At 49.9% G+C, this 56884-nt stretch carries 62 protein-coding genes and 2 pseudogenes (1 of these 64 cut by a window edge); 9 read left to right on the forward strand and 55 right to left on the reverse strand.

Annotation, left to right across the window (positions count from 1 at the left end):
* Positions 1-973, forward strand: a pseudogene (locus tag VGM55_RS05615) (ISNCY family transposase); the annotation flags it as partial.
* On the opposite strand, the pseudogene VGM55_RS05620 reads toward VGM55_RS05615, so the two are convergent.
* Positions 971-1169 (reverse strand): annotated as a pseudogene (locus tag VGM55_RS05620) (IS3 family transposase); the annotation flags it as partial. The pseudogenes VGM55_RS05615 and VGM55_RS05620 sit on opposite strands and share 3 nt — an antisense overlap.
* Positions 1170-1256: 87 nt before the next feature.
* The gene (locus VGM55_RS05625) at positions 1257-1814 is read right to left on the reverse strand and encodes a hypothetical protein (RefSeq protein WP_331634855.1); all 558 of its coding nucleotides are present in this window, start codon (positions 1812-1814) and stop codon (positions 1257-1259) included.
* Positions 1815-3356: 1542 nt separating this feature from the next.
* On the opposite strand from VGM55_RS05625, the gene VGM55_RS05630 reads away from it, so the two are divergent.
* Both VGM55_RS05630 and VGM55_RS05635 read left to right on the forward strand, forming a co-directional pair.
* A complete protein-coding gene (locus VGM55_RS05630; RefSeq protein ID WP_331634856.1) occupies positions 3357-3965 on the forward strand; it encodes a hypothetical protein in 609 nt (202 codons plus the stop codon).
* A gap of 291 nt (positions 3966-4256) precedes the next feature.
* Positions 4257-4766, forward strand: a complete 510-nt coding sequence (locus VGM55_RS05635) for a hypothetical protein (RefSeq protein WP_331634858.1) — start codon at positions 4257-4259, stop codon at positions 4764-4766.
* A 187-nt stretch (positions 4767-4953) separates the two neighbouring features.
* Here the strand turns inward: VGM55_RS05635 and VGM55_RS05640 are convergent, their stop codons facing one another.
* The 38 genes from VGM55_RS05640 to VGM55_RS05830 form a co-directional block, all read right to left on the reverse strand.
* Positions 4954-5151, reverse strand: a complete 198-nt coding sequence (locus VGM55_RS05640; RefSeq protein WP_331634859.1) for a hypothetical protein — start codon at positions 5149-5151, stop codon at positions 4954-4956.
* Positions 5152-6463: 1312 nt separating this feature from the next.
* The gene (gene repA / locus VGM55_RS05645) at positions 6464-7327 is read right to left on the reverse strand and encodes an incFII family plasmid replication initiator RepA (RefSeq protein ID WP_331634860.1); all 864 of its coding nucleotides are present in this window, start codon (positions 7325-7327) and stop codon (positions 6464-6466) included.
* A complete protein-coding gene (tap, locus tag VGM55_RS27480) occupies positions 7320-7394 on the reverse strand; it encodes a RepA leader peptide Tap (protein ID WP_414648209.1) in 75 nt (24 codons plus the stop codon). The genes repA (VGM55_RS05645) and tap overlap by 8 nt, the downstream gene beginning before the upstream one ends.
* A gap of 231 nt (positions 7395-7625) precedes the next feature.
* On the reverse strand, positions 7626-7886 hold the full coding sequence (gene repA / locus VGM55_RS05650) for a replication regulatory protein RepA (protein ID WP_331634861.1): 261 nt from the start codon (positions 7884-7886) through the stop codon (positions 7626-7628).
* A 141-nt stretch (positions 7887-8027) separates the two neighbouring features.
* Positions 8028-8543, reverse strand: a complete 516-nt coding sequence (locus VGM55_RS05655) for a phospholipase D family protein (protein ID WP_331634862.1) — start codon at positions 8541-8543, stop codon at positions 8028-8030.
* Positions 8544-8623: 80 nt separating this feature from the next.
* Positions 8624-9145 (reverse strand): hypothetical protein, encoded by a 522-nt coding sequence (locus tag VGM55_RS05660; RefSeq protein ID WP_331634863.1) that lies wholly within the window; start codon positions 9143-9145, stop codon positions 8624-8626.
* A 5-nt stretch (positions 9146-9150) separates the two neighbouring features.
* A complete protein-coding gene (gene mobF, locus VGM55_RS05665) occupies positions 9151-14268 on the reverse strand; it encodes a MobF family relaxase (RefSeq protein WP_414648203.1) in 5118 nt (1705 codons plus the stop codon).
* Between the two features lie 3 nt (positions 14269-14271).
* Positions 14272-16380 carry a type IV conjugative transfer system coupling protein TraD gene (gene traD / locus VGM55_RS05680; RefSeq protein ID WP_331634867.1) on the reverse strand — a complete coding sequence of 703 codons (2109 nt, stop codon included), beginning with the start codon at positions 16378-16380 and terminating at the stop codon, positions 14272-14274.
* A gap of 64 nt (positions 16381-16444) precedes the next feature.
* On the reverse strand, positions 16445-16726 hold the full coding sequence (locus tag VGM55_RS05685) for a hypothetical protein (RefSeq protein WP_331634868.1): 282 nt from the start codon (positions 16724-16726) through the stop codon (positions 16445-16447).
* A gap of 74 nt (positions 16727-16800) precedes the next feature.
* Positions 16801-17253, reverse strand: a complete 453-nt coding sequence (locus VGM55_RS05690) for a hypothetical protein (protein ID WP_331634869.1) — start codon at positions 17251-17253, stop codon at positions 16801-16803.
* Between the two features lie 87 nt (positions 17254-17340).
* Entirely contained in the window at positions 17341-18072 is a 732-nt protein-coding gene (traT, locus tag VGM55_RS05695) for a conjugal transfer complement resistance protein TraT (protein ID WP_331634870.1), read from the reverse strand.
* Between the two features lie 195 nt (positions 18073-18267).
* Positions 18268-18678 carry a hypothetical protein gene (locus VGM55_RS05700; RefSeq protein ID WP_331634871.1) on the reverse strand — a complete coding sequence of 137 codons (411 nt, stop codon included), beginning with the start codon at positions 18676-18678 and terminating at the stop codon, positions 18268-18270.
* A gap of 14 nt (positions 18679-18692) precedes the next feature.
* Entirely contained in the window at positions 18693-19241 is a 549-nt protein-coding gene (locus VGM55_RS05705) for a hypothetical protein (RefSeq protein WP_331634872.1), read from the reverse strand.
* Entirely contained in the window at positions 19231-22143 is a 2913-nt protein-coding gene (gene traG, locus VGM55_RS05710) for a conjugal transfer mating-pair stabilization protein TraG (RefSeq protein ID WP_331634873.1), read from the reverse strand. Before traG ends, VGM55_RS05705 begins: the two co-directional genes overlap by 11 nt.
* Positions 22143-23504 (reverse strand): conjugal transfer protein TraH, encoded by a 1362-nt coding sequence (locus VGM55_RS05715; RefSeq protein ID WP_331634874.1) that lies wholly within the window; start codon positions 23502-23504, stop codon positions 22143-22145. The genes traG and VGM55_RS05715 overlap by 1 nt, the downstream gene beginning before the upstream one ends.
* Positions 23494-23817, reverse strand: a complete 324-nt coding sequence (locus VGM55_RS05720; RefSeq protein ID WP_331634876.1) for a hypothetical protein — start codon at positions 23815-23817, stop codon at positions 23494-23496. Before VGM55_RS05720 ends, VGM55_RS05715 begins: the two co-directional genes overlap by 11 nt.
* Complete coding sequence (gene traF / locus VGM55_RS05725) at positions 23817-24323, reverse strand: conjugal transfer protein TraF (protein ID WP_331634879.1); 507 nt, start codon at positions 24321-24323, stop codon at positions 23817-23819. Before traF (VGM55_RS05725) ends, VGM55_RS05720 begins: the two co-directional genes overlap by 1 nt.
* On the reverse strand, positions 24320-24625 hold the full coding sequence (locus tag VGM55_RS05730) for a hypothetical protein (RefSeq protein ID WP_331634880.1): 306 nt from the start codon (positions 24623-24625) through the stop codon (positions 24320-24322). The genes traF (VGM55_RS05725) and VGM55_RS05730 overlap by 4 nt, the downstream gene beginning before the upstream one ends.
* A gap of 51 nt (positions 24626-24676) precedes the next feature.
* Positions 24677-25456: a type-F conjugative transfer system pilin assembly protein TraF gene (gene traF / locus VGM55_RS05735; RefSeq protein ID WP_331634881.1), complete on the reverse strand. Its 780-nt coding sequence runs from the start codon at positions 25454-25456 to the stop codon at positions 24677-24679.
* Positions 25453-27387, reverse strand: a complete 1935-nt coding sequence (traN, locus tag VGM55_RS05740; RefSeq protein ID WP_331634882.1) for a type-F conjugative transfer system mating-pair stabilization protein TraN — start codon at positions 27385-27387, stop codon at positions 25453-25455. Before traN ends, traF (VGM55_RS05735) begins: the two co-directional genes overlap by 4 nt.
* Before the next feature lie 75 nt (positions 27388-27462).
* Positions 27463-27903 carry a type-F conjugative transfer system pilin assembly protein TrbC gene (trbC, locus tag VGM55_RS05745; RefSeq protein ID WP_331634883.1) on the reverse strand — a complete coding sequence of 147 codons (441 nt, stop codon included), beginning with the start codon at positions 27901-27903 and terminating at the stop codon, positions 27463-27465.
* On the reverse strand, positions 27876-28871 hold the full coding sequence (gene traU / locus VGM55_RS05750) for a conjugal transfer pilus assembly protein TraU (protein ID WP_331634884.1): 996 nt from the start codon (positions 28869-28871) through the stop codon (positions 27876-27878). Before traU ends, trbC begins: the two co-directional genes overlap by 28 nt.
* Positions 28868-29665, reverse strand: coding sequence for a DsbA family protein (locus tag VGM55_RS05755; RefSeq protein WP_331634885.1), 798 nt, complete (start codon positions 29663-29665; stop codon positions 28868-28870). The genes traU and VGM55_RS05755 overlap by 4 nt, the downstream gene beginning before the upstream one ends.
* Positions 29665-30288: a type-F conjugative transfer system protein TraW gene (gene traW, locus VGM55_RS05760; protein WP_331634886.1), complete on the reverse strand. Its 624-nt coding sequence runs from the start codon at positions 30286-30288 to the stop codon at positions 29665-29667. Before traW ends, VGM55_RS05755 begins: the two co-directional genes overlap by 1 nt.
* A gap of 282 nt (positions 30289-30570) precedes the next feature.
* Positions 30571-30975: a hypothetical protein gene (locus tag VGM55_RS05765; RefSeq protein WP_331634887.1), complete on the reverse strand. Its 405-nt coding sequence runs from the start codon at positions 30973-30975 to the stop codon at positions 30571-30573.
* 16 nt (positions 30976-30991) lie between these two features.
* Entirely contained in the window at positions 30992-31381 is a 390-nt protein-coding gene (locus VGM55_RS05770; protein ID WP_331634888.1) for a hypothetical protein, read from the reverse strand.
* The gene (locus VGM55_RS05775) at positions 31378-31728 is read right to left on the reverse strand and encodes a TrbI F-type domain-containing protein (protein ID WP_331634889.1); all 351 of its coding nucleotides are present in this window, start codon (positions 31726-31728) and stop codon (positions 31378-31380) included. The genes VGM55_RS05770 and VGM55_RS05775 overlap by 4 nt, the downstream gene beginning before the upstream one ends.
* On the reverse strand, positions 31725-34337 hold the full coding sequence (gene traC, locus VGM55_RS05780) for a type IV secretion system protein TraC (protein ID WP_331634890.1): 2613 nt from the start codon (positions 34335-34337) through the stop codon (positions 31725-31727). Before traC ends, VGM55_RS05775 begins: the two co-directional genes overlap by 4 nt.
* 10 nt (positions 34338-34347) lie before the next feature.
* A complete protein-coding gene (traV, locus tag VGM55_RS05785; RefSeq protein ID WP_331634891.1) occupies positions 34348-34896 on the reverse strand; it encodes a type IV conjugative transfer system lipoprotein TraV in 549 nt (182 codons plus the stop codon).
* A gap of 69 nt (positions 34897-34965) precedes the next feature.
* The gene (locus VGM55_RS05790; RefSeq protein WP_331634892.1) at positions 34966-35367 is read right to left on the reverse strand and encodes a hypothetical protein; all 402 of its coding nucleotides are present in this window, start codon (positions 35365-35367) and stop codon (positions 34966-34968) included.
* A 12-nt stretch (positions 35368-35379) separates the two neighbouring features.
* On the reverse strand, positions 35380-35640 hold the full coding sequence (locus tag VGM55_RS05795) for a hypothetical protein (RefSeq protein WP_331634893.1): 261 nt from the start codon (positions 35638-35640) through the stop codon (positions 35380-35382).
* A gap of 11 nt (positions 35641-35651) precedes the next feature.
* Complete coding sequence (locus tag VGM55_RS05800) at positions 35652-36065, reverse strand: hypothetical protein (protein ID WP_331634894.1); 414 nt, start codon at positions 36063-36065, stop codon at positions 35652-35654.
* A gap of 6 nt (positions 36066-36071) precedes the next feature.
* Positions 36072-37430 (reverse strand): TrbI/VirB10 family protein, encoded by a 1359-nt coding sequence (locus tag VGM55_RS05805; RefSeq protein ID WP_331634895.1) that lies wholly within the window; start codon positions 37428-37430, stop codon positions 36072-36074.
* Positions 37427-38143, reverse strand: a complete 717-nt coding sequence (locus VGM55_RS05810; RefSeq protein ID WP_331634896.1) for a TraK domain-containing protein — start codon at positions 38141-38143, stop codon at positions 37427-37429. Before VGM55_RS05810 ends, VGM55_RS05805 begins: the two co-directional genes overlap by 4 nt.
* Positions 38133-38708, reverse strand: coding sequence for a TraE/TraK family type IV conjugative transfer system protein (locus VGM55_RS05815; protein ID WP_331634897.1), 576 nt, complete (start codon positions 38706-38708; stop codon positions 38133-38135). Before VGM55_RS05815 ends, VGM55_RS05810 begins: the two co-directional genes overlap by 11 nt.
* A gap of 11 nt (positions 38709-38719) precedes the next feature.
* Positions 38720-39016 (reverse strand): type IV conjugative transfer system protein TraL, encoded by a 297-nt coding sequence (traL, locus tag VGM55_RS05820; RefSeq protein WP_129937155.1) that lies wholly within the window; start codon positions 39014-39016, stop codon positions 38720-38722.
* 15 nt (positions 39017-39031) lie between these two features.
* Positions 39032-39385, reverse strand: a complete 354-nt coding sequence (locus tag VGM55_RS05825; protein WP_331634898.1) for a type IV conjugative transfer system pilin TraA — start codon at positions 39383-39385, stop codon at positions 39032-39034.
* Between the two features lie 157 nt (positions 39386-39542).
* Positions 39543-39932: a TraY domain-containing protein gene (locus VGM55_RS05830; protein ID WP_331634899.1), complete on the reverse strand. Its 390-nt coding sequence runs from the start codon at positions 39930-39932 to the stop codon at positions 39543-39545.
* 330 nt (positions 39933-40262) lie between these two features.
* Between VGM55_RS05830 and VGM55_RS05835 the strand changes: the two genes are divergently transcribed.
* The 4 genes from VGM55_RS05835 to VGM55_RS05850 are packed head-to-tail and all read left to right on the forward strand — an operon-like array spanning position 40263 to position 44296.
* Positions 40263-41105 carry a helix-turn-helix domain-containing protein gene (locus tag VGM55_RS05835; protein ID WP_331634900.1) on the forward strand — a complete coding sequence of 281 codons (843 nt, stop codon included), beginning with the start codon at positions 40263-40265 and terminating at the stop codon, positions 41103-41105.
* Positions 41106-41107: 2 nt separating this feature from the next.
* Complete coding sequence (locus tag VGM55_RS05840; protein ID WP_331634901.1) at positions 41108-42103, forward strand: hypothetical protein; 996 nt, start codon at positions 41108-41110, stop codon at positions 42101-42103.
* The gene (locus VGM55_RS05845) at positions 42090-42584 is read left to right on the forward strand and encodes an oxidoreductase (protein ID WP_331634902.1); all 495 of its coding nucleotides are present in this window, start codon (positions 42090-42092) and stop codon (positions 42582-42584) included. Before VGM55_RS05840 ends, VGM55_RS05845 begins: the two co-directional genes overlap by 14 nt.
* Positions 42581-44296 carry a hybrid sensor histidine kinase/response regulator gene (locus VGM55_RS05850; RefSeq protein ID WP_331634903.1) on the forward strand — a complete coding sequence of 572 codons (1716 nt, stop codon included), beginning with the start codon at positions 42581-42583 and terminating at the stop codon, positions 44294-44296. Before VGM55_RS05845 ends, VGM55_RS05850 begins: the two co-directional genes overlap by 4 nt.
* A 32-nt stretch (positions 44297-44328) precedes the next feature.
* Here VGM55_RS05850 and VGM55_RS05855 read toward each other — a convergent pair whose 3' ends face one another.
* Complete coding sequence (locus tag VGM55_RS05855) at positions 44329-44730, reverse strand: hypothetical protein (RefSeq protein WP_331634904.1); 402 nt, start codon at positions 44728-44730, stop codon at positions 44329-44331.
* A 399-nt stretch (positions 44731-45129) separates the two neighbouring features.
* On the opposite strand from VGM55_RS05855, the gene VGM55_RS05860 reads away from it, so the two are divergent.
* Entirely contained in the window at positions 45130-45627 is a 498-nt protein-coding gene (locus tag VGM55_RS05860; RefSeq protein WP_331634905.1) for a lytic transglycosylase domain-containing protein, read from the forward strand.
* 378 nt (positions 45628-46005) lie between these two features.
* On the opposite strand, the gene VGM55_RS05865 is transcribed toward VGM55_RS05860, so the two are convergent.
* The 6 genes from VGM55_RS05865 to VGM55_RS05885 all read right to left on the reverse strand — a co-directional run bounded on the left by VGM55_RS05865 (position 46006) and on the right by VGM55_RS05885 (position 49411).
* Positions 46006-46860, reverse strand: coding sequence for an LPD29 domain-containing protein (locus tag VGM55_RS05865; RefSeq protein WP_331634906.1), 855 nt, complete (start codon positions 46858-46860; stop codon positions 46006-46008).
* A 68-nt stretch (positions 46861-46928) separates the two neighbouring features.
* Positions 46929-47144, reverse strand: a complete 216-nt coding sequence (locus VGM55_RS27485) for a DUF905 family protein (RefSeq protein ID WP_414648210.1) — start codon at positions 47142-47144, stop codon at positions 46929-46931.
* Positions 47145-47972: 828 nt separating this feature from the next.
* Complete coding sequence (locus VGM55_RS05870; RefSeq protein ID WP_331634907.1) at positions 47973-48209, reverse strand: hypothetical protein; 237 nt, start codon at positions 48207-48209, stop codon at positions 47973-47975.
* 118 nt (positions 48210-48327) lie between these two features.
* Complete coding sequence (locus tag VGM55_RS05875) at positions 48328-48615, reverse strand: type II toxin-antitoxin system RelE/ParE family toxin (RefSeq protein ID WP_331634908.1); 288 nt, start codon at positions 48613-48615, stop codon at positions 48328-48330.
* A complete protein-coding gene (locus VGM55_RS05880; RefSeq protein WP_331634909.1) occupies positions 48612-48863 on the reverse strand; it encodes an antitoxin in 252 nt (83 codons plus the stop codon). Before VGM55_RS05880 ends, VGM55_RS05875 begins: the two co-directional genes overlap by 4 nt.
* Positions 48864-48970: 107 nt before the next feature.
* A complete protein-coding gene (locus tag VGM55_RS05885; RefSeq protein ID WP_331634910.1) occupies positions 48971-49411 on the reverse strand; it encodes a dehydrogenase in 441 nt (146 codons plus the stop codon).
* A gap of 564 nt (positions 49412-49975) precedes the next feature.
* Here VGM55_RS05885 and VGM55_RS05890 point away from each other — a divergent pair.
* On the forward strand, positions 49976-50209 hold the full coding sequence (locus tag VGM55_RS05890) for a DNA polymerase III subunit theta (RefSeq protein WP_331634911.1): 234 nt from the start codon (positions 49976-49978) through the stop codon (positions 50207-50209).
* A 61-nt stretch (positions 50210-50270) separates the two neighbouring features.
* On the opposite strand, the gene VGM55_RS05895 is transcribed toward VGM55_RS05890, so the two are convergent.
* The 8 genes from VGM55_RS05895 to VGM55_RS05930 form a co-directional block, all read right to left on the reverse strand.
* Positions 50271-50489, reverse strand: coding sequence for a hypothetical protein (locus VGM55_RS05895; RefSeq protein WP_331634912.1), 219 nt, complete (start codon positions 50487-50489; stop codon positions 50271-50273).
* A gap of 118 nt (positions 50490-50607) precedes the next feature.
* A complete protein-coding gene (gene psiB / locus VGM55_RS05900) occupies positions 50608-51576 on the reverse strand; it encodes a conjugation system SOS inhibitor PsiB (protein ID WP_331634913.1) in 969 nt (322 codons plus the stop codon).
* A gap of 40 nt (positions 51577-51616) precedes the next feature.
* On the reverse strand, positions 51617-53683 hold the full coding sequence (locus VGM55_RS05905; RefSeq protein WP_331634914.1) for a ParB/RepB/Spo0J family partition protein: 2067 nt from the start codon (positions 53681-53683) through the stop codon (positions 51617-51619).
* A gap of 86 nt (positions 53684-53769) precedes the next feature.
* Entirely contained in the window at positions 53770-54063 is a 294-nt protein-coding gene (locus VGM55_RS05910; RefSeq protein ID WP_331634915.1) for a ribulokinase, read from the reverse strand.
* Between the two features lie 1202 nt (positions 54064-55265).
* Positions 55266-55499, reverse strand: coding sequence for a hypothetical protein (locus VGM55_RS05915; RefSeq protein ID WP_331634916.1), 234 nt, complete (start codon positions 55497-55499; stop codon positions 55266-55268).
* Positions 55500-55556: 57 nt separating this feature from the next.
* Positions 55557-55982, reverse strand: a complete 426-nt coding sequence (locus VGM55_RS05920; RefSeq protein ID WP_331634917.1) for an antirestriction protein — start codon at positions 55980-55982, stop codon at positions 55557-55559.
* A 270-nt stretch (positions 55983-56252) separates the two neighbouring features.
* Positions 56253-56474: a hypothetical protein gene (locus tag VGM55_RS05925; RefSeq protein ID WP_331634918.1), complete on the reverse strand. Its 222-nt coding sequence runs from the start codon at positions 56472-56474 to the stop codon at positions 56253-56255.
* Positions 56475-56492: 18 nt separating this feature from the next.
* Positions 56493-56884 carry the 3' portion of a DNA methyltransferase gene (locus VGM55_RS05930; RefSeq protein ID WP_331634919.1) on the reverse strand. 253 nt of this gene lie beyond the right edge of the window, so the window shows 392 of its 645 coding nt (coding positions 254-645); its start codon lies beyond the right edge, outside the window — the gene reads right to left on this strand; it ends in the stop codon at positions 56493-56495.

The following is a 56884-nucleotide window of genomic DNA, read 5'->3' on the forward strand; positions in this document are numbered from 1 at the left end:
CAAACTCCTTACACAATCAGCTGCAGCCAAACTGCTGAACCTCAGCGTTCGTCAGCTCCAGCGAGTTCTTGTCAGATATTTGTCCGACGGTGCTGCTGGCATCGCTTCGCGTAAACGCGGTAAACCCGCAAACAACCGCGCCCCAGATGATCTCAGGCTGCAAGTTCTGATGCTGCTACGTGAAAAATACAGCGACTTCGGACCCACACTAGCCACAGAAAAGCTCAGCCAACGCCACCAAATATCGATCTCTGTAGAAACCGTTCGTCACTGGATGATTGCTGATGGCCTCTGGGTTCCTCATGCTCGACGCAAGCCTCGAGTCTATCAACCACGCTATCGCCGCGACTGTCTTGGCGAGCTCATTCAAATCGACGGCTCTCACCATGACTGGTTTGAAGGTCGTGCATCAAAATGCTGCCTGTTGGTTTACATTGATGACGCTACCGGTCGGCTGATGCATCTGCGATTCTGTGAAACAGAATCGGCGTTCGATTACATGCTGGCGACGCGGGAATATATTGATAAACATGGTAAACCTGTGGCGTTCTACAGTGACAAGCATGCTGTTTTTCGCGTCAGCCAGGCTGAAACTCGCCGCACCGGCACCACGCAGTTTGGCCGCGTTCTTCATGACCTGAACATCGAGCTCATCTGTGCCAACAGCTCGCAGGCCAAAGGCCGCGTCGAACGTGCCAACCTGACGCTTCAGGACCGACTCATCAAAGAGATGCGACTCGAGAACATCAACAGCATCGAGGAAGCCAACGACTGGCTTGACGGCTTCATCCTGGACTTCAACCGCCGCTTTGCCAAAGCTCCCAAATATCCAAAAAATCTCCATCGGCCCGTCAACGAGCAGTCGGCGGAACTGGATGATATCTTTGCCTGGCAGGAGTTCAGAACACTCTCTAAATCCCTGACATTCCAATACGATAAGATGCTATATCTGGTTGCACCAACAGAGGAAAGCAGCGATTTTTTGCGCCTGTGAGTATCGTTGTCTCGATTTTAATTCTCTCGGTAATTCGCCAGTTTCTTCATAAATTCGCCCCAGCGACCGAGCTGTTTTATGGATGGATATCCAATTCCCTGATGACCACTGAGGCTTTTTTGCCATATCGATAATAGAGTTCAACAGCCCTAACCCTGTCCTCATATGAATGCATTAACTCTCGCCCAAGAGTCCAAGAAATCGTCCGCCCCCCCTTTTTTTAGTGCAATTCAGGTTTTTTAATTCCAGCAGAGTAACACTGCTAACTATTTTTGAAGCAATTCCATCGGGGCCTTCTTTTTAGCTCCCGTAGTGGGACAAATGATGAGGCTTGAATTTGTTTTTGCTCCTGAGCAGCAAAATGAACTGGATTTTTCATGATTTTGCTATGCCATATAGTGTTCTGAAGAACAATTCCATTGAAATCTACTGGACTTCCCATAATCAAAGAAGCCAGGCAGGATTCAGCTTCGCTTACAGATATAAATTCGCGTCCTTTTATAAGCCGATGAGGTAAATATTGGCTGAAGCCTGCAATCCAATCGTCAATTGTTCCATAAAATGGCCGGCATCCTGAAAACTGGCCTGCCGTGGGGTCTATAATGATGGCTTGCCCTCCGATGTTTGCAACTACAGCATAATGATTTGCTGGTGTTACATTCGAAAGCCCAGACCAGGTAAGCAAACCGATCACACGATAGGGTATGTTGCGTTGTGTTAGAAGCTCAACTACCCGTTTTGCACAAACGAGACATTTCCCATATGGTTCACGGGAATATTCCGCGATTTTATAATCACTTACAATATAATCGATAACCACGATATTTATCCTTTTACTTAAATGAATGCTTTATATAAGCATTAGCATGGGATTTCATGCTACTACAAAAACCGCCCAATGGCGTTTTTTGTATAATTTGAAATTTAAGAAAATTTAGCGATTGATTTGTTATTCCATTAAAATCAAAAAAACACATCATCATATATAATGTTGATTATTAAAATTATTGTAAAAACCCATAAAAAAGAACATCCAAATAAAACGGCAATCCAAGTGTTTTGACAACTCCAGTTCATTCGCATCTCTCCATATAAAATCACATAACCATGTGTGTATAACAATATTTTTCTATATCATATAGGAATATCAAGGTATAAAACCATCAATACTAATTATCAGATTATAAAAAATATAACATTCCAGTTTGGAATATTCGTACTCGCACACAATTAACAATTAAAAGCATACTTATAATAGTTTACAGAACAATGTATGTAATAACTAAAGTTGTAAGGAAATGTCTGAGATTGCGTAGGCTTTCCTGAGTTAATTCCATGTTGTACTTCACGAATTAATATTTGGTGGTAATTATTCGGCAGTTTCCTTTTCGATCATACTCGCTGAGTGTGGTGAATGTATTGCTTCTCATGTCTATTGAAACATACTAACCAGATTTGATACCGCCAATCTTCGTGGCCATATAAAGAAAAAGAATCTGCTATAAAAAATAAATACGGAGGCATGGAATGTAGATATACCGAGGATGTCGATATCAAAGACACGTGCAATATTTTCTTCACTGCAGCGTTTGTCACGTCCATCTTAGGATAGATGGTTGTTTTAAGCTGATCACTCCAGTAGGTGTCCGATGAGGGGAGTCAAACACAAGTCGATATCCTTACTACTTAGGGAGAGGTGGATGTTACGAAATGACATTGGTAATTCTATCCCCTCCATACACTCAATTCGATGACTGTGCCTCCCGATTAAATTCCCAGAATGGCAGCGTACAGTGGATGGGAGTTATCGATGGTATTGTTTACCAAATAAAGCCAGGACAGTGCGTCGGGAAATGCTGACACAAACTGCTTTGAGTCTCAGCATTCGTCAGCTACAGCGAGTTCTTGTCAGATATTTGGCCGGCATCGCTTCCTGTAAACGTGGCAAACAACCGCGCTCCAGATGATTTCAAGCTACAAATTCTGACTTTACTACGTGAAAAACATAGTGACTTTGAGCCTACATAAGCAAAGGACAATTTCAACATTTTTCTGGTAACGGATTGTCAGTGGCAAAAATATTAAATATATCCTCATAATTAATAAGTGTTTTTTAGTTATTTGTCTTTTTTTCGTTAATGCACCCCACTCTCTCTGATATGCTAAAATTATGACGCCGCGTAAGGTAAATGACATATAAATACAGATTAAACCTACGAGATGGCTCATGGAAAAGTTGCGGTAAAACTTGTAACATTGATAATGTAAATAAACTTTACTACACTGTACCGGCCGCACTTTAAAATCGCATATTTTAAATTATATCGTTGAAATAATACTTACCCACAGTGAATGAGGTGACATGAGTTTCCTATCTAATTTTTATACTTATGCAGGAATGATACCTTTGATTCATTCAAGGCATTGGAGCCCAGGTAAGATAATACCTGTTTTCGCATCCCAATTTTTGGGGAATCAAGGTCGGTACGAACTTGACTACCTTAAACAATATTATAGGAACTATGATTATGACTACATTCATGATTCTCTCTTTGCGTCTGAAGGATTTACGCAAGAGGGCCAACCTCTACTTGGAAGGTGTTTTGATTATTCTGATGTGACATTTGATGACAGAATTGATGTCTTTGCCCATGGAAATGAAGATGGAATGTATTCACTATCTCTCCAAGCACTTGCAACCTACTTCAAAAGCAAAGGACTTAGGAGTGTTGGAGTCATAAAATTCAATGTATGCAGATCAGGATTAGATAAATATTTTTTACTTAACGCAAAATGTATATTTCTTTTAAATGGAATTTCGTTTGCATGGATGTCAGCCCCTAGAGGAGATATTAATTATTTTCCGCCATTTAAATATATATCAGGCCATATATTGAAAGAGGATAGATATCGATTGTTGAATGGAAATATCACAAAAAAATTCCCAGGAACAAAATATGTCTACCAATAATTTGATTGTAAAATATTAGGTTGCTACGGTTCTATATAAGAGCCAGAATGTCAAGAATAGACCCGCCAGAAATTAGGGAAAAATTATATCTGGTTGTGTTATGTGGCCACAGGTTTTATCCGTTTATGAGCGATTACCTTTGAAAGATAAGGAAAAGATGTCAGCTATTGGTGCGCTGATGAGAACATTGGTTCATTGGTGTTCTTCGTACCCGAAGTCCATTCGATGAAGATTGCAGGTCATTCCCTCCCCTGTATAATCTTCGGTCTCTTGGTTCAGGGATATGGTCAAATGGCTGTGGGTGATGATGGGCTGCGCGATGCTATCGCGTTCTACACGGAGTGGGTATATAACGTTTCAGTGATTGGGCCGGGCGTAGCGGCAGAAGAATGGCAGGCACCATTATTCACTTATATCATGACAAATAAGCAGTTTAATGAGCTTAACGTGATATGTAGACGAAACGAATGGCCACCTCAAACTAACCGAGGAATCACCTTCTACCCCAATGTAATTAAACACATTCTTACATCCAGGACAGGCAAGGACTGTCTTACATGGTCAGAGGTAGCCGAAATCATCAGTGCAGCACTTAATTCACGAAGTGCCGTTGTACTAAAACGCGATTATAACCAGCAAGTTATCGTGTTGAATTCTGTTGATGTTTTGAGAATTGGGCGAACCAAAGAAAAATTCCGGGGGGCATTGATTGTGGAGGTGTCCATAAAAGACTTGGCCCCGATCACCGCTTATCACACGAACGAGGCCAAAGTACGTACTATCATGAAGGATAGAGGGTAAAGCGTGTAATCAGTTGGGGGTACGCCACCCTGAGCGATTTTCCTCAATTGAATGAGAATAAACCATAGTGCCCAGCGTTCTCCCCATCGGTCCCACAATAAACATTGTCATCATAGGTCTGCATGGCATCGGCGTTTTTCCATGCGTCAACCGATTACGAGTACGATTATACGCCCGCGTATATTGCTTAGTCAAATTTGAGCAACGCTTTGTGCATCGCCCCTAAGGCTTGTGCAGCTAACCATATACCGCCAGGAACAGCTACCAACACCCACAGCACAGTGCCCAGAGCTTCTCCTTGCAATTGGTCGATCTTACCAACGGTAGCCACCAGGTAGACAGCACTCAACACACAAATTCCAGTAAATTGACTGACGACCTTCATTGCTGAACTCCCTCACGATTAAAAACCTCACGCTACTGCCTACCGGCCTGCAGGTCAAAGGCCGCAAATTGTCCCCTTTTCCCTGGTCTATCCCAGACGAGCAGGACGTTCGTTTGTTACTTCGCTTATTTTTCCTGCTCCGCTCATTCTGTCACGGCAGTTACTGCCACATGTCATACAACCATTTACCAATCCGCCACAACTTGGCGAGGTTATCCAGCCAGTTTATTAGTGTGTCCCAACGCTTAGTTTTTTTCATTTTCATTGAATAGTTCCTTTTGTCTGATCTCACGCTCAGCTTTGCGTCACGACGCCAGCTGTTGGAAAATTTCTGCAAAAGAATATGATTTCGCCTCGCATAGGTTCTTCTTGGGGTTTGTCACGACGGGCGGACTGTCAACTAAGAACCGGTTTCTTGATGCGCGTCAGCGCATGCAGGCGACAGCTGGTCTACAAGAGTACATCAGCTGGTAAGGGTCGCCGGTAGCGCGGCGTAGCCGCCCAGAACATGATAGATTTCACCAATTACCCCCTTCATCCTGCTAGGCCAACTCCGCTAAAAGCGTTGTATAACGTTCATTACGCCATCGGAGTGGTCTCGGCAAGGGGTACCGCCGCCGAGGCGTATCTCCGCGTTAGCGACCGAATAGGGCGCTTACGGGCGTGTACACAGGACTTATCACAACTCTTCTGCCCGCGACTTGAATTCTAGTTACAACATCCATCATTAAAAGCGACGCTGTTCCGGCCCTTTGGGCCGGGGCGGGGCCGCTTTTCAGTGGTGGGGGAGTCCTGATAGTTTCAGCTGTGCACTAATCGTGGTTTGAATGATGAAAAAGTCATGAACGTTGTAACTAAACAGCGTCTGTGGGGCCCATCGCTAAGGCGATGGGAGGAACCAATATTTTTTCCGAACCGGCGAGGACAAAGTCCTCTGCAAGGGCGGTCATTATATGAGTCTGTCCACAGGGCAGACGACGAATAGGTTTTTTCTTTATATGAATAAAAGACAAGGTATTTAAAAGAAGTATTGAGTAGGTATTTAAAAGGAACCACGCACTTTAAAACGTGAACGGCTAGCGCCTTGTAACCATTACGGTTATCACTTTATGGAAACTTCCCTTGCAGTTATATGTGGGTAACTCGATTGGACACTCAGATGACGGTCAGATAGGGAGCTTTTCTGGCGTTTTTCACTTGGTTGATAAAGCATAATAGAGGTTACTGATACCGAGCTGTACAAAATTAACACATCTATAAACGCAGGACGTGACAAGGCCTCCGGCATCAGCCGGATCATAAATAAAGCGATTCAGGTGGGGTCGGGCACCAAGCGGGGGTAGTTATTGCCCCTGGACATCAGCATGCGCTCTTTTATCCGTCGTTTTACTTCAGTGAAAACGGCGGTCTGGTTGCCAACAAAGCGTCCTTCGGCGATCTCACGCGTCAGCTGACGCTTCACGATGGTTTCAATATCGCGACGGGAACGTTCTGAATCACGACGGGCACGGGCGCGCTTCAGTCCGTGTTCTTTACGGTCGGACTGATAGCTACGGAATCGCTCGCGCACAAACCGCCAGGCTTTCGCGATTAACTCATCCATCTCCAGACGGGGAAGGCGCTGTTTTTCACGCTGCTGGTTTTCCCATTCCACGCGGCTGCGTCGGGCGGCCGCTACGGCCACGTCAGAGACGTCAAGCGTGGAGAACAATGCCGGCGTAAAGGTGATGTCGGTCGGGATGTTGCACCCAATCTGCGGATCATACTCAGTGTGATAAGTGATTAACCCCAGCTCCGACATGAAGAACAAGGCCCGAGTGGCTCTGGTTATGGAAAGATTTCCATTTTTGGACTCTGTGGCCAGACCGCACTCAATGGCCAGGTTGGTGATAGAGCGCTGCACGCGATTGGCCAACGGGTCGTAATGGAAACACATGCCCTGCAGTAACGCGTCAATTGCCCGCCGGCGGAGTACCGGAGGCATGCGCTGGCGTTTGCCGAGCGATCGTGCAAAGGCCACATACATAGAGAAATCAAAACGGGACGTGAAGCCCTGGGCTTTCGCCATAAGCTTACGGCAGAACGGCAGCGTTTTTTTCCCTTCACGCGGGGTAAACACCGGATTCGGGTTCTTGACCTGCCGATAATGCGTGAACAGATTTTGAGCGTCAGTCACACCACTCTGCGCTTATGTTGCACAAAAGGAGTAATACGCACGGAAGGTATTGCAGTTTTTCAGGCATAAAACTATACTCCCTGCATAGCGCAACAGCGTCTATGCAGTTTTGAGTGAGCCCCGTTAATCTTTCCTTCCGCCAAGATAGAGAAGATTATCGGGGTTTTTGCTTTTCAGTGTTCCGGTAACAACTTCCAGAACCACTTCCCTGCCACCTTGCGGCGTGGCTCACCAAGAATTCGGTCAGACGATCGGTAATCTAGCACTCCGTGCTAAAACAGGCAAGAAAGTAAAGGCTTTACTCTAAAAGTCCTCGTTGATTGAGATCTTGCTCTATCAAACTTTCAATATACTGGGCCTGAGTCATCTCCCCTTCAGAACAGACTTGAACCATCATGTCTTTTAAAGGGTTACGAACAAAAACCTTTACTTCCTTATGAGTTACACGCTTTCTGGCCACCGCTGCCAACTGTTTTTCAGTAGCGGTCATTGGATTGCCTTTACGGTAAAGGCGCTTAGGTTTCGCTGAGGAAGATTCTGCAGTAATCGTTTGCGACATCTTCGCCCCCTCAAGGATCTAAAAGGGATCAATTTTTCTGAGATTACTACAAAAATCGAGGCTTAGCAGCCTGATTACGATCTTTTGTTTATGGAACATAATGAATTGGCGGAAAAACATCCCATAAATGTGATTAAAACGTCAGTAACGCGCGGTAACGGCTTCTCCCTCCTCCCACAGTCGTTCAAACTCACGCTGATAAGCTTGACTGACTGCCGGTTCGTTCCGGATCACCAACACGTTCTCGGCGTTTTCACCAGACAAGGCTGCCTTGGTATAATTCAGTGAACCGGTCTGAATTATCTCATTGTTAATTAATGCGAATTTGTTGTGCTGGATTTTATACCTGCTATTGATACGTACCGGCACACCGAGGTTGGCCAACGTGGTCACCGCACTCTTGTGCTCGCGTGCGTAACGCGCATCAGCCAGCACCCGCACCTTAACGCCGCGCCGATAGGCGCCGTAGACAGCATTGGCCACCGGCGTGCTGGTAAAGGCATAGGCCGCCAGATCCAGAGACTGACTCGCCTCGTTGAGCGCCTGGATCACCAGCGTCTCCGCAGTGCCGTCGGTCGAAAACCCAACCTGGATTTGAGCCAGGACAGGGTGGATACCGGCCAGCAAGAGGGCCAGCGCAATAACGGGTTGTTTCATTAAAGATCCCTAACAATGAAGGAGTGGAAGCCGCTTGCCACACAATGGCGTAGCAAGCGGTGGCAGAGGTCTCTTGCGGATCAGGGTTCGGATAGATGTTGAAGACTGTGAGGCAACAGCATATTAAGCGTGCCCAACTCACTCAGTGCGGTCTTCACCAGACTCCAGCACAGGATGAATGCCGCAATATTCAGCAGCGGAAATAACATCAGGACGGGATGATTGACCGCGTACCCGACCGTTAAGGGAAATACCAGTGCAATCACTACGATGCTTTGCATCAGCGCCTTCAGTTGCCACCCTTTGACGAAACGGTTCTGTTCAAAACGGACCAGAGCCGGTTTCAGACACAACGTCAGCGGAAACATTCGAGGCCGATGGATCAGCGCCACGACGGCATTACTCTGTTCCACCGACAGGCGGTGATGCCGGCAGAACACCCGAATAACGTCTTGCGCGGCCTCCACCAGGTAGGGTCCCTCAGCCTCTCCCCGCGTCCAACGCTGTAATGCGGCGTTGGTCGGCTGCATCATCGGAAGCCAGGACAGGATCACAAACAAAAAAACGACGACCGTAACAGTCATGACCAGTGTCACAAACATATGCCTTACTCCAGGGTTTTTTGGGTGTTGTGGGACAGGTCCTGCGCCGGTTCTTCATGACGCAGAATATTCACTTCATCATTCATCATCGGCGGCGGTTGCTCGCCGGATCCCTGGCTGTCATACTCGGCCGCATCCTGCAGGTCATACAGCGCTTCATCGAGCGCCGCCCACATCGCGTCTTCGACGTCTTTCTCCTCTGCCGGTGCATTTTCCTCATCGACCTCCCTCGCCGGTTGTTCCGCCGGCTCAACCTCGTCGGCAGGGTCCCGGAAGCCCGGTTCCAGCTCGCTCTCCAGGCTCAGCGCAGTGATTTCTGCCGCTGTAACAGGGGGTTCACTGTCGGTGCTGACGGCCGTCGAGCCGATCGGCGTTTCCCTTTCCAGCACGACGGCACTGCCCGGATTAGCCTCCATCGCCGCTACAGCGTCCTCAAGCCGGCTGACCTGCACCACTGGCGCATCGCTGTCGCCCTGCTGCAGCACGATCCGGCGCCCGTCTTCCGCCCCTTCATAGTGCGCTTGATCAATATTCAGCGTGCCAGTGGTCGGCGAAACCGGGACATGCCAGTTACCGCGTTGCCGCCCCTGCTCATTAAGCACTGCGTACAACAGTTCTGGTGACTTGCCGCCCATGAAACGGGCTGCATCACCCACACCGTCATCGAGTTTTTCAGCCAAACGGGTTTCCTCTACCGGCTTACTACGACTCCAGTCGCGATCGGCTTGCTCCGCCCGTACATCGTCGGCACGCAACAGCACGTCATGCACCGTTTCACGTTGGCCACTATTTCGTTCGACGGCCCCCATCCAACTTTTCAGATCGTCTACGTACATCTGCACATGGGCTTTGGCGCGCGAAAATCCGACATAGGCGCTGTCCAGCGCCGCCATCATGGCACGCGCCCCTTCGGTCCCAACCAGACCAATAACATTGGTGATCGAGGCCCCTTGCGAACCGGTGGTGGTAATGGCATACCCATGATCGAAATGCTGGTCAGCCGGCTGATTAATCGGGTCCAGGGTGATATCCCGTTCCCCCAGGGTCAGCGTGATTTTGCCCTCTGGTGTCACTGCCGACACGTTCGCCGAATCATTAGTACGCAGCACCCGGTCCCGATCGGTCGCCGTCAGAATAAGCCGTTCCCCCACACTGATCTCAATGGATTGTGTTTCAAATACCGCCACGTTCTGCGTGCGTAATGTCAGTGGCGACAACCACTGTTCCGCGCCGTCATTGGCCTTCAACGCCACGACACCACTTTTTGCATCTGTCTCGCCCACGGTCAGGTACTGTTCTCCCATACGCACGGTATTGCCGCTGTTCTCCTGCCAGAAGGTCATGCTCCCAAGGTCTGCCGTGCTGTTGCTGACCCTGACCAGCTGGGGAACAGTGACACTGTCACCAAGAACATGCTGTTCCTGCAGCCGCGCATGCACTTCTCGGTTGATGGCTCGCCGGTCAACGTTCAGCTCGGCGACTATCAGCGTCTGTTCTCGCGCTGCAGCTGTGCGACCAACGAAGTCATCGGCGATCATCGCGTGGATCGCTTCGCCCCCCGCGAGGGGTACCGACTGCTCCCGCTCCATCTCAGTCATCGCCGACAAATCGACGATGCTGCCGGCAGGGATAAAGGCCGCACCATTACGGTCTACCGTTTCGGGTCCCACCTGGCCAGCGGCAGTGACCGCCTCACGCACGTTGCCGGCGATCATCGCCTCGATAGCCGGCCGTAGTGCCGGCGTCTGGCGCACGATTTCCTGCATCACCGCCACATCCGCGGCGCTGCGCTCTAAAATCAACGCAAAGGGGGCACCCGACTCCAGCGATTTCAGCTGGTCCTTGTCACCGCTAAGCACCGCCCGCCCGTTACCTCGGGCCACTATGTCCACCAGGGCTGCCATCTGCGCATTGCCATTCATAGAGTTTTCGTCGATGACAAAGACGGTGTTGCTGAAGTCCGGTGTTTCCCCCCGCGCCTGGTGCCGTTCCTGTTCGCCAAGAAAGCTGGCAATGGTTTGCGCATCAATGCCTGCCGACTGGAGCTCCGATACCGCCCGGTGGGTAGGTGCCAGTCCCACCACCTGCGGAGGGGCGTCCAACTGCTGCAGCGCAGAGGCCACCACGCTGAACTGCGTGGTTTTCCCCACACCGGCATAACCCTGTATTGGGATAAAGCGGTCGGACGACTCGAGGATCAGGCCGCCGGCTTGTTTCTGCCCTGCAGTCAGCCCGGCCATCTCCGTCTGCAGTTGGTCACGGGCACCTGGCATCAATGGCGTGACGCTGTGTTTTCCCTCGGCGATATGCCGCAGAATGGTCAGTTCGTTCTGCCAGTTCGCACGCGACACGTAATCCCCGGCTGCGCCCTGAGTACCGTCCAGTGCGATGATATCGCCCCGCCGTTCCAACCTTCCCAGTTCAGCCATTGCCCCCTGCGGAGTCAGGTTACGGTCAAAAGACATCGCGTTTTCCACCGCCCTGAACGTGGAGAAGGTGACGCCAGTGCCGGTGACCTTTTCGATGGACAGATGCATCGCACGTGTCTGTGGCGCCAGCCGTGATTGCTGCAAATCGCGCAACGCATGGGTCAGGTCATCTTGTCCCGTGAGGCTGCGAAGCCCCCGGGTGATGGAGACGCCAGGAAGCTCCTTGTCCAGTCGGGCAGTAATGGCGGTTTCATCCAGTGGTGTAAAGGCGATGATATTGTCACCGCTGCGACGCAGCTGGTTGACGGTGGCATCGCTGACTTCCTTGCCGCTGAGTACCGCCACAACAGCACCGCGACTGTGCCTGCTCCCCCCCAACGCCTCGACATAGCCGTAATCAAGTTTAAGGGGGGCATCGGTACCGACCTTCAGCTGGTCGCCGTTGGCTTTTTCCAGTACCAGCTTCTCTTTGAACAACCAGTTACCGGTCTTCATCCCAACCACCTTCAGGGCCTCGCCGTTTTTGCTTCGGCTGTGCAACGCACCGGTGGCTTTCAGTTGTTCCCCTTCCCGCACCTCCAGCGTCTTGGGCTGGAACAGTCGATAGCGGCTGTCGATAGCGCCGATGGCCAGCCCCTGTCGCTGGCCTTGAGCATCTGCCACTGTCAGGCGGTGGTTTTCTTTGCCCACGCCGACGATGGTCAACTGCTCGATGACATTGCCGGGCTGCAGCCGCTCCAGCACCATCCCCGGTTGGTAGGTACTACGCAGACCGCGCGTGTCATTGTCCGTCCACACCGGTACCAACACATCAATGTTGGCCACCGCTTTCCCCAGCACGCCATCCTCTTGCAGAGCGCCGCGGATCTCGCGGGTCAGCTGTGTGCGGGTTCGGCTGTTTCCGGCCTGCGCAACTACCGCCTGCCCGGCGGCACGCTGTTTCGCCACATAACGTGCTGCGACGCTCATCCGGTCATCCACCGTATCCTTGTGTACCAGCGTCAGCCGGCTCTGCTCGCGGTTTTGAGTTGTCAGGTGCACCGGGGTTCCTGCGGCTTTCAGGACCTCGGCAGCAAAGCCCGTTGTCCGGCGAGCATGGGTATCGATGACCACTGCCGGCGTACCGGCGCGGTCGGCCGCCTGCAGCGCAGTCTGCATCATGGGCACGCTAAAACGTTCGGCTTCGCTAATGACCAGCAGTGTATTCGCTGCCAGCGGCTGCTCTGCCAGCTCGGCGGACGTCATCACGGCAGAGGCGCTTTTGCCGAGGGCGTTGCGCAGCTGGGCCTGAGCCCCTTTGTCAGCCGTGAGGATCACCGCCTGACGATCGCTGCTTTCGGCCAGTCGACCAAAACTGGCCAGTAGCTGCTGCTGAAACTCCTGCCCCCCGCGTGCATCAACCAGCGTCACGCTACGGTTGCCGTCCGCCACGCGTGCAGCCACGCCCTGTTCACCGGCGCCACTTCTCAGGCCCGCCTCGCGCTCTGCCAATCGGCCGGCGGTAGCGGACAGTCTGTGTTCGTCCCGGACATGCGAAGCTGAAGTGAATAAGGTCTGGTTTTTGTCTACTGCGATGAGTTGCCCTTTTTCGATGGCGGTATCCAGGGCAGTTTTAGCCTCAATCAATACGCCGTCGTGGACCGCCACCTGGTTGAGCACGGTGGTCAGTACATTGTCGTAGGTGAAGCGCACACTCTTGCGTGTCATCACGTCGATGGCGTTGGCCACCGCAGAGGCCAGCGTTGGTTTTTCATCTGGGCCGCCCTGCAGGTCATGTTCCTTCTGCGCCCGCTCGCCTACCCGCGACAGCCGCTTCGCCTCAAAATCAGCATGATTGAAGCCGGTGGCCTGCAGCTTCTCCTGCCACAATTCCCGGAATTCCTCAATATTGCTGAAATCCTTGGCCTGACGGGTGTCGAGCGCCGCCATGCTTTTGGCTTTGGCCGACGCGTCCGGCCCCACGGCCGCCATAATTTCCTGCCGGCGAGACGAAAACTCGGTGACCGGCACGCCCTCTATATCCCACTGCCCACGCGGACCGGTGTCGACAATCGGGTAGCCCGCTTCCTCGAGCAGGCCGCGGTACACGCCGCGCTGGAAGGCACCGATACTGACCTGCTGATGCCATACGATGTCGGTAAAACCCCGTCCGGTTTTTGTATCGGTGGACAGCGTCTTCCAGCCGTCCTTGCTCAAAGTGGCGTTGGCCACCACCGTGTGGCCGTGCAGGTTCGGATCCAGGTTACGTGAGGTGTCGTGCAAAAACTTGGCCACCACCAGGTTGCCGGTCTGCTCGAATTCAGTCACGCCCTCCTTCATGGTTCGGGTGGAGGCCAGTTTTTCGACTTCATTAAGGGTGATATCAATCGATTTGTTGAAGGCCTCAATCAAAAAGGTGTCGCCGGCAACCAGCGCTAACACCGAGGCACTTTTGGGTGCCGAGAATGTCAGGTCGTAACCGGGACGGTGTTTGTTAACCCCATCCACCATATGGGTCAAATCCGTCCCGCCCGGCAGTTTGCCTTCCAGCACCGCAGTGAACACGTCTTTTTTGACCGGCCCCTCCAGCCCCAGCGACTCAGCGCCGGTGCCGTACCAGCCGGTCGCCATCTCGCCGAGGAAGTAATAGTTGTCTTTGGATTCGTAGTAACTCGCAGCGCCGCCGGCACTTTTAACATTGGCTACAGATAGCATGGCTTACCTCTCAACCCCGAAGTCACTCTCCACATCAATATCCCGGTGGCGGAGGTTCCGGTTCTCGTCTGTACGTTCTGGTAACTCCGGTGCAGCGGGTTTAACGGGCTCGGAATGAATCTCCGCAGGTGCCGTCACTAACGGCCCGGATTGAATCTGGGCCGTACGCCCATCGTTGTCTGTCGCCGATGCCGTCTCATTGTTCGGTACGGTTGACGGAGATCCTTCGTCAGAAGTTGTGGTATTCGATGAAGGTGTCGACGGCGGTGTAAACAACCGGTCCAGCATCGCGTCCAGTTGGCCATTGGCTTCCGCCTCAGCCTGGGCGATTGACTGTTCAATTTCAGGGTCGAAAATTTCTTCCACGTTACGGTCAATTCGCCCTTCCGCCACCTGACGCATCGCCTTGTATTTGATATCCATTTTCACTACCGGGTAATCGCCGGGCAGGGTGACATAACACTGCAGGTCATTGAGTTTTTGCACGTCTGAGTAGCTCACCAGCAGTTCACGCACCTCGTCCTTGGAGAAAGACACCCCGTCACGGATGGTGTCGACACCGTAGCTATACTGGTCACGGAACTTCATGTGCCGCATTTCCCCCAGTTCTTTAGCTACCCACTCGGCCACCGTGCTGCTGGGTGCGCGGAAGAAGAACTTGGTGTTCAGTAAGTCCCAAATGGCATCGGCAAAGTCCTTACCGAATTGCTCTCGCAACTGCGGGAAGTTCTGAATACCAATCAGGGTGCAGCCGCCGAACTTACGTGCTTCGGCCACAAATCCGGGCAGAATAGGTAAACGATGCAGAGACGGAAGCTCATCGAGCAGCAACCAGATACGGCGATCACGGTTCTCAGTGAGGCCAAGAATGTTGACCATCGCCAGATAGATCCAGGCGGTCAGCAAGGGTTTGAGTGCTTCGTGGTTACGCCCATCGCTGGTCAGGAAGATCCAGCTGTTGTCGCCACCAATGTCTTCAGTAGCAACCCAGTCGCGAATATTGAATGGGGTCTTGCCTTCGTCATCCAGCCCCTGCAAAAAGCGCAGCGAGCGGACATAGCTGGTCAGCACGCTACGAATTGTCATCGCAGTTTTTTCAATGCTGCCATCCACCAGGTTGGCTGCATCAGTGCCCTTGAGGAACTCGCGCAGATCTGCCAACGTGATCGACAGCAGCATTTTCAGCAGATTGGCAATCGACCAGTCCTTGGAGCGGGCCAACCGGCGGGTGGTGGCGACAAACAATTGGCGAGCCGACATCAGCCAGAATGGATCACCGTGGCCGGTGTCCGGGATAAGCGTCGAGGCAAAATTTTCAAAATCGGAAGTGGTCTGGCATTCGTCTCGCAGGCTCCAGGCCGGGCAGCGCTTATCGAGCGGGTTAAGCAACTTGTCCTTGTCCTGGCGGTAGAACAGTGGGACAAAGTTGTTGCCCTTATCGTAGATGATGACCCGATCGCCCCGCGCGCGCAGCTGCGTCAGGAACTCAATAACGACCCGGCTTTTACCTGAACCCACGGTGCCGTGTAACGCCACGTTCTGCATCTCGGTCTCTTTCACCAGATGCAGATCGTTGATTTTCAGGTTCGAAAGTTTGTTCTGGGACTTAAGAAGCTTATTGATGTCACGCACGTCAGTGGTCAGTTGTCGACCGCCCAACTGCTCATTTTCACGCTGCATCTTGCCTTTGCGCCCCAAGTACCAATACACCGCAATAATGCCGGAAACAAAAACAATGGATGACAGGCCCCAACCGGTAAACGCCACATCTTTCAGCTTGATGCCAACCGCCTGGAAGTAGGGGTCAGCCAATACCTGCCCTGCCGTTCGATGCAACTCAATGGACTCCCCAGTACGTGGGCTGGTCCAATGAAAGGTATATTCGTTTTTTGCCGCTGAAGGGATTGCAGAAACGAATGCATAGAGAAGCCAGAAACTGAAACCATGCAGGATCTGCTCCACACTCATTCGGATGAAAAACCAGAGGAAGAAAATGACGATGGAAGCCATTAATATCCAGTAAACGATAATATTGTTGATCTGCATAAACATGCTGATCATGTACTTTAATACTTGGCCACCCTGCGTGACGTTACGGGTATTTAGACTCATGTGACCTCACCGAGTAAATTCAGACGGCATGATTTAAAGGAATAGAAATGAAATATGGTGACGTTTATCGCCAGGAAGGCGTATATTGCTGACGAATTGAAAAGACGTTAAGCCATTCCGGCGTGGTAATAACCTGATCAGGTTGATAATTCATGCTGACCAAATCAGCCTCACTGAGCAGCGTGACACGCCCGTTATCCTTGCATTCACTGATAGCCACAATTGTTCCACCGCCACGACTTAGCTGTACGGGGGAGGATAATCTGGCTGGCGGTGTCATTTCATCCGTGCCGCAAAGGAAATGCATTACCCCCTGCTCGTCGGTATAGTTACGGTAACCGCTCATAAAAGTGTCCTGATATAAATAAATCAACACGTGTTAACCCCTTCACCGAACTGATGGAAGGGGTGTTCTTAATTTCAGTGCAAGATATTGTTATTGCTTACAGACAAAGTAGAGTGCGTATCTTCAAAAAATTGTTCTATCACAAGCAGACCATCGAAGTATGTTGCGACTTTTGGTGGTATATTTGCATGAGTTAAAACAATAACCCTCCGTCTTTTTTCAATAATGGATTTCATGAATTTATAAAGCCGCGACCCTTTAAATAACTCATCATTCCACAAGTCAACTTCATCCAATACAATAACGTCAGCATCACACGCGTCTAAATCAAGCATCTCAAATCCGGCATCTGTAAATACATAATCGTTTGGATACCCATCCATAACACTGCAAACATCAATAACAGAAACGGAATTTAATCGAGCCTTTTTCACCAAGCTATTTTTTCCAGAGCCTGGTTGACCAACAATCAGGATGTTACCCTCGCATTCCTTCAGGAGATTTAACGCATGCTTTTCATTTTTCATGGAAACCCTATTAGATAACACAATCTTCAAAACCGATATGCCGGTTGCTGAATACAATCAGGTGAAATAGATAAATCGGAGGGGTAATTACAGAATATTGGCAATCGATTTAGCCAACTGGTTCTCCAGAACCGGCTGTGCTTCTTCAAACTTCAGATTGACCTTGTTGGCATTGGAAACAATACGAGTCTGGTATTTATGCTGATTACCGTTCTCACTGCTGGTCTGTACCTTGGCACCAGAGTTACCCTGCTGCAGCGCCGCTACATTGTCGGTCCGCACTGATGCTTGAGTTCGTTCGGCGATCTGCACGTCTGTCACCATCGTGTAGTTGATGTCTTCCACCAAGGCGTCTGCCGCCATCCCCACAAGACCAGAGGCCAAGCCAACCCCCAACGTTGTCCCTACAGAACCGGTATTATACGCAGTGATACCAGCCCCCAAAGCGGCGGTCACTGCTGCACTCTGATAACCCTGATTCAGCCAGCTCTGTGACTCGCGCAGGTCCATCTTCTCTGCCTTTAGCACATTGGCCTGGATCCAGTAGTAAGCGGAATTTGGTGAAGTGACTACCTGATAGCCCTTGGCCTGCACGGCTTGCGTTATTTTTGCGGGCAAGCCTGACATATCCTGGTCTGACGTATTACGGATCTGCAGATAGACGGTTCGCTCATTGGAAGGTTCTATCCAGATGGTGTCACTCATCTGGGTTTTTACATCCAGATTACGTTTTTTAATAGCGGTACTCATTGCACCACAACCAGATAAAGCCAGCGTTGAGGCAATAGCTGTCACCATCAAAATGTTTTTTGATTTCATTATTACAATACCTTTATTGAGAATGGATAACTCGTAGATAACACATCCATTTATACGAGATGTGTTATCCCAGCCGCATTAAACAACTGGGATATTTTTAAATTAAATGGATTATTTGGTCAATTCAGACTTTGCTGCAGCCAACACGCCGAACAGTGAAGAACACTCTTCTGGGATATTCAGAGTAAGGAAATGTTAATTACAGGGGAATCGGTCTCTTAACGCTAAAACAGAAATTAGTCCTATACTGTCATTTGGTGATACACCTTTCGAGTTCTTATTAATATAAGAGTCTACGACACCCTCTAATACTGAACCATTCATCTGGTAATCCTTTGGGGTACAAAAGAACGGGATGAATTTATCTCCTGCTGCCATTTTATTTGCAGCACTAGCATAGAAAATGGCATCTAAAGTTGCATTAAATGTAATATCAATAGCCATCCTTGGTACTTTCATTCCCTGTGCTGCTTCTTTTTTTAGTTGTTGATAATTGTAAACCGTTCCCCCTTCCCGAATTTTTTCACCTGCATGTAAGGATCCAATCGAGGATAGGAGCACATATCCTAACAAAATAAATCCATTTCCTTTTTTTAAAACACTCAAAGCCAAACTCCTTTTTAACGTGATAAAATCATTGCTTCTTTAATAGCACCAAACAAACCAGACAGCTGATATCGTGACATATCTAATGAATACATCATGTAGGAACACGCCATTGTAAATGTGATAAAAATCGGAAGAATTATCGACGCACCGCTAGACAAATAAGTCAGAAATGCCATTAACACCCAAAGAACTGAGTTCGTGAACGCGTACTTTTTCCATTTGCCTTTAAGCATAACAATTAACTTTGACTTTCTCCTGACATCCTCAGATACCATCGAAAAAACACCATTAGCTCTAACACTTGCAACAAAAACAATAATGCTTAGTAAGAAAAAGAAAAGAGGGAAAACCAAAACAATTGAATCATGTGCTCCATGCGCATATATATCAATAAAAACACCAACACCAATGAGAATATAGGACAACAAAAAATATACTAAAAAAGGCTTCATCAGTACGCTTAACGATGGTGGATAGCCTTCATTATTTCTTACTGAATCAATCAACTCCCTGGTGCAGCTTTCCATTTCTTTATAGGAAATCATGACATCATTTTTCATCACCCTTCTCCTTTAAGCTTTCTTTTGACTTACCCAAATAATCGCTATAGTCACTACTCAAAAGATTACTTATACCATAATTTGAGTTCTTACTCATCGGGTCGAAACTCCCCTGATGCAACTCAGCAGCATGAAGTTTTTCTCTAAAATCTTTATTAGCTCCGGCAAATTCATTCTTTCTGTCGGTTTGCTGCGTATCAACATCCTTCTTCTCATTATGAACGTAATCTTCTCGCTGGTCCATTCCATCTTGTGTCTGATTCATATTATTCTGCACAGTGGCTTTAACGTTCGTTTGTATTCCAGCCTCTTTAACCTTGCCATCAATATCTTGGTTATATTGCTGATAAGTCCCACCCATCTGCCCGACGGCATTATTTCCCACACCCGAGATATTATCACCGGTATGTGCCGCATTGGTTTCATAATGGTTATCCAGTCGCCCTTTCAGCTTATCCTGCATAAAGGTTTCGACCATATCTTCCCGCCGTTCCCGGATTGCCGGATTATCAGCATTGGTCAGCAATTCTGCAGCCTCCGCCGGTGCCTCACGCCGGACATACTCCACGAACTCCTGCGTATAGTTGCTCTTGGCCTGTGCGCTGAGGGTATCGGTTTGCGATGCCATCTGTTGGTACTCGTGCGTCCGTGCCTGGCTGTCGGTAAATTGCTGATAGTGAGTATCAGAGGTGGTGACACCTGTCGATATTTGGGTCATCAGTCCTGCCGCTGCGTTATCCACATGCGCTCCGTTGAAGCTGGTGTTGTAGTTACGCGCCACCGTCACCCCTTCGCTGAACGTCTTCATGTCCTGCGCCGACACATCATGACTGGTGTCGTTCCCGCTCCGTCCACCATCGGTAGTTTGTGATGAACTGCCTGTAGAACCCCGACCTTCCAGGCCGGCATGAACATCACCTCTAACAGAGACACCCGTGACAAATTGCCCCACTTTGCCGGCACCGGACTTACTGCTGTCAAATCCGAGCGATGCCCTCGCGCCAATGTTCGCATCCAGACTTTTCGACTTGTGCTCTACTTCGCTGTAAGCCTGATCAAAACTCATATGGTGCTTCTGAGCATAAGCCTCAACAACATTGGTGGCCTTCTGGAATTTGTCCGCGTCGTTGACCGACATCCCGGTCTGCGCAGCGACGGTGGCCGAGTCACTGTTGCCAAACTGGTTGTGGAACTGGCGTACCTGGCTGGCAGTTTGCGCGACAGAGTGGTTATAGCCGTCCATTGCCGTTTGGGTCTGCGACAGACTGTCGCGCGTCATTTTCTGTGCTGCGCTGGCCATATGGTGGTCGAAGTTGAGGTCGACAGGTAAACGGGACATCGCACCAGAACCGTCGTACACCGTCTGCCCACCGCCGGTACGGGTCTCCAGCGCACCATTAGCCAGCTGATTGGTTACCATCCCTTCGCGGTTGACCACATTTAGGTCACGTTTGAACCCGTTGATGTTATCGACGGACTGGTTGTTAATGTTGTAGTTACCTGAGGCCACGTTGGCCGAGTCCGCTGATGCCGCGCCGGTCAGGGCATTACCCAGATACGAACCGGCACTGGCGATGTTCTGCCCCAGAGACGTAAACAGCTTGAAGCTGATAAATGGAATGGACATCATCAGCCAGCCGGCAATCCCGCCGGTGGTCGAACTGGTCTCCATCAACCGGTTCATATTACTGAGTGTTGGCCCAGCAGGCGCTTCCCCACTGAGGGACATTTGTGTTCCCCAGTTGACGATGAAGTTGAATATCGCAAACATCACGGGCCACAGCATCAAACTCCCCAGGATATTGAGGTAATTTTTCACCACGTTCCAGGTCAGCTCCCTGACAAAGAGCGCCAACACCATGACCGGGAAAATACTGACGCACAACATCAGCATCACAGTATGCAGTTGGGGCAATATTTCCTGAGCAATTTTGTAACTGGTCGCATGTGAAAGCCTCAACTTCATCAGCGACTGTTCAGAAGCGATATCCACCAGTGAAGCCGTATCATTCATCGATTTCACATAGCTACTGGTCCCTCGCCGCATGCCGGCGATCAGTACGTTCTGCTGAATAATATCCCGCGCTTTTTTGCCGGCCATAAAGAAATAGCTGTAGCTGCTTTCCAGCATGCCTGGGTACAACACCTGTGCCTGTTTATTCCCAGGGAACATACGTGAAGCATGATACATGAAGGTTCCCCCGCCCCCGCTGGCCTCCTTGTTAAGTGAAGATTTAAGGCGCGGCGTCGCATCCCGACAGGTCATGAACGTACTGTTGGCGCCACTGCGAAAATAGATCCCCCGCAGTGGGCTGGGCTGGCTAAATATGATATTGGCCATCTCGGTTGATTGCATCACAGCTTCAAGCGAGAACTTATGGTTCAGTTGCGCATCCGGGATGACGCAATTCTTCACGTATTCATTGAAGTTACTCTGCAGTTCCGGATCCGTCGCCGCCATCACAAAGGAGTCTTGCAACAGCCGCGAGCCAAACATCATGCCGGTTTTGCTATACGAACGCTCATCCGGGAAGTGGAAAAAATCTTCATAGGTGGTTGACATGGTATAGCCGATACCGGTCAGCAAATAGAGAGGAACGGCCAGCCCCACCGGCACATTATCAACCCGGTCTATTCGCTCCGGGCGCGTAAGGTCATTGACCACAACCGTTTCCTTGGGCGTCAGTAATAACGCCGTGCAGATACAAAAGGTCATGGCCCAGGCAAACACCCCGCGCAAATCGTGAGTTTTGATGTAGGCCCCAACACAGGTCAAAACCCCAAGGGTCTCTCCCAGCCACAAGAGGGTTTGCCAACTTGCCGAGTTGAACATCGTCGCGACGGCGTTAAGCCCCATTGCGATCATGCTGCCGTTTCCGACAGCCCAAATATCAAGCGCCATCACTGCCCCCCGAATTCATAGTTGGACATGACCTTGTCAGACAACCCACTGGAAAGTTGTTGACGCATATACGACAGGTTTTGCTCCAGCTCCATCACGCCGTTTTGTTGCACCTGAATACGCGAGACACGCTGCCCTAACTGGCTCCGTACCGACATCAGGTTCTCCCGGAAACGCGTATTTTCATCTTCGGTATTGAGGGTTCCAGACGCTGCAGTCTCGGCCACATCAAGCAGACCGTTGATGTAGGTCATCACCATGTCGGCCGCGATATACTCGGCCAGACTGGTAACAACCGACTCATCCAGACCGACGGACGCGGTGTCGATGGCATAGCGCAAAACTTTGACGCGTGTGCTCTCGATGAGATTCTTCTCGGCTTCCGTAATGGGTTTGTCCGATTGCGCCTTACGGAAAATTTCCTGCAGGATCGTTCTGACGCGTGCCGTCATGCCTTTATCTGATGAGAGCGTAAATTCCGCCGCCGAAGGTTTTAGGCAGTCGGTGTTATCGTTACAACGGTAGATTTTTGCCGTGCCGCCATTGAGCAGCGTATTAAAAATGGCCTCACTGCCGCCCCTCGGTGACAGGAACGTAGGGTTGCCGCGATCGTCATAAATCACGGTACCGACCATCGACATGATGAGTTCCTTCAGTTCCCGATCGTTGCTGATGAACTGGTTAACCTTTTCAAAGGTGGCCCAGGTCAGGTTACGGTTACGTGGGATTTGTTTTTTCTCTTCCGGCGTCGCTTTGCTGAATACCTTGTCTGTTTCACCGCCCACCCCGCAGCCCTGACGAGATGCAGCCCAGTCCGCAAACACGTTGTGCTGACCGGCGATGTCCTGGCACACCTTGCGCGTCGTTTCAGAGTTTTTTGGAACCAGTCCGCCGACGATAGACTGCGCAGCCTGGCAGGTAGAGATGTTCATATTGTTGATATCAGTGGCCATGCGTTGCAGATAATCTTTTACCGCCTTGCACTGTGGGCAAACCGTTTCAAGTCCAAGATCAAATGCATAGCCAGCCGCGTTGCTTAAAATTTGTTTCCCCATAACCTTAAGTTGGTCACTGTTGATAAACGAGAATGACCCCAGATAAGCATCAATGCCGCCACATCCGGCCTTGATATCAGGCAGCGTCACCGACACCAGCTGGATATTACGCACGGGCATACGCATAAACAGGTTGCCCCCCGTTAAATAGCCGGCCGATTGCCCTTGCCAGGCGGCCGGCATCGAGACATTGCCGCCGCCCCCCATCTGGTTAAAGAAGGAGTTCAGATCGTCATTGATACCGGCCTGAGCCTGAAAGACAGCGCCGGCCAGGCACAAGGCCACCCATTTCATATTATTTTTCATGCGTACCTCGTTTACCGCTTCTGAGCTTGATCCACCGTGACGCCATCCACTTCGCGCCCTGAATCAACCACTGCGCATAACCCACGATCATTCCGATGAACATCAGTATCAGAGCCAGGTAGAGAAGCCCGAGCGCCAACACGTGGTGTTGCTGCTCCAGGACGGGTAACCCCGCCAACCACTGCTGTTCTGGAAGCCACAGGGACAGGGCCAGTAACCATCTCCCCGCGTTCTCCACACCCATCGCCGCCAACACCAGCAGCCCTGCCACACCCAGTAAGCGCATGGGATGAAGGAAAAACTTTCTCAGCATCACAACACCCCCAACCGAACGGCCAACCCGAAACTTTCATCAAGACGCTGGCTGAGCGCCACTTCGGTGAGTGCCCCCTGCGCCAGAGGGATCGTGACCAGCGTTTGCGTATTCACCAGAAAATCTGTCGGCGTGACCTTGGGCAATTCAGCAAAGAACTGCTCAAGTACTGCGTCGTTTGTCGGCAAGACATCAGGAAAAACCGCGTCTCCCACACCGTCAAAGCTGTAGACGAACACCTTTAAACCCAAACGATCGGCCATATCGCGCAACACCGGATTAAAGCGGTGGCAGTACGGACAATCTGAGCGGATGAAATGCACCACCTGCCAGTGCTGAATATCAATGGTGCGGCCGTCGGCCAACCGGAACCAGACCGGTGAAGTGGGTGCCGCTGAGGGCACAGGCTGTTGCACATTCGGCGTTGTCGTAGCCGGTGTTCCAGCCAGGGCAGGAACAAGAGGAAGTAATGTCAGCGAACTGACGACAAGCAATGTCCGGATCATGGTTTGTTCCTCCGCGATGAGCGTAATTGCTGCAGCAGGATTTGTCCGGCCCGACGGCCATGGGAGAGGGCAAGACCCAGGCTATTGAACACACCGATAACAAATGCACTCAGCACTAACCCTGCGGCCAGCGACAGGCACACCCAGGAAAGAGTGAACAAGATAAGAAAAACGGAGCTCTCCGCAGGTAACAAGCCATCGGTGTTCGTGAGATACCATCGGAAGAAAACGCTACCGTACATGGAGGTAAAACAGGCACAGCTCAGCAGCGCACCGCCAAGGTGCGCAGTTCGATTCCACATAAAAGACTCCAGGTTCAGTAATAAGGAAGGAAATGCCGAAGGGCATATGCCTTAAAAACGCGGTTTAAAATCGGTGACGACGTTCAGCATCCGGCGTGCAAGGTCATCCTGGGTGATAAAGCCGTAGGCCAAAGGCTTAAATGTCTTTTTCCCAGGTTCGACCAGATAAACTGCAGGGAAATGTTTAATCCCCATTTTCCCAGCTTGTCCGGTGTCCTGTTTGCTTTCTGGCAAGTCGGGGTTTACACGCCCATCGACAGTGATGGGAATAACAGGAATGCCGTACTGCACTGAAAACTCCTTGATAACCTCACCCAGCTTGTTATCCAGTGGCTCATTGCCCCGGTAAAAGAAGAACACCCCATATCGCTGATTGACGTAGCGAATGGCGGCGTTCTGCGCCTGTCGCTCTTTCTGATATTCCAGCGGCGCCGTCCCGTTGTAGTAGGGATGCTGCAGGCTGTAATCGAGTTCGGGATTTTCCAGCAGAACACGGTCCCATGTGGCGCTGAACTTGGTGGCTTTATCCACCAGATAGTCCTGCATAACCTTGTAACGCCGCACGCTCTCTGGGGTGCCTTCCAGCACCGCCTGGTTTCTCAGCTCATCGCGAATGACGCTGAGTTTTCTCAGTGTTTCAGTCGCACTTTCAGGTGTTGTGGATGACGGTGATCCCGGCGGAGGTTGCTTGTCTTTTGCTTTTTTCGGTTCGTTATACCAGTGCCACCCCACTGCGGGGTCATACGTGTAACCGTTGGGCTGCGGAGGTGGTGCAGCATGCACCGCCCCGGTCACAACGCCCACGGCCAGGATAAGGGCGCGTTTCATCATTTTCCTCCACTTTGCTGCAGGCTATTCTTTATTTGATCAGAAATACGGTCAGTTAATTGCTTCTGATCCGGCAGGGCTACATTGCTCTGCAGCTCATCGTAAAAGTCGGTGAAATCGAGATGGTCGAACTGGATCCGCTGCAATTCATCCATATTGACGCCCCGACAATCTGGGCTCTTTGCACTCCCAAACCCGATATGAAGCTGACCTTCCCGGCCCTGTTGCTGAACGATACGCGCCAGCTTGCTGTCAAATACACAGTAGCTGTGCTTTTTCTGCAGGCAGACGCCCAGAACCTTCTTCGCGCAGAACTCACCAATATCGACGGTTAACAGCTTCTCCTTGGCCTTGCCGATGGATTTCTCTTCATCGTTGCATTGCGCCAGCCCCACATCCTGCCCCCAGCCACTGCTCTTACAACAGTTACTGAACCCCAGCGCCGACTTCCGGCAGGACATCCCTTTTCCGGTAAAGGCCCGGACCTTGTCAGGGTCCATGCCTGCCACATCCTTGCCAGCCGCGGCCAGCGCGGCCAACTGGGATACCGCCCCCTGAAAATCGTTATTGCTGTCATTTTTAATGGCAGAGCACTTGCCGTCTGAACAGAAGAACTGACTGCCACATACCCACCCCTCGCTGCTGACGGTGTGTTGACACTGGTATGTCAGAGATTCCATCACGCAGTACATCCCAACTTTGCGCAGGCAGGTTCGGGTGCCGACGGTGCAGTTACGGTCGTTCTCGTAAGTACTGCAGGTGTTATCATCGCTTTCGTAGACCTGGTAGACATCCTTGTAGGCCCAGCAGTCCTGATACAGGGTGTAACTCTGGCCGCCAACCTGCACGACCCGGTTGCCGCCGGGGGAAACGCATTGTGAACTGAGCTGCACATCATTCGCTTTGTCGGCCGTACAGGCTTCGGTCCACACCACTACCGGATCCGCAACGGTCTCCTCCACTTCTAATGTCAGTGTTACGTTGACCGTAAAGCCCGCGGGCTGGCGGTTACCGGTGGTTTTGGACGTTTTGACCACCGCGAATGACTGACCGGCACTGACGGCCATATCGACATCAAAGGTTTGATTGACGCTGCTGCTCCCGTCGTTATACCGATGTGTACAGTGGTCGTTTTTACCGCCGGAACACTGTTCGCTGTGATTCGGCAACGCGTCCACCTTCACCGGTAGCGTGCGTCCCATGATGGAGAATGTCTCGCCGACCGATGCCTGACACTTGCCGTTCCATTGGTAGTAACAAGCCTCCGAGTAAGGAATTGGCATACCGGATGCTCTGACGGCGACGCGTAATAACCGGGCCTTCTCCGGTATCACAAGTTGACCATTCCATCGTGCACTCCAACTGGACTGCATAGGGACGCTGACAGCGACGGTTTTTTGTTTCTTGACCACCTTGCTGCGAGTCTCTATATGGGCTTCTCGCCGGCAATCGGCTTCGACACTTTTGGCTTGCTGGCAGTTGTGCGAGCTATAGCTAACCTTGTTGATGGCCTGTTTAACGCACTGCGGCCCGGTGCCGGCGGCTATTACGTCGGCGTTCTGCTGAATATTGCGGACGTTCTTCATCATGTCCGAATCCCAGTCAATCTTATCGCTCGGGTTATTGATAAAGGACTCCCGCGCCAGCTGCCCCATTTCGCTGGTTCCCAGCTCCTGCTGCCCCTTGGCGCCGAGTGAAGTGTCTGTCTGGGTTCCGCCCTGGTAATACCCGCTCTGTGGTGGGTTTGCATCATAGTGCTCAAAATACTGCTGCGGCTGGACGCCGCCGATGGAAGACTGGGCTTGGCTTCCCGCAGCTTGAGCCGCTGAATACCCTTCCTCCATTGAGGTATTCATGTCGCTGGCGTAACACTGGTTGAGCGCCAACGACAACAGGCCAGCCGCGGAATATAACGAGAGCGTGGCACGCCACATGGGAGCCTCCGGTTGCTGTCGAATGATTAATACAGATAAAAGAGTTAATTAAGGTTGATGCTGAGAGGGAACAAATTACTTTCCGGCGCACTGCCCGCGGCGCGCAATAATGTCCAGGCCCTGACTGAGTGCAACGTTGCCATACACCACATCGAAGTGGTCTCCACAACGTTTCACCAGCGCCGGGACTTTGTTGATCCCAAAACGCTCAAACCGCAGCGGGTCAATATTGATGCCGGCAATATGATATTTGCCGACCAAATACTGGATATAATTGGCTGTGGTTTTCATGTCGTTGTTGATAAGCCCCCGAAAATACACTGGCAGATTTTGCTTTTCCGCCGCTTGAATAAGCGGCACCAGGTCTTTTTCCGGTAACGACGCCGACAGGAAATAGGCGGTTTCGTTCGGTGACTCATCCAGCGGGGTGCTATCAGCGGCCGAAACCGGCACCGCCAATATCATGGATAATCCCAGCGCCACCGGCGCTATACCACGCAATTTCGTTTTTTCCATATGAGATACCCATAGTTTTTCCGACTGTTCGGCATTTCTTTTCCCACCTGCCAGCGCATCACGCTGCGCCCCAGCGGGTGGCACTGGTTGGCATCCGGGATCGTGTTGACCATTTGATAGCGATAGCGTCCCTTGGGCATGATGACCGTCGGGTACTCGTAGCAGACGGCAGTGTTAACGCCAACCGTGTCCCAAATCATCCCCTGGCGGTGCAGCTTGAAGTTCATCCGCTCGCTGAGCAGTACCCCACTGTTTAATCCGCTGCTTTCGGTATAGAGATTGCCGGTAAAGGGATACATTGAACCGTGCCCGCCGGCACACCAGAACAACGCATCGAGCGGCTTGTGCACTTCGGCCGCGACTGCATCAGCGGCACAGGCCATCTGGGCCACGGGATTACCAAACAATATCGCCTCCGGGTTAGTGAACAGCGCCAGCATGTCGTCCTTCCACATCGGATCCAACTCCGAAAGGTATGCGATGTCATATTCCCCGCCCTGCATACATCCCACGGAAGTAATGATGTTCAGCCAACTGATGAGCGGATACTTGTACCAATGCACGTGATAGAAGGTTCCGGGATTGTCGTTGGCCTCTTTCGTACCGACTCCCGTTCCCACCTTTGGGATGGGGATACTGAATCCGCCCATGTTCACCATGCAGCCCGGTGCCCGCGTCACGTCAGTCATGGCAAAAGGCTCCCAGAATCCTATGGCCAAGCCCGTGCGTTTAAATATCGGTGGCGGCGCCGGACACAGCTGGATCGGCGAAGTAGGATTTTCCGTATCCGGCAAACTGCCCTTGGAGACTTGTGTACTGCCGATGCTCATGGGAAACATACATTTCCAGCACACATCGGTAATGGGGTTAACCCAACGCCCCTCGCAGGTGAGATCCTTTGCTGATGCCGCCCCGCTGCTCACGCCACCGATAAGCAGTAACCCCAGCGCCAGCCAGCGGCGCTTCACTGAGCACTCCCGGTTGACCGCGCTTTGGTGATGGCCGACTGCAGCGTAGCGGCATCGACTGCGCCAAACATCACCGAGGTGTTGGCGACAGAGGCCCCATTCACCGGCATCACGATAAAGGCCGGTGTACCGTTGATGCCTAACTGACTCGCCAGTTCAGCAGTGGCGCTGAGCTGCGTTTCCGGTACTCGCTCCAGTTTTGCATCGTCGGCGCCGGCAGCAGTCACCGCACGCGCAATATCTTCTCGGGTCAATTGCCCTTCCACATGGCCGGTTTGGTACAGCGTATTGTGGTACTGCTGGTAGCCGACGGCTCCTTTGGCTGCCCAGACAGACAACCCGGTCCGGGCTGCAAAGGTCGACAATGGCCACTGTTTACCGAAGATCGGCCATTCCTTGAAAGTGACGCGCAACTTGGCGTCACCGGTGACGAGACTCTCGACCACTGGTGCCATGCGGGAGCACCAGATGCACTGGTAGTCAAAGAATTGCACCAGTGCCACATCACCGTCGGGGTGTACCACCGGGCTGGCCGGATCCTGCAGCAGGGTTTTCTGGTTAGCCAACACCGCCTCAATAGCGCCTTTTTGTTGCTGCTGCTCTTCCTGATGCTGCAGTTTCTCGCTCATTTCGATCAGGATCTCCGGGTGGGCCCGAAGGTAGGCCGCGGCGATCTGACCAATGGCTTCTTGCTCACCTGGCGTATAGATTTCTACTGTGGGTGTTTCAACGGCTGTTGCGGGGTGGGCTGACAAAAGAAGAGGCAAGACGGTCGCAAACATTAATTTTTTCATCAAGGTAATCCTATTTCGGTTATACGCAGTAAGGGTTTTCCCGGCTCCTGGGTGATGATGGCCGGGATTTGTTTGATGCCGAAACGACGCACTATCGCGCCCCCCTGGTCAAAGTAAATACGGCTGTCTAACGTTTCAGCGCTGTCCTTGATGCTGCCGCTGACCAGAATAATTTTGCTGACGGCTGTAGTCGGTTTTTGCTGCTTCATCCACGCCACCTGTTCGGCATCGTCTCCATCAATGAAATACAACGTTTCGTTGAAAACCGGGATGACATCAAAAGGCGAGACGCGCTGCCCCTTGCGGACAAAGACGGTGCCGTTGTGGTCAGCCAGTTCCTGACTGGAGACGATGGCCGGATCAAACTGGCGCACCCAGGTTTTGGGGCCGCGCCCTACACCCTCCACTGGTGCCGGCCGCATTGCGCTTTCAGTGACGCGGTCTTGTAATTCTTTCTGGATGTCGGCCTGGCTGCGGCCGGCAAAGTGATCTTTCAGGCGTGTTTGAATGACTGTCAGTAAATTTTGCTCCCGAACATCCCAAACCTCACCGAAGGTTCCCAGATCTGCAGCGCTGACGGGCAGAGCAAGGACCATAAACAACCCAGCAAACTTAAGTTTCATCGGTTTTTTTCCTTCGTCGTGAACACCACAGGACGAACAGTCCCAGTCCCCCCATCACACCGTAGAGTGCTGCGCCCTGTTGCACCGGCGCCGTTTTGATACAGGCAATCAACTGATCCTTCGTATCACGCCAGGACCTGAGCACATCCGATATCTGAGGGCACACCGTCGTTTCCCGTGCGATCTGTTGATACATTTGATTTGTGCGCTGTTCACGAATTGAAGGGGGAGCGAAAAATACGTAGACCATGATCAGGACGGCGAGGACTATGATGAACCACCTCAGTCGCATGAGGGGAGCCCTCGCCGCTGCGCCCGCCAGTTATCGACCCACTGGCCGACATCGTGCACAAGCAGACCAGCCACACCAACACCAAAAGCCCCGACCCCACCTGCATAAAACAACGTGGGAATGGCATACATCGTGATATTCGTCAGCGGTTTGAGTGCCTGTGCGTCTGCAGACAACGCCTGATTATGCGAGTACAACCCGGCAAACAGCGCACTCCAGAAGGTCTGACTGGCGTAACCAGCGATTGCCAATCCTAATGCAACCGCCAATGCGGACCACCCCAAACGTTGGGCAAACACCAGACCAGGACGGGGCGGGGCCGGTACCCAAGCGTCGGTTTGGCGCTTGAAAATGCTGGAAACGCCCTTGCCGACTGAATTTTCGTTGTGACTCATGGTTTCTCCTTATCTACTATTTGATAACGGCAACATCAATACGACGGTCCAGCCTCGACTTGCCAGCAGAGGTCGCGGAAGACGATGCCCTGACCAACCCCTCGCTGACGGCCTTGCCCCAACATTCGCCTCGCTCAATACGCCCGGTCAGATCACCACCGCCTCCCTGCAATCCCACCAACGACACCGTGATATGACAGGCATTGTCTTCGGTACTTAAATCCACTATTAACGGTCTGTCGGCAACTTGCTCGGCATACACAAACTCGGGCAGGCTGACAGCAGTCCCTTCGATAAACGTAATCGGTCGGGTAGAAGGCAGCGGAGTCGACGACCCCATCCGCAAGAAAGAAACCATGATCACAAGCACTACAATCACGAAAAGAAGTTTGATTGATAGGCTCATTTTTCTTTTTCCTTCATAGACAGAGCAAGTTCATGCCTAATCTGCGGACTGACATCTTCCATTCCGCTGACCGCCGCCGGGCTCACGATCACCAACTGGTGATGCTCGGTCGCCCAGCGGTCAATCACCTGTGTCAGTTTTCGGTTAAACCGACCCAGCAAAGCGTCGCGTTGTTCATTAGTGATGTTGAGTTTGGCGCTCTGAATCAGGAACTGGTCGGTAGTACCTTTAAGATCAAAACTGACCAGGGTAGGTGGCTTCAGCCAACATTCCCAGGCAGCCACACCCGCTCCCAGTGTGAGCAGCGACGACAACAACACCGTAACCATTAACTGTTTGATGTTCATGCTTCCATCCTCCGCAGGTGGTCGAGAACCTCCCGCGAATGCGGATCGTGCTCAGCCATTTCAAATAAGATGTCCTTGATGTCCGCTCCCTCCTTCAGCCTCCTTTCCCGGTAAGTAAAGTCATCCCCTTTAGAGGAAAACAGCTTGTCGGTCAGCGGATCGAGTTTGAGTCGGTGAAAACTGCTATATGAGCCAACGTTGACCAGGAAAGAACTGTATTTCGCTTTCTTGGCCGGCGGAAACTTACTGATCAGCTTCCACTCCAACTCGTTAAATGCATCAGGTTCTTCCTGCTTGAAGGTACTGAACGCCTTGGCGTCCTGCATGGTAGTAAACTTAAAGGAACTGTTGTCATACGCCGCCAACGCCGCTGTACTCAGGTTTTTGTCGCGGATGGCCTGCGTCACCGTGCCGTAAGAACCATTGTGCCGACGTGCGGTGCGGTAGCCCTCCTCGATAAAGCCCCTAACTCTGTCACTGGTGCTGCTGAGCATCTTCCATCCCTCATCGGTGATATCCATCTTCCGAAGGCTGCGGGGGGTGCTGTACATCAGGTTCTCTGTCCACAACATCATCGAGAACAGTACTGCCGCAAGTAGATCGCCCTGCTTCTTCAAGTCGCCCATCTCTGTTACAACAAACTGCTCGGTACCTTTTAGAGTTGGCTCGGAACTGTTGAAATAGGTGCCGTAGATACCGCGGGTTGTGTATTTGCTTAACAACGTCACGATTTCATCGATGCGGCCAGCCATTTGTACCGAGTGTTGCCGGCCAACATCATTTTGACGTTTTTTCAGATACTCCACGACATGGTCAATTCGCATATCTTGTTGATATTTCGGCCATGACTCGGTGATGGACTCAAGTATCAGCGACTCATGAACCTCATCGAGCAACCCGTTAGGACTGGCAAGAATGCATATCTGGTCACGTACTCGCTCAGCCATCAGGTGAAGCGTTTCTGAAGTGATATTGGCAAAGGGGTTAAATTTGAGCGTACTGCCGTTGATATAGGTACCGCCGACGCTATGGCAGAAGGCTTTATAGGAATCACCTATATCCTTGATGCTGAGGAATCCACCGACGTCTAGTACCTGGCGCGCAATGCCCTGCGCCAATACCGACTTACCCGCACCAGATGTTCCGGATAAGAACCAGTTATAATTCGTGTTGGGCAAGTTTTCATCAAACACATCGAGAAAGGCTAACTGGTGACGGTAACTTGGGATCAGGAGTCCAGCAGGACTTAGCTTGTTATCGCCAATAATCGGCATCAGGTTGACTGAATGGAATGTCTCAGAACGTTGTAAAGCCCCTGTTCGTTTGAAGTCATTCCACAACTTCTCATCCACAGTGGTAAAGGGGATAGCCCCCATCAGGTTACGGATCTGCATGAAATCGGCCCGAACAAATTTCAACCCCTGCGCCGCAAAGGCATTTTTGGTTCGTTCGGTATCCCTGGCCATCACGTCATCACTGTCCTCGCAAAAGAGCGTCACACCGTAGAAGTAGCTGGTCAGCGCAGTCTGGTTGGCCAGCAGCCGTTGGCGAACGTCTTTCCACTCTTGGTGACGGGGTACCGTATTGGGAATATATTTGGCATAAGAGGTATTAACCCGTGTATCCAACGCCAGAAACTCCCGAGTCGCCTCTCCCTGGCTTTTCGCCTGATCTTCGGTTATTAGGACGATGCTAAAGACAAAGGGACAGGGGATGCCGTTGGTCGGCGACGTCAGGTCTGCCAATATGTCCCCGTTCTGCCACAGGTAATGCTCCTGCGGATTACGGTCGAGATTCAGGCTGACCATCCTGCTGCTGAACGGTCGCTGCTTCGCGTCACTGCCACTCACCTGGATATAACCCGGTTTAACTTGCCATGAAGTGGTTTGGTCAACCATCTGCGCTTTCAGATCTGCCTGCGGATCATAAGGAATGTCATACGCCGACAAACGATTGACATCGTGGTTCAGCAGCTCGCGCATCACCCCCATAAAGCGCTCTACACCGATAGGCTGGGCATGTATATCCGCAGATGTCAGGGCATTCACTAAATTACGCCTCACATCCCGTAACCGGACAAAGTCGGTTTCGGTAACGTGTTTGACCTTCATTCCCCAGGTGAAGAAAAGTCGGTAATCTCGCAACGTAAGAGGATGGCCCAGATCGTTGGGAAACTCATGTTGAGCGCCATTTAGATAGAACCGACGAGTGACATCGTTACAGTCCTCAGCCCTGTGACCTTTCCAGCCAAAATCTTTAAGGCCATACTCAATCTGTTCCTTAATCGCACGACTGCTGACCATCATGACCTGCAACGGCGTGCCGCGAGGCACCTTATCCTGCAATAAGGTATCCAGGCTGTCGGCCAATAATTCATTGGCGCCAATCAAGGGTTGGGCTTCAAGAATGAAGCCAATGGAGTCTTTATTGATAAAAAACTGGTCGTCACTTTTATAGTCAGCGAACGGGAGCAGGTCGCGAATATGGGGATATTCCATATCGTCTAGCTTCTTTTGGGTCTCGTTCAGTGTGTCTTTTTCACCGAGTATGCTGCCAACGGTTTCAATCACATTAAGCGGGTCGAACTTGAATCGTGAAAAATCAAACATAGGATTGACCTCAGAGTACGCCGTTCCAGTCAGCCGGCTTGGCGACGGCAAAGACGATCTCCCCCATATGCACCGCATCATCGGGTGACACATAAGGCGCTATCCAGATACGCTGTACTCCATCCGGTTTACGGAACGCTGCGGCCGGTTCAGGGTAGCAGCGTGGGGTATTGCAAGAGACCGTGCCGGTATTTGCGGACGGAGTGCCAGCTGATGCGGTAAACACACCGCCCGAGGTGGGTACGGAGGTGCGTAATGGATACCCTATCGGCGCAGCCCCTTGCATAACTCGGGATCCGGTGACCAGTGGTTGTACATCGAGACGGACATGACCCGTGTCGATAAGTCGATAACCGTCCAGATCGACGTGGTTCGTACCGCTGGCAGAATGCCCTGGTGCAGCGCCGGTGTTATTACCCAACGTCATATCATCGGCCTGAGACATCCAGATGCCGCTGTCTTTCGCGGGCTTGTCGAACTCAAATTCTGAATTCATACCGGCGCAGCCGGAAAGCATTACCACGCTGCACAGCAGCGCGTAGGAAAGAATGTGTTTCATGAAGGTCATTCCTCGTTTGAGTCTTTGGGTGCCTACTGCAGGTTTCCCCGCATGCGAAGGCTAATATTTTTAATAATCAAGAAATTTTGCAGCGAAGAAAGTTACAACCGGCAGGAGAATCGTCAGACCAAACCCCACACCTGAGAACCAAGTCCAGAAAAGTGCCGTATTAAATTGCCAGTTGATAAAAGAAGTACCGCCAACGTGCGCGAGCATGATGGCCAATGTCGCCGCCAGGCACCCCAGCAGCGCGTAAACAGCATTTATTTTTTTTGCATGTACCATCATGGCAATTGCGGATAACGCCGACGTAACCACACAAATGAGAATGTCTTGTCGAAAACTGACCCATTTGTCGACATTGGTAAGTAGATGTTCAATGCGCCAGGCATCCAGTGCTAACCAGCCGCTCCACCACGCCAGCAACAGTACCCCATACACCCCAGCCATCTTTGTATTCGATTTATCCATCTCACAGCTCCTTTAATCCGGGTCTATCATGAAAAATATTGGGAGTTTCATGACTCCGTTAAAGAATTCCCGCCGGTCATCCGGCAATTCCGCGTAGGTCGGAGAATGGGACACAGCCAGGTTAATTAACTCATTGCTATTGGCTTTAAAACGCTGAGTCACCGGGCGAATATCAATGAAGATCTGGCGTATTACGGCCAGTGCCTCATCTGGCAAACCGTCTTCACTTAGCAGGTCTTCGAATTCGTCGAGGGAAATTGTCGAGTCAATCATGGGGATCACCGTTAATGGAGTGAGGTTGGGTTCACACGATTGTCTGAACGCATCAGCTCAGCCAGCGGATCGTAAACATCGTGTACAGACAGTGCAGGTCGTTGACGGTCAATGTGATTGGCTATCTGACTGAGTCGGCGATCTACGGAATACAGGCGCGTTATCAGGTCAGGGTGCGCTTCAATAAGATCAGGTGCCCACTGAAACAGGGATTTCACAACGCTGCGGTGTTCATCAATAATGCGGACCAGCGCAACATCGCTGCCGTTACAGACACTTTTGATGTTTTGGTAAGCCCCATCAACCCGGTCCAGACGAGCCCGGATGATGTTCAGGCGCCCATCTTCATCCTTTTTATGTCGACATCCGCCAATGACATAACCGACCACAAAAGCAATAAAGAGAGAGATTGATAAGGTCATCATCGTTCCTTAGCCGCCGTTCTGCGGCGCACCCGGTGCCGGTGTGACAAAGTCTTGGATCTTGAGTGCAGCTGCGTCTCCCAGCTTGCCGATGAGCTCCGGCGGTAGACCGCTATTTCCCTGAGACTGGGTCGTCGTATCCGCCGTACCGGCTTGCGCCTGTTGACCTGTCGGGTTATTCGCCTGTTTCTCCGCTTCCTCAATATCTTCGATAAACTCAGCCTTGAAGCCTTCCTGAAACACCACCTCGACCCGGTTGCCGGCACCGATCGGGATAATTGGGTGATACTGTTCAGCTCGCTGGATGTAATAATCGGCAAGCTTGCTACCCGCAGTACTTGCACCACCGCCGATAGCAGCACGCCCGGCATCACCTGCAGAGATAGTTGTTGTGGCACCGACACCGGCCACCGTCTGGCCGACCTGCGAGGCAGTCTGCCCCAGACCGCTCAGTGCGCCCCCCGCAAAGGAAAGACCAAGGAGTTTACCGTTACGCATCACCGGTACACCCTTGATGCCGTTCTTGCCGTAGAACGCCACATGTCCTTTCACTTCCTGATCGATGTGCTTGCCGTTGATGATGCAAGAGAGGCGCTCTGTCTTAACTTCGCCGCGTTCGCTAGAGATTTCACCGAAGACCGAAGCGGTAACAAAGCAACTGGCCAGTTTGTCACTGCGTTGGTTGCCGGGCATGTGAGCCATCCCGGTCAATTTGAACTGCATGGGGACCAGTTTTTCCTGTCCCCGCACAGATGCGTTGGCATCAGCACCTTCGATAATAATCGCGTTGGAGAATGTGCCGGTTGGGACGTAGAACGCTGCACTGGTTTTCTTTTTGGGCTTATCAATCTCGGTATAATCAAACAAAGGACTATCGATTTGGCCACGGGACACGGGCGGTGGACCCAGTCGATATTGTGCGGGTGGCAGCGCACCGTTTCCCACCTCCTGAGGGGTTGGTGCAACGGGTTGGTTCATTTTGGCTTTGTCCAATTCAACCTGTAGATCACTCATCTGGGTCTTCAGGCTGTCATTGTTCCCCTTCATCTCATCAAGTTGCTTTTTGATGTCGAGCATCGTCTCTTTCATGTCATTCACAGCTTTGTTTGCTTCACGCTCACGCAGCTGCGCATCAACAAGAACACCGCCTTGAACATCACCATCAAACGTATTGGTGACCGCGCCAGTTAAATCAGGCTCAGGTAATCCATTCCCGACCGGTACCTCGGTAGTTTCACCTCCGGCAGATGCACCGGCACGATCGTTAAGAAACCAAAGCGTCCCAAGCACCAGAGCGATACCGCTGAGTATCAAGGCAAACAATTTGCGCTGTTTGCTTTGAACCACTTTATTGATGTTCAGGTTCATCGTGGTTTCTCCCCATCACGGAGTAATACGATGGCAGACACGGTTGTCCCAGGTGACAGTTGATCGACCTGTGGCCAAAACGACACCCCCATAACCCCTTTTGACCAGAAGTAGCGCTCGTTCAGTTCAATGCGGGAGGATGATCGATTGGTGATATCCAGGCGTACAATGCGGAGCTTATCCCCTTGCCATGCTGACACGGGTCGAACGAGAAAATAGGTGTCGATTGAGGGGGATAATGGGACATCGCGATTTTTTGTGTAAACAAACCCTGAAGGCTTGTCGTTATTGATGAATTTCGTAATTAGGCTGGTGACGAGTGCGCTGTACGTATTCTGCGAGCCTTCCCATTCACGCGCTGCTTCGCTGCCACGAACCTCACGGTTATTTACTACCAGTGACAGCCCTGCTTGCTTTCTCGGTGAAGCCATAACAGAGAAGGCAAACCCTGACTCGGTCTGAACAAACAGCGTAAAGGGCTTATCTGAGACGGTTGAAAATAATACAGCCCCCCCTGCCGTCGTCCGTTTATCGGACAGTACTCCCTGCGTGGCCTGAATAGCGATAACCCGGTCATCCATGACGGAAATATAATTGGGGTCAGTGTTACTAACAGCCAGCGCCAGGCGAGCATTAGGGTTAATATCCACCTCTTGCGCCTGCACGACAGAGCTGGCAAGAACCATTGCAAACATCAGCGATTTACTTTTCAACGGGCACCTCCACAAAAGCGTTGAAACACATCCCATCATTACGGGTGTCGATACGCAGCTGGTACCGTTTATCTACAGGTTCAGGTTTTTGTAACCCGTAAATAAATTGCAATTTACCCACAACCTCAACGATCCCTTTGTCAGCCCAGACTTTAAAGTCAGATGGATAGAATGCCGAACTTCCGTCATTGGCTTTCAATAGGCGACGTTCAGCATTCAATGCAGGTTCCATTTTCTCTCTCTGACCATCACATGCGTAGGCCTGGAGTAAGGAATGGCTTTCAGCAGCTGTTTCGTTAGAGACGTTAAGACGCAGATTTAGAAGGCTCAGGGCCATGAGGCGTATATAACGTGCATCGCCACGCTCACCGTTAAAGGCAAATTCTTTATTCGCCCCCATAGGTAAAACAATGGTTTGTTTGTTACTCACCAACGTTTCAGTTAGATCGCGATTATCAGAGTAAAGCCGATGGCAGAGCGCCAGGCTAAGAATGGAGATAATAAGAAGAATAACGATAGCGACGGACAGATTTCGATTTCTGGCCGCCGTGAGTTTGAATTCCATGGTGCATTCCCTCAGGCAACCCAGTAACGTTTGAAACTTTCAGGCAGAACGGAAAGGAAAAAGCGTAGTATGCTCGTTGGCAAAAACCAGTAAGCCAAATTCAGCAAGTAGCTGGTTCCCTTACCTTTCTTCAGACGACGTATCCCAAACACAGCGATAGCGAGGGTGGGGCAAAATATCCATAAATTGACGAATATTGCCAGTAAGCCCAAAGGAACATAAATAATAAACTCGTCCCGAGGAAGCCCCACCCAACGCGGTTGTTCGGAAAACGTAGCCGGATATTTATATCGGTTACGTTGTTCCATAGTTAATGCCTGCGGTTAAGGAATAATACCGAACAGTACGTTAACAAAGACCATGACTGCCGCGATACCACCAAATACAGCCAGGTTTTTGGTTTTGGTATAGGTGAATACTGCGCCCAGACCTTCGATGATATACAGGATCCAAACGACAGTAGAACTTAAACCAAAAGTATCTTTGATATTCGTCCGGCCTTTAGTAAAGAGGTCGACTGCCTCAGCATGAGTGGATGGCATAAACATTAATGCCAGAGCCATGAGAGTTAAACCGACCATGGTTAATACATTTGGGTTATACAAATTTGCTTTTGTCATGGCTACCGCACCCAAAATGCGCGGGGACTTGACGGACGTAGAGAGTTGACCGTTCATTGGAGATTCCTTTAACAGTGAGGATAAAGTTTTTGATGTTGTGTATGACCATAATTAGAGTGTCTGGTTATATACCTCCTTGCTGTGTCGTATTAAAAACAAGTTAAATTAAATAGATTCCCTGGTACTGCAAAGGCCCTGGTGTTGGCCTGAATAACTAATTACTGTTTATAAAACGTTTTCCCTCTGCAGCGATATCAGCAAAAGTTTTTAAATGGTGACTGAGCCGAAGCATAGCTTCCATTTTTTTTGAACGACCAGAACGCGCAGCAGATGAAGTGAGCAGGCGATTATCTTCTTCGTTGAGTTGAATGGTGATGTTGACCTCTTTATACGAAGAATCCCGCTTAGCTGGCTGACTCCAGAAATTTGGTAAATCAGCAAACTCCTTCAAATGGTCACAAAGGCGAAGGGTAGCCTCTTGCTTCTTTGACCTGCCAGATCGTTGTGTTGATTGCGATAACAGTTGGTTTTCATCTACCCAGAGCAAAAGGGATATGTTTATCTCTTTAACATCAAGTTCAGATGTGAATGTTATTTTTTTCATTAAAAATCAACCACGTTAGTCGACGTAAGATGTGGCTAACTAAGAGCCAAAATGTCTTGTGTCTTCATGTGCGCACTTAGGAAAAGTAGTCTTGCCACGATTAACAACACAAGAAACTTATCGCATTATGCAAACATTTTATGGTCATCTCAAGAGGATTTTACTATTTTTGATCATATTAAGATAAATAGTAGATACATATCACCTCAAAAAGAACAGATAGAATTTTCTTATCATATGGAAGTCATTGTTTTGTATTGAATTTTTACCCCCATTTATTAGAATCTCTACATCACTTACTAGAAGAATCCTCAGATGGGTCAATGAAAAATGAAATCTATTAATACCAGTGAAATGCATGCCGGTGAGATGCTCTCAAACGTCATGACAATGAACGGCATTCCGAAGCACAAGCAGGCCTCGCACATTCGTGATGTCTTAAACGTGTCTACCCCTCAAGCACAACGTAAACTCAAAGGAACCGCGCCCTGGGAACTAACGCAATTAGAGCAAGTAGTCAGATCACTTAACATAACGATGAGTCAATTCTTTGCTATGTTCGAAAATGAACTATCAGAAAAACAAGATGCTGTATTTAACATTGAGAAAATAGAGCTACCCTGCAAAATTTACTTATCGAAAGAAAACAGCAAGGAACGCAGAGAATATTCAGCAGTAAAAGTTAATGACAAATGGCACGTATTTAAAACTGAAGAAATTGAGGAAAATGAACTCTACAATGACGCCAGAAGGTTCATAGGTATGATTATAATTGAAAGCAATAAAACTGAAGTAAAGAAAAAAAGAATTGCATTACTTGATGATGACCACGATGTGCTAGAGAGCATCTCTGAAATAATTGGCCATGGCGATTACACCGTCAATTCTTTTTCAAACCTATCTGATTTAGAGGATAAAATATCCACATCTCCTTACGATGTATACGTTATGGATTGGATAGTTCATGAAAAATCAGCCTACGAATCAATAAGGAAAATCAGAGAATCAAAAAAACCACACGCAATGATAATTGTACTTACAGGACAAGACAGCGAGGAAGTTGATGATGAAATAGCTACAGCCATTAGTGATTTTGATATTATAGGTCCATTTAGCAAACCTCTTAAAATAAATTCAATACAGCGACTTATAGATAAATATTTTTTAAGGTGAATATGAAGTTGGATATTGTAAAAAACAATGGAAGCTTGATTAAAAACTCGTCATACATCACCTCATCATTTGACTTATCCAAATCCACATTGGATGGGGTGATAGATAAACTGTCAAGAAGTGATATTTTAAACCATTCACTGAAAAAATTTATAAAGGATTACAGAAATGAAAGTGAACTTAATATAATCAATGGGTTAGGTGTAACCCTTGGTGATTCTATTGTAGGTATTGGAGCGGTTGATTGCATAAAGAAGATAAACAAAAACATAAGAATCTCCCTTATAAGACCTGAATCATGCCATACATATGTAGAGGAAGTGTATTACATTGCAAAACACTTGTTCGAACGTATCGAGTATATGCCATACGATATAAATCGGCTTTCTCATAAGGCTGTCAATATCGATATAGGTAATCAGCTATACTGGAAAGACTTCAATGAGATGGAAATGCATGACTTCTATCTTAAGAATTTAGGCATAGACTGCATGAACATCCCTTCGGAATGGAAGCAGAACCATTGGTTACAGCATGTAATTCAAAGAAAAGAAAATCATAAGTTTAAGTATGCCATTTTCTGCCCTAATGCAAGCACAAAATTAAGGGCAATTCCGGAAAAATATCACTATAAGATAATTGATGAACTACATACGACACTACAAGTTCCAATTGTTGGATTTAGTTCAGTTTCTCATCCAAAATTTAAAAACATAACAGATCAATGTAAAAGCACTTCTGACTTCATTAGAGCAATTGCAAACTCGAGTTATGTGTATACATGTGACTCATCAGCCCTACATATTTCAGCCGCATATGATATTCCTACTACATGTATTTTTACCTCTGTTAGACCAGAGCTAAGAAGCAAATATTACAAACATTGCACATCAATATACATAGGTGATGTAGTGACTGAAAACCTGCACGAATCGGAATGCCCAGCTATAATCAAACATGTTAAAAACAAGTACGAGGAATACTATGAAAATCATTAATATCACCCGTACAGGTATCCTTTCGGTCATGTTTTTAATCTATACATCCGCGACTGCTGGTGAATATAATATTGGTGACCTGACAATAAAGGATGAGAAGTCGCATCGCAGCATTACATTCAGCAAGAAAAATTTAGATAAACTACCGCAATCATCCATCACAACCTCAACCCCATGGCTACCTAAGACAACATTTTCAGGCGTTAGAGTAAAGGATGTACTAGAAGCTACTGGGTTTCATGGCAAGCGGTTAAGAGTTCATGCGCTCAATGACTACTGGGTCGATATCCCAATGAGCGATGTAGATAACTACAATATCCTTTTGGCCAACAGAAGAGGAGATCAAGAATTAAGAGTTAGAGATTTTGGACCTTATTTTGTTGTATATCCTATCGATGATAACCCTTCAGAACTGAGTAAACCAATCTATTACTCTCGTTCAGCATGGCAAGTGGATAGCATAACGGTAATGGAAAAATGAAATTAAAAAAAATCATCGTACAGTATCTGATTGCCTTCATCATGCTGACAGGTTCATTTTACTGGATGTACGACAGGTACTTTTCTACTGAACATAACGTCAGCTCCGCTGGCCCGCAGGAAAACTACGCTTGGGCCATAGCAAAATTCGCTATAAAATTAGCTGCTTTTGAGGCGAAAACAGAAAGACAGCTGAGGTTGGAGTCTACAGATAAAAAAGTGCTACAGAGAGATCTAGACCTATTATTTTCAGGATCAAATGTTTTATTGAATAAAAGCGATTCGACACGTTATCTATATCTAGAGGATGATTACGGTAAAACAATTAATGCAATACATGGAACTCTAGAGAAAATTGATAACGAACTACAAAAGCCAACCCCTGATTTTGATTTGATTCTCAAGTATATTAGCTTTATCCGTGATAAAAACCTTGCCTTGATTGCTATTGCAGACCATGCGGAAGTTAGACAAAGAACTATCATTTATGACGACTACTTGCAGAAAGGTAACTCATTCAAAGTACCTATCATTGCGATATACGTAATTTTGATAATCATGTTGCTTATATCATTCAAGCAGCTTACATCAATGAATAACCAGCTTGAGTCAGAGAAGAAAGCATTTAATAACAAGAATGCATTTCTCGGAAAGCTAGGGCACGAGTTAAGAACCACATTGCAAGCCATTGTTAGCTCCATAGAGGTAATCATTTTCTCTCCAGAGGAAAAGACTAATGAAAAGGTTTTGCGTCGGCTTGAAGGTGCCGTCACTCAAATTGAGCAACAAATGAATGACCTAGCTGAGTACGCAAAAATAGACAACGGCTCGATCAAGATAAATAAATCAATTGTTAATATTAGTGAAATAATCAATCGAACAGTATCTGAATGCAATGCTAAATTCAGTAAAAAGCACTTAGTAGCCACGATAGAACCACAACCACTTGATTTAATAATTAGCGACCAAGTGAGGCTAACTCAAATCATTGAAAACCTCTTAACAAATGCTTTTAAATATACAGATAAAGGTGAAATTTCAATCGCTGCATCACTTACAGATGATAAATCCCACTCAATATTGACTATTGAGATAAAGGATACCGGGATAGGAATCGATAAGGAAAAGCAAAAAATAATTTACCAACCATTCGTCAGAATAGATAACGGTTCCTCCTCCGTCCCTGGTTCAGGAATGGGTCTTGCTATCGTTGATGGTATAATAAAGGCAATGAACGGCAGTATACATTTAAACAGCGAGCCAAATAACGGGAGTTGCTTTACTGTTAAAATTCCTGTTGATATAGCAGATGAATGTGATATGGAAAACCTTGACAATGCACACGTAATAGATGGTGTACATAAAGATTTAACAATTCTTTATGTTGATGATAATGAATTGACCTGTAATTCGATGACATCTACATTGAACAGTGTAGGATATAAAGCGGAAGCGGTTTGCTCTGCAAATAGAGCAATAGAAAAACTAATGCGCATTCCCTATGACATTGTTTTGAGCGACCTGCAAATGCCTGTTATGTCGGGCGACCAGCTATTAAGCATCATTCGGAATCGTGAAGGGCCGAATCAGAACACCCCATTTATATTCATTAGCGCTTACCCTGAAAGTTATACTCATGCAGATGTACCATTGATAGTTAAACCAGGGAGGATTAATGATATCACCAAAGAAATTAACAAATTAATATCATAGAAACACACCGGGCGACATTATCGCCCGTGTCTTCATTTGAAGAATTCAGTAAGTTTTCCAGAAATTCGCTCTTTTACCGCACCAACAAAATCTTCATCTATAAACTGACTCCCCTTAATAACCTTGCCTGGTTCTACAGTTTCCTGCATCACAAAGTAAAGCGCTTCTGAAAGGAACGATGTAAGAAGTACGTTTCCTGCAATCATCTTCAATTTATCATCCAATGATTTCTGATTTTCATCCTTACTCAACTTATTCTCATGCACTCGCAAGCCAAGTTTAAACATTTCCATTACAAAGGCTGCGCGGTTCGCTGTATCGCGAGTTTCACCATCATCAAGCCTAACTTGAACATGGTGGTCTATTTTTTCAAGAAATGAATAGGGAACGGTTAGGTTTACCCTATTTGCGCGTTTTTGACTTTCATCACTCATGTTTTTACATCCAGTATTGATTAGATTGACTTGCACTCGGTTCTCGGCCTGTTAGTTGAGGTGCAGGTATTTCGCGTTTAAAAAAAACACAAACAAGCGTCACCATCTAGCCACTCAAGCGGAACCATCGTGTAACCATTGAAGCGTAATCATAGTTAACCTATTGATAGTATTGCAAGCACTAAAAAGAATCCATTGAGTAACCAATAGGTTACTTATTAGTATCACTTAAGAAACCATCGCAATCGAACAAAAAACACCCAATCATACTATAATCAATTGATATTAAAGGAAACATCCAGAAAATTTTAATTTGCGAGTGGTGTGTTCTTTTCTGGTTCTAAAATTCGCGTCTGGTATAATCGTCATTCCGGTTGTTTTAATTTCAGGGGCACTTGGATGAACTCATCGTTAGCGCGAGCATGCACAACTGTGTTTCTTTTTATATCGACCTGGGTCCATGCGGATTGTTTCGATCGCGCAGGGCGCTATTACAGTATTGACCCTGATTACATCCGGTCAATTGCTTATCGCGAATCCTCCTTCAATCCTCGTGCGATAAACAACAATAAAAATAAGCAGGGGAAGATCGTAAGTACTGATTACGGTGTAATGCAGATTAACAGTAAAACGTTGCAAAGGTTCCGCAGGGATTATCCTCAGTTAACGATAGAACGTCTGTTAAATGAGCCTTGCTTAAACATTCATGTTGGGGCCATGGTACTACGGCGTAATTTTAATGCCTATGGAGCTACCTGGCTCGCTGTGGGGATGTACAACGCTGGAGTTAAGAATAAAGATGAGACTATCGCTGCACGACACCGTTATGCCATGAAAATAGATAGTATCTATAAAGGGATCAAGGCCGGTAACATAAAAGCCAAAGTAATCGACTGAACATCATCTTATCCACATATGCACATGAATCTAAGCCAGTGAAATTTCCTATCCAACTCGAGAGGAAATGAACGGGAGCGGTTATTTCACCGGGGCAAGGTGAAATAACGATGATTGTGTAGATGTGGATAAGCGTATAACTCAAACTGGCACTGCCAAAATCATACATGATTTTGGTGCTAACCTGGGCGCCCCTTTGGGGCAGCGGGAGCGGGAAATTTATTTTCCGCTGGGCGGGTGGGGAGAATAAGCCTCACCCCCTCAATGGGGGATTAGGCTTATAGGCGCGCGAAAATCATCATATCAAATATCACTCCGATTTTTTCACCCATTCTATCTTTAAAAAACCCCAGTCAACGCTCTGACCGGGGAATGACCTCACAAAACTAAATTCTGGGCAATGATATGGATTTCATGAGACAAACCGTGGTAGAAAAAATCACACCGGAAGTTATTCAGCTTCCCTTTGTGATAAGCCTCTACATTGCATTCTTCGGTTATAAGTTCACAGCCATACTTTTCCAGTGCTATCTCTAACGCTTTTTTGATAAGTGCGTCTGACCTTGCCCGTTCTGTTAAAACGTACTTAGCGCCGCCAAAAACTTCATTGAACGGTGAACTATTGTCTTCGTACATATCTTGCATCGCATCAAAACGGCCATACTTATATTTGTCGGTAATTTCTCGAACTTGTTTTTCTGTTGGACCATCAGTCCAACCAATGTACACACAATCATAATCACGTTTACGAACAGAAAACTTAACTTTTGGATGTGCAGCCTTGAGTTCTTTTCTTATGTTAATGGCTACCCCCTTTGCTCCGAGATCATCAGTTTGCAATAATTTATACTCAGGTAAGTTTTTCACCCTCTCCTTTTCCTGGGAAAACCTTTCCCTTTCTAATTTCTCTTCTTCTGCTTTTTTTTCTGTGATCACATCGGTATATTCAATGGCCATCTTCACTGCATCAACGGTGGCAACCTCTTCATGAATAGACCATTGCGCACTTCGCAAAATGCACTCAGGAATGAACCGTGAACGTTCGCCATTAAAAAATGCAATATCAAACTTTGCGTTTCCACCCCCCTGCCGGATAACCCCGTTCACATTTGTATCTTGACCGTATTGAGATTGCTCACCATTAATAGAACAGACAACCCCTCTCCCCAACCCATAGAGTTCGGTGCTAACAATCTGGCCAACGACAATGATTTTTTTAGCTTGTGTTTTCATCAGTGATTTCCTTAATATTTTCATGTGATTTATAACAGCGTCTCTGAGTTATTCGCCCAGGTGTTGAGCTATTCAGCGTTTTTTACAAAACCGACTTGTAGTGTCAGGTCTGAGATGAATCCCGATTCAAATGTCCAGGCACGCCAAACCAATCGACCTTCACTGCGTATTTCGATTTGTTGGCCATGTTTGCTGTCCGCTGCAATTGCAACGCAGTACCCCGTTTTTAACTTTGGTTGCGCAGCTTCAATAATTTGTTTCGCTCGTGCCTCAACAGAAATGATTTATTCATCGTATCTTTCGGTAGATTTTCTTGTGGCGGTTTTGACGTTGACGTTTTGTGTATTCATGCTGTTTTTCTCCTCGGGTTATTATTTTTATCTTTCGGTTAGTCATCTCGCGGCAAGGGCGAACGGAGTGCGGCCGCAGGCAGAACTCAAGGGGCGAAGACGAAAAGTTTTTGACCAAAGGGAGGAAAGTTTTTGGCGGAGTGAATTAAAACCCCTTGAGAGATGACCAGGCAGTGCTACGTTTAAGCCCTGCGAGAAGACTGACAGAATGATATGCACCAGGTAGACGAGCAGGAATATACCCGACACGGCGGAACGTCGGGGCGCCCTTAGCGAGAGTCGCCAGGCGATGAACAGTGAAAGCGGCGCAGGCATTAGCCTGCTGCAAGCGCCTGCCCTGCCGTTACCGTTGGCTTTCAGACCCTAGCCGACAGGTCCGAAACCCGTAGGGGTTCGGCGAGACTTGTCGTCCGCTTGCGGATGGCTAGTCGAGTAGGGCTCGATAGCTGGACGCTTGCGGCCGGCTACCGAAGGAAGCACCAGGTCATGTGATTTTCCCTGATGTCCCTGGCACACCGGCAATCGATAAAAATGGATATGTCCTGGCTTTGCAGATCAAAGAGGTTTTCTATTAGTACGAGGAATAAGCAAAGTCGGGCTGGATAACATCGTTCAGGGAGACATAATCGACTTATGCAAAGGCACACAACGACAAACGGCGCCGCAGGCGCCGTCTCTCGATGATGTTCTGTTGCTTTTTCTTCTGCAGGTGCAAAAGAAGCAGCGCCATATTAACGCTGCCAGTTGCGAGGCGATCCCCGCCTATATTTCCGAACTACCCACCCATTCGGCACCCAGGTACGCATCCCATCCTTCGGGGGCAATGCTGTCGATATCAAGCGCCAACAATTTGTGATGGGTCCAGCCTGTACTGTCGGGGCTGATTCTTGCCAGCACATTACCTGCCAAATTCTGTACTGTGAGGGGGTAGTTTTCGTTACCGATCAATAGATCAGGTTCTTTATCGTTAATAGGCTGCGCAACAATTTTCGACATCATCAGTCTCCGTTTGATGAAGTAACACGGAAGAATAAAACCTAAATCGGCTCATATATTCCCCTTTTCTTCGCTTGTTCAAACATCCGGCACAACAGATCCCGCCGTTCTGTGGTTAGGATTATTTCAAACGCTCACTGGCCAGTTGATAGACGTCGCCCCGCTCACGTTTGCCAACAGCTACAACCGCGATCACAAGGCAATCTTCGATCACTTCATAAACCAGCCGAAACCCCGATGCGCGCAGCTTGATTTTGTAGCACCCCGGCATTCCACGCAGTTTCGCCGAAGCTATATGAGGGTTTTCGCAACACTTTTTCAATTTCTTGGCAAACTGCTGCTGTAGTGTCTTATCCAGCTTGCGCCACTCTTTGGCCGCCGATTCGCGAAACTTGACCGTATATGTCATGCAAAATTGTCCAAATCGACGTCAATCAGTGCCTCTTTTCGGCGTTGGGTAACAAGCTTAACAAGCTCCTGATCGTCCAAGGCATCGAGCATTTGCTCATACAATGCGGCAGGCACGCAATAAAAAGCAGGCTGGTTCCTGTTCAAAATAGCCACAGGATAACCGTCACCTGCACCGACAGTCTCCATCGGGTTTTTCTTCAGTTCACTGATACTCGCGCTGGTATCACTAAGAATGATATTTGGCATGTTGCCTCCATTAATAAGACCACTTAACAGGTCTTATTATACCTTATAAAAGACCTGTTAACAGGTCTTTTTACCGATAAATTCGACTGTAGTTCACTAATAAGCGGCTACCTGTAAGAGTTCTCGACTCTCAAAGTGAGGTCCAATCGATACCGCGCATGTTCAACCGCTCTTTCACCAATGGCACCAAACCACTCACGGGTACATTGCTGCGCTTTGACCCAGTACTGGATGATTTCATAATCGAGTTTCGGCTTTTCATCATTTGAGTACACCACCGAACCCCCTGCCGCCCATTCGCCCATTCTCCTGAAGATTTCGTAAAGTGCCTCTTCAAGTGCATCATCCGCCATAATATTTTCGGCATACGACTCGTTCATGTCTTCCAAATAGACAAGCTCCATAACCAAGGCTCTGATTGCCTCCGGGTGCTTCACTCCGGGCTTTTCCCACGGTTCAATATCATCGACCGGACACAGGTTCACTTCCCCATATCTTTCAGAGTGTTCCTGCGTGGCGGTTTTGAAGTTGACGTTTTGTGTGTTCATGCTGGCATCCCTCTTCGGTGGTTGGTTTATCTCTCGTCGGAACCTGGCGCGGCAAAAAAGCTGCAGTAGCGACGCGAACGGGGGACAGCAAGGGCGCCGCTTGCGGCGATTTATCCTCCCTTGAGGGCACACGGGCGACGGTGCTACAAAAGCGGCCGCGTAAGGGCCGATGAGGGATAGCCACCGGTGAGATGAGCAGGAACGCACCCGACACGGCGACATGCCGGGGCGTCATTAGCGATCGTCGCCAAGGCGTCGAACAGTGAAAGCGGCGCAGGCAACAGCCTGCTGCAAGCGCCTGCCCTGCAGTTGCCGTTGGCTTTCAGACCCTAGCCGACAGGTCCGAAACCCGTAGGGGTTCGGCGAGACTTGTCGTCCGCTTGCGGATGGCTAGTCGAGTAGGGCTCGATAGCTGGACGCTTGCGGCCGGCTACCGAAGGAAGCCCCAGCCCCAGTCCATATGTTTTTCCCTGAGGTACCAGGAACACCGGCAATTATTTTTCCTGCAGCTGCAGCGCGACAACAACGGGGTATACTGAGGGGAATATCCTGGAGAACGCGATCATGTCATTTAACCTTGCCAACAAATCGAAAGACGAAATGGACAAGCTCTACGTCGACAAAGAAGCTGCCGGCGTCGCCTTCAAAGAACGCTATAACCAGCCCGTGATCGCCGAGCAGGTAGCCGCCACCCAACCCAGTCACCTGCAGGATTATTTTTTCGAAAGGTTGAAGGTACACCGTGAATACAGCAAAACATTGGGTCGCCTTGAGCCACAACACGACGACAGAAAATAAGGAAAGGGGCTGTGCGAATAAGCAGACAAAAAAAAGGCGCCGCCAGGCGCCTTGTTAGCTTTTATGCTTTCTTTCTCAGCCCTTTGAAATAGCGGCCCCTGGGCAGGCGTTCCCCCGGATTCAAACGACGTTCCCACTCGCGAAAAGCTGGTTTGGTCTTCTTGCATGGACCCACCATATTGCTATATTTTTGCGTGACGGTCACGGTTGTTCGCCCATATTTATGCACATTTTCCATCAGGCTAGAGGGCATACCAAACTCTTCAAAAAGGCCGCTCATAATAAATTCCTTCGTAACAGATTTCACTTTTCGAAACCGCGAGATAGGGCATTAGGGCAGGCTATTGGTTTTCTCACGACTACGCATTTTTTCAACATACCGGCACCACGCAATTTCACTAATGTCTATAACCAATAGAATGTAACTTATTGGAGATAAGCAACGCATTGAAGGTGCGTTCTGCCTCAGTCAGATCCCCTTCCATACCCTTCAGTCTTTCCATGATGGTCCACAGGGCATCGGTTTTGTAGTGCTGGAGTTTACTACCGACACTGCACGGGAAACGCTCGAACCATGCGAAGAAACCCTCAGTCAGATCGTCTTCATAAATATCCTGTTTGCTCCAGTAAGCATACCATGCACCGACGCTGCTCGGTGTGGCAAACGCCAGCTCAACCTCAGCCTGTGCCAATCGGTTTTGATACCGCCGGCGCTTCTGCTGTTCTTCCCGCGATCGCCGACGATGTTTCCGCTCGGCCTGCATATCCCACTTGCGTTCGCGTCTTTCGCGACAAAGCTCGCCATAGGCGGGGAACAAGGTTGCCGCAACATCGCCAGACAGCGGCAGCGGGCTATATTGGCCACCGCTTTCGATCAGCCTGTCCAATGCCTCAATGTATTGCGCGATGGGTGCGCCGCCCCGCTCATCTGGGGAATAATTTGACGATAACTGACGGATGTCACTCGCTAAAATCTGCCCCCGCCCGTTGTTCAATACTTTGAAAAAAGCCTTTGCATACGGAAATGCTGCGATCCGCTTCCCCTGCGTTTTCTTGCGTTCGACCAACACCACGGCATGAACGGCGGCTTGCTGATATTCGTTGACCGGCACCTCGGCGCCTGCGCTGCACAAAAATATCGCGGTAGCTTCATCACCCTTAGGGCTGATCCGACATACGACCGGCACCTGACCACAGAACTCGCACGCTTCTTCGGCGTTCGCCACCCATCCCACTGGCAGCGCCAGCACACCGAGAACAGCATTGTTCAACTGACGCCGCCATTCCCTGCCCCGGTCACGGTATTCTTCCAGCTCGCTCGGACTAATCGCGGTTAACTGCTCAAGGCTCAATTTTTGATTTTTCATGGTTTTGTTCTGCCGCCTTACGGCGGCAGCTCCCTGTCAGTTAAGCAGCTTGATTGTCATTGGCGGCGTTATCGATGTCGGTATCATCCTCCGCATTACCGGTGCTCCCGGCGTCTTCCTGCGGCACTTCAACGGTTGTCATGCAGCCCGGCAACCAGTCAGTCTCTTTGAGCACGGCCTCGGCGAACTCTGCGGCATCTTTACGAGTCAGCGTCTCAGCATCACGGGCTTTACCGGTTTTGCCTGCACTGTTGAGTGCGTCAACGATTTGGTCTTTACCGATGCGTGAGAAATAGTTAGCTGATGTCGGTTTCCACCAGTCGCCGATCTGGAAGTCCAATGCCTTCTCGACGGGGGCCAGCGAGTGGCTCACGCGTTGGTTATAGATCTGGGCGCTAATTCCATCGATGCCCTGCGCCACACAGTAGGTAAGCAATGCCAGCACGTCGGCTTGTTGCCACGTCAGCAACCATGTGAAATCGGCAGTCCAATCTTGCGGGAATCGGCTCAGCCAGCTTTCGTGCAGTTCAGTCAGCTTTTGGTTGGCAAGGCCGTTCTCAATATCTGCATTAGCGGCCTGTTTCAGACAAATGTTGCGCTGGCTCTCCACCGTGGTGTGCATCACGCTGTAATAGCCTTTATTATCGAAAATGCTGCGTGCCAGCTTATAGGTATGCATCGCCAGCGCGACGGCAGGATTCTGGGCCAGTGTTGCGGCGACCGCCAAAGTGCGCTCTGCGGACAAGCTGGTGATCAGTGCAGCTGACAGACTCTTTTCGGACGGCGGTGTTTCGGCTTTAATTTTCTCGCGCTCAACCTTTTTTTCCTGCTTGATGTCTTCCATCTTCATGACGCCGCGTTGAATGCAGATTTTGCCATCTTTCAGATAGGCAACGACCCCGGCCTTGGCCTTGACATCCTCTGCCCACACGCTTTTTTCAGCGTCTTCATTGATCTCGTCAATACGCGCTTCGATTTGCTCTAAACGTGGGGTATGTTCCCATTGGTCATCAGCATCCTCGATCATGTTTTCAATAGTTTCTTTCTCACCCTCAAGCTGGCGAATGTCTTCACGCTGTTCATCAGTGAGTTTTGGATACAAGCGGATGGTAGAAAATGCTTTTTCATCCTCTCCCCAAGATTTGACTTCGTTATAACGGCCCAGCGCCCATGCCCAGCCTTCGTTTTTAGCCGCCGTGTCTGCCGCCGCCTGCAATTTTGCGATCGCCAGCGTTTCGAGCTGAATGGGATTGGTCAGAATGACGCTCTCGGCAAACAGGTCCTCGCGGGTTTCGCCCCCTGCCGCCTTATAAGCCTCCAGACCAACAAACGCCACCAAATGGCTATCAGCCGCCGCCACCTCGTCGTTCAGCACACTCTCACGCAACGCTTTAAAGGTCTGGCGGGATTCATGATGACGGGCGTTATTCCACACCTGACACTGACGCTGATGGTCATCCGTCGCGGCTAACGCACCCAACTGGTCGAGAGTGATTTGGTCGGTTTTCAGTAATTCCTGCAACTGAGGGGCTACCGTCGTCAATTTGAGGCATTTTCTGACATGCGCAGTACGGTAGCCAAGAATTGCCGCGATTTGCTCAACCGGTGTCCCGTCTTCCGCCATATCACGGAAGTTCGCCAGTTGGTCGGCAGGCGTCAGGTTTGAGCGCTGTCCGTTCTCGGCATAAGAAATCGCACGGGCTTTGTCTTCATCGACTACTTTCGCCACGACCGGGAATTCTGGCGTCACCGGCACTCCCGCCGCTGACCGGCCTTGTTCCATGAGCAGGTTGAGCGCCAAACGGCGGGTTTCACCAGCAGCGACACCAAACTGGCCATCAGCCATGCGGAATACGACGAGGTTTTGCAGTACGCCTACCCCTTCAATGCTGGTCGCCCGTCCCTCAATGTCTGCGGCCGTTGCCGGAGTTTTACGGGCGTTCAGGCTGGTTTTCACCAATTGCTTGAGCATGAGAACTTCAACCGGGGCATATGCCAACGTCTCCTCAACAAACTGAGTTGAGTCATTTGTCGCCGCTGCTTTAGTCGCAGATTTTTTCGGGGTTGATTTTGCTTTGGTCGGTGCTTTAGTATCGATGTTAGACATGTGATTTCTCTCCAAAAGTTATTACGGTCAAGCCGGTCAGACGGGCGTCAAATCCGGCGGTATAGAGCAGGGGCAACCCTGCTTTTTTACTTCTCTTCGGCGATCTGCCAGTGCGTCCAGTTGGCTTCGTCACTGGCGGCAACAGGCCAGCCATCAACGACCCAGACGGCCAGCGAATCAAAATCCCCTTCTGCCAGAACGAAATACTCAGCAAGTGCCGGAACAGACGGCGGTGCCATCGTGCCGGTAGTACGGCCCCCACAGGCCAACTGCACATGACGAACAAGGTCATACACCTGCGCGTCAGACAGACCACCGTTGTTCAGTGCTGATGCTGCTGTAGGCTTCGTTGTCGCGCCTTTGACGTTTTGTTGAGCCATGTTGAAATCCTCCGTGGGGTGATAACTGATGCCGCTGTGAGTATTCGCCGTCGCAAGAAAACTGATTCAGCACGGCGATGAGCGGCGGCAAGGGGCGGAGACAAAAAGTTTTTATGACCATAGGGAGGAAAAAGTTTTTGGTGGAGTTCATTACACCCCTTGCCGTTTAAGCGAGGCGTTGTGCTGTTATCAGTTGCGGCGGGAAGACTTACTGCGGCTAAAGCACCCTGGCAGATTGAATAGGGATCAACCCGACACAGCGGGCGCGACAGCGAACGTTGGGGCGTCCTTAGCGATCGTCGCCAGGGCGACGAACAGTGAAAGCGTTGCAGGCGATAGCCTGCTTAAAGCGCATGCCCTGGACGTTGGCTTGCAGCCCTGAGCCGAAGGGCCCGAAACCCGTAGGGGTTCGGCGAGACTTGTCAGCCGCGAAAGCGGATGGCTAGCCGAGTAGACTGATGGTCGGGCGCTTGCGGCCGGCCACCGCCCCGGACATATCGTTTTATCGTGATCTATCTGCTATACCGGCAAACCGCGTCACATTGGTATCTTCAGATAAGAGGACGTTTTAGATAAGCCATAAAAACGGATTGATTTACCACGGTAATTCCCATTCCAGACCAGTTCATTTACGATAGTTAACTGCTCTACACCCGTATTCACCACCGAAGGAGATACTTCGATATGTTAGGCTCTCGCCAGCAAGAATTGGTTGTCAGTGAAACGGACATAGACGCAGCGCTAACCCATCTCCGGACGCTTCCCTATCGCCCACAGATCCCGATGAGTTGGGATCGTCAGCACTTGCTGGACCTTCTGCGCGAAGCGATAGGAAACAGGCCCAAAATTAACGAGTGCCACACTATTGCGCCTGGTGTCTTCGCCATCATCCAGCCGTTCGGAATTGATCTGCTCTCACGCGGCGAACCTGATGGTCGGCTCCAGGTTTGGTTACTGGTTCGCTCAGCGGGAACTGATCCGACTCGACTCACTACCCTGCAATGAGGGTTCCCCTTACTCACTTTCCCTCTATCCGCTGGGGTATTGCAGGGCCGATAGAGGGGCGGCGCAGCCGCCTGCCCTTTTATCGGCCTGTCACAGCAGGTGACAAGGGGTTTGCGCGCGGATAAAAATGGCGTTGCCGGCTCACTTTTATCTGTGCCTGAGAACGGGCCGGTATCCAGCCCGTTTACCATAATCCATCAACGATCGCTGACAATCTCCTCAACAATCGCGGTGAGGTAGTCCCAGTTGTACCCAATGCCCGCATCGTGCCGGTCGGTGGCCAACGCCATCGATGCCTCGATTTCTTCTGGCGTCAACGTGCCATCAATCGATAAGAAATCGTCTGCCAGCCAGAAAGTGCCACAACAGAGGGTCTCCGGGGAGTAACCTTGCAAGCGTTGGATAAAGGTGGCAATTGTCATCTCGTTCATGATAAGTCCTCATAGCGTTAAGAAGGGGCGGCATCGCCGCCCGCGTTTGGATCCCTGTCAGTCAAGCGCCCTGCGAATATCGGCGCACTCCGGGTGCGTCTCGATGTAAGCCCATAGCTCCTCTTCCCGCTGCATATACAGATTCACCATCCCGGCATTCCCCTTTTCGTGATGCAACCAACACCGACGGTTAATGACCAATGACGTCAGCACGATACCGGCAGCGTCGCCGCTAATGGTTTTATCAAACCAGTTGTCGGTATTGACCAGATGTACCAGCTCGAAGTCCGGCGCCAAATAGCCGCCACCTTCCGGCAGGCGGATGAAATGCCAGAACCCGCCGTTGTACTCCGGCAGATAGCGATCGGCGGTGGTGTACACCTGCCTTTCAGCCAACAAAAAATCATTAGCAAACAGGTATGGCAGGAATGACAGACGATCGGATTCACACACGTGCAGTTCGGCGGAATGTGCATGTTGCATGGGACTACCTCCACAGTTTCAGGGTTAGCGACACAGCCGCGCCGGACTAGCGTTTGGGGACGGCACAGGCCGTCACACCATCGGCGCCACAGAAGAAAGAGATTTAGAGAGGTGTGGGCAGGCCCAGCCTGCGCCCTTTGCGGCGCCGGCATCGCCGGCAAGGGCCGCGTGGCGGTACAACGGGTGGGCGGCGTTCGACGCGTCGCCACGACCGCAGGCTAACACCTGGCAACACGGACAAGTTCCCCTGCCCGTGTGTATCCGACGGTTTTAATCCTTAAAGTGATGCTCCAGCTCGTTGATGGCTTTGTAGCTCTCAACATAGAGATCATGCGCATCCCGTAATATCTGGCCGACCAAGCGTTCTACCAGTACGTCGCTATTCCAGAAATAGCTGCGGGACAGCTCACGAAGCCTGATATGCATTTCGTGCATGTCGCTTGCCAGTGCTGCGACGTCGGCACGCAGCTTTTCATTACCCTGATAGTTCATCGCGTTACCCTCCCCTTATTATGCCGCGTGACGGCCACGTAACGCCGACAGGCGGCGGCAACCTACTGCGTGGTAATCCGGTAACAACTCGATACCGATATAGCGGCGTCCGGCCAGAGCTGCTGCGACACACGTCGAACCCGAACCGCCAAACGGGTCCAGAACAATGGCCCCAGGTTGAGTAAAGGACTCAATCAGCGGTTGCAGGCTGGCTACCGGTTTTTCTGTTGGGTGGTGTCGGTTGCCGGTGTACTGCCAGGTCTGCACATCGCCGAGCGGGTGTGCCGGTAGCGGCGGATGACCTTTAGCCAGGATGTAGGCATTTTCATGTTGGTAGCCGACAAAGGCCGATTTGGACGCATACTGCTTGGCAAAGACCAGGTGGCCGACAATGCGAAAGCCGGCCTGTT

Origin of the sequence: Cedecea sp., from assembly GCF_036500665.1 — a bacterium.
Classification (GTDB): domain Bacteria; phylum Pseudomonadota; class Gammaproteobacteria; order Enterobacterales; family Enterobacteriaceae; genus Cedecea.

Bases quoted from the DNA above. Each gene is read 5' to 3' on its own strand.
- VGM55_RS05705 (WP_331634872.1), bottom strand. From the start codon at position 19,241: ATGAAAAATGATGTCATGATTTCCTATAAAGAAATGGAAAGCTGCACC.
- VGM55_RS05860 (WP_331634905.1), top strand. From the start codon at position 45,130: ATGAACTCATCGTTAGCGCGAGCATGCACAACTGTGTTTCTTTTTATA.
- VGM55_RS05795 (WP_331634893.1), bottom strand. From the start codon at position 35,640: ATGATTGACTCGACAATTTCCCTCGACGAATTCGAAGACCTGCTAAGT.
- VGM55_RS05790 (WP_331634892.1), bottom strand. From the start codon at position 35,367: ATGGATAAATCGAATACAAAGATGGCTGGGGTGTATGGGGTACTGTTG.
- VGM55_RS05890 (WP_331634911.1), top strand. From the start codon at position 49,976: ATGTCATTTAACCTTGCCAACAAATCGAAAGACGAAATGGACAAGCTC.
- VGM55_RS05715 (WP_331634874.1), bottom strand. From the start codon at position 23,504: ATGAAAAATAATATGAAATGGGTGGCCTTGTGCCTGGCCGGCGCTGTC.
- VGM55_RS05685 (WP_331634868.1), bottom strand. From the start codon at position 16,726: ATGAGCGGTTACCGTAACTATACCGACGAGCAGGGGGTAATGCATTTC.
- traF (WP_331634879.1), bottom strand. From the start codon at position 24,323: ATGATCCGGACATTGCTTGTCGTCAGTTCGCTGACATTACTTCCTCTT.
- VGM55_RS05635 (WP_331634858.1), top strand. From the start codon at position 4,257: ATGGCTGTGGGTGATGATGGGCTGCGCGATGCTATCGCGTTCTACACG.
- trbC (WP_331634883.1), bottom strand. From the start codon at position 27,903: ATGGAAAAAACGAAATTGCGTGGTATAGCGCCGGTGGCGCTGGGATTA.
- VGM55_RS05920 (WP_331634917.1), bottom strand. From the start codon at position 55,982: ATGCAACATGCACATTCCGCCGAACTGCACGTGTGTGAATCCGATCGT.
- traN (WP_331634882.1), bottom strand. From the start codon at position 27,387: ATGTGGCGTGCCACGCTCTCGTTATATTCCGCGGCTGGCCTGTTGTCG.
- VGM55_RS05875 (WP_331634908.1), bottom strand. From the start codon at position 48,615: ATGACATATACGGTCAAGTTTCGCGAATCGGCGGCCAAAGAGTGGCGC.
- traD (WP_331634867.1), bottom strand. From the start codon at position 16,380: ATGAGTCTAAATACCCGTAACGTCACGCAGGGTGGCCAAGTATTAAAG.
- VGM55_RS05755 (WP_331634885.1), bottom strand. From the start codon at position 29,665: ATGAAAAAATTAATGTTTGCGACCGTCTTGCCTCTTCTTTTGTCAGCC.
- VGM55_RS05830 (WP_331634899.1), bottom strand. From the start codon at position 39,932: ATGAAAAAAATAACATTCACATCTGAACTTGATGTTAAAGAGATAAAC.
- VGM55_RS05840 (WP_331634901.1), top strand. From the start codon at position 41,108: ATGAAGTTGGATATTGTAAAAAACAATGGAAGCTTGATTAAAAACTCG.
- traL (WP_129937155.1), bottom strand. From the start codon at position 39,016: ATGGAACAACGTAACCGATATAAATATCCGGCTACGTTTTCCGAACAA.
- psiB (WP_331634913.1), bottom strand. From the start codon at position 51,576: ATGAAAAATCAAAAATTGAGCCTTGAGCAGTTAACCGCGATTAGTCCG.
- VGM55_RS05730 (WP_331634880.1), bottom strand. From the start codon at position 24,625: ATGTGGAATCGAACTGCGCACCTTGGCGGTGCGCTGCTGAGCTGTGCC.
- VGM55_RS05805 (WP_331634895.1), bottom strand. From the start codon at position 37,430: ATGAACCTGAACATCAATAAAGTGGTTCAAAGCAAACAGCGCAAATTG.
- VGM55_RS05815 (WP_331634897.1), bottom strand. From the start codon at position 38,708: ATGGAATTCAAACTCACGGCGGCCAGAAATCGAAATCTGTCCGTCGCT.
- VGM55_RS05835 (WP_331634900.1), top strand. From the start codon at position 40,263: ATGAAATCTATTAATACCAGTGAAATGCATGCCGGTGAGATGCTCTCA.
- mobF (WP_414648203.1), bottom strand. From the start codon at position 14,268: ATGCTATCTGTAGCCAATGTTAAAAGTGCCGGCGGCGCTGCGAGTTAC.
- VGM55_RS05690 (WP_331634869.1), bottom strand. From the start codon at position 17,253: ATGAAAAATGAAAAGCATGCGTTAAATCTCCTGAAGGAATGCGAGGGT.
- repA (WP_331634861.1), bottom strand. From the start codon at position 7,886: ATGTCGCAAACGATTACTGCAGAATCTTCCTCAGCGAAACCTAAGCGC.
- VGM55_RS05800 (WP_331634894.1), bottom strand. From the start codon at position 36,065: ATGATGACCTTATCAATCTCTCTCTTTATTGCTTTTGTGGTCGGTTAT.
- VGM55_RS05895 (WP_331634912.1), bottom strand. From the start codon at position 50,489: ATGAGCGGCCTTTTTGAAGAGTTTGGTATGCCCTCTAGCCTGATGGAA.
- VGM55_RS05855 (WP_331634904.1), bottom strand. From the start codon at position 44,730: ATGAGTGATGAAAGTCAAAAACGCGCAAATAGGGTAAACCTAACCGTT.
- traW (WP_331634886.1), bottom strand. From the start codon at position 30,288: ATGAAACTTAAGTTTGCTGGGTTGTTTATGGTCCTTGCTCTGCCCGTC.
- VGM55_RS05915 (WP_331634916.1), bottom strand. From the start codon at position 55,499: ATGAACGAGATGACAATTGCCACCTTTATCCAACGCTTGCAAGGTTAC.
- traT (WP_331634870.1), bottom strand. From the start codon at position 18,072: ATGAAATCAAAAAACATTTTGATGGTGACAGCTATTGCCTCAACGCTG.
- VGM55_RS05865 (WP_331634906.1), bottom strand. From the start codon at position 46,860: ATGAAAACACAAGCTAAAAAAATCATTGTCGTTGGCCAGATTGTTAGC.
- VGM55_RS05765 (WP_331634887.1), bottom strand. From the start codon at position 30,975: ATGAGTCACAACGAAAATTCAGTCGGCAAGGGCGTTTCCAGCATTTTC.
- VGM55_RS05910 (WP_331634915.1), bottom strand. From the start codon at position 54,063: ATGGCTCAACAAAACGTCAAAGGCGCGACAACGAAGCCTACAGCAGCA.
- VGM55_RS05905 (WP_331634914.1), bottom strand. From the start codon at position 53,683: ATGTCTAACATCGATACTAAAGCACCGACCAAAGCAAAATCAACCCCG.
- VGM55_RS05720 (WP_331634876.1), bottom strand. From the start codon at position 23,817: ATGCTGAGAAAGTTTTTCCTTCATCCCATGCGCTTACTGGGTGTGGCA.
- traV (WP_331634891.1), bottom strand. From the start codon at position 34,896: ATGAAACACATTCTTTCCTACGCGCTGCTGTGCAGCGTGGTAATGCTT.
- traG (WP_331634873.1), bottom strand. From the start codon at position 22,143: ATGGCGCTTGATATTTGGGCTGTCGGAAACGGCAGCATGATCGCAATG.
- VGM55_RS05880 (WP_331634909.1), bottom strand. From the start codon at position 48,863: ATGCCAAATATCATTCTTAGTGATACCAGCGCGAGTATCAGTGAACTG.
- VGM55_RS05660 (WP_331634863.1), bottom strand. From the start codon at position 9,145: ATGTTTGTGACACTGGTCATGACTGTTACGGTCGTCGTTTTTTTGTTT.
- VGM55_RS05870 (WP_331634907.1), bottom strand. From the start codon at position 48,209: ATGATGTCGAAAATTGTTGCGCAGCCTATTAACGATAAAGAACCTGAT.
- VGM55_RS05885 (WP_331634910.1), bottom strand. From the start codon at position 49,411: ATGAACACACAAAACGTCAACTTCAAAACCGCCACGCAGGAACACTCT.
- VGM55_RS05655 (WP_331634862.1), bottom strand. From the start codon at position 8,543: ATGAAACAACCCGTTATTGCGCTGGCCCTCTTGCTGGCCGGTATCCAC.
- VGM55_RS05925 (WP_331634918.1), bottom strand. From the start codon at position 56,474: ATGAACTATCAGGGTAATGAAAAGCTGCGTGCCGACGTCGCAGCACTG.
- VGM55_RS05850 (WP_331634903.1), top strand. From the start codon at position 42,581: ATGAAATTAAAAAAAATCATCGTACAGTATCTGATTGCCTTCATCATG.
- traF (WP_331634881.1), bottom strand. From the start codon at position 25,456: ATGATGAAACGCGCCCTTATCCTGGCCGTGGGCGTTGTGACCGGGGCG.
- traC (WP_331634890.1), bottom strand. From the start codon at position 34,337: ATGTTTGATTTTTCACGATTCAAGTTCGACCCGCTTAATGTGATTGAA.
- VGM55_RS05775 (WP_331634889.1), bottom strand. From the start codon at position 31,728: ATGAACATCAAACAGTTAATGGTTACGGTGTTGTTGTCGTCGCTGCTC.
- VGM55_RS05770 (WP_331634888.1), bottom strand. From the start codon at position 31,381: ATGAGCCTATCAATCAAACTTCTTTTCGTGATTGTAGTGCTTGTGATC.
- VGM55_RS05630 (WP_331634856.1), top strand. From the start codon at position 3,357: ATGAGTTTCCTATCTAATTTTTATACTTATGCAGGAATGATACCTTTG.
- VGM55_RS05640 (WP_331634859.1), bottom strand. From the start codon at position 5,151: ATGAAGGTCGTCAGTCAATTTACTGGAATTTGTGTGTTGAGTGCTGTC.
- VGM55_RS05845 (WP_331634902.1), top strand. From the start codon at position 42,090: ATGAAAATCATTAATATCACCCGTACAGGTATCCTTTCGGTCATGTTT.
- VGM55_RS05825 (WP_331634898.1), bottom strand. From the start codon at position 39,385: ATGAACGGTCAACTCTCTACGTCCGTCAAGTCCCCGCGCATTTTGGGT.